This is a genomic window from Pseudomonas sp. NMI760_13 (assembly GCF_021283245.1).
Classification (GTDB): domain Bacteria; phylum Pseudomonadota; class Gammaproteobacteria; order Pseudomonadales; family Pseudomonadaceae; genus Aquipseudomonas; species Aquipseudomonas peradeniyensis.
The window spans coordinates 1-45,804 of record NZ_JAJSRC010000040.1 but is presented as its reverse complement, the minus strand read 5'-3'; the positions used below and the strand labels follow the sequence as shown (position 1 = coordinate 45,804).

The window sequence follows — 45,804 nt, the reverse complement described above, 5'->3', positions numbered from 1 at the left end:
GCAACAAATGTAGGAGCGGCCTTGCGTCGCGATGCGCCGCGCGGGCGGCGCTCGATCTGATAGGCGCTGCAAGGCTTTCGGCGAACACCTGGAGCCCCCCCGGTCTAATGTCGGCGCCATCGGTGGCGCGATGGCCACGGTGCTGGCCCACATGCTCGGTTAGCTGCTGATGACCGAGCCGGCCATGCCCACCCCGGACAGGTCAATGCCCGACCAGTTGCTCCAGCAGGCGCTGCTTGTGCTGGAACAACAGCGCCGTATCGCGTTGTCGCGGATGTGCCAGCTCCAGTTGCACCTGCTCGCCGATGCGCCCCGGATTGGCCTCCATCACGATCACCCGGTCGCCCAGGTACAAGGCCTCCTCGATATCGTGGGTGACCATGATCACCGTGCAGCGCTCCTGCACCCAGATGCGCTGCAGCTCCTGCTGCAGGCGCACGCGGGTCAGGGCATCGAGGGCGCCGAAGGGCTCGTCGAGCAGCAGCACCTTGGGCTTGTTCACCAGCGCCCGGGCGATCGCGCCGCGCTGGGCCATGCCGCCGGAGAGCTGGTGCGGATAGGCCTGCTCGTAGCCTCGCAGGCCGACCAGGGCGATGTGCTCATCGACCAGGCGCTGCTTCTGCGCCGTGCCCAGGTCATGGTTCTTCAAGGCCAGGGCGATGTTCTGCTGCAACGTCATCCAGGGGAACAGGCGGTGGTCCTGGAACACGATGCCGCGCTCCAGGCCCGGGCCGTTCAGCGGCTGGCCGTCGAGCAGGATCTGCCCCTGGTAGTCCGGGTCCAGGCCGACGATCAGGCGCAGCAGGGTGGACTTGCCGCAGCCGCTGGCGCCAAGGATGCTGACGAACTCGCCAGGGCGGATGTCCAGGTCGATGCCTTGCAGCACCGGCACGGGCCGGCCCTTGAGCGGGTAGGTCTTGCTCAGGTTGCGGATGCTCAGCGCGCCGGTCTGCACGTGGGCGGGAAGGGATTGGGCGATGGCGGTCATGGTCGGGCCTTTCAACGGGTGGGGCGCCAGCGCAGCAAGCGGCGGGCGAGCAGGGTGGACAGCCAGGTCATCAGGTAGCCGCACAGGCCGATGCACAGCACGCAGATCACGATGATCTCCATGCGTGCGCCGGCCTCGGCGTTCATCATCAGGTTGCCCAGGCCGGCGCCGGAGGCGAGGAACAGCTCGCTGCCGACCGCCGTGACCCAGGCGAAGGCCAGGGCCTGCAGCACACCGGTGACGATGCTCGGCAGGGCGGCGGGCAGCAGCACCAGGCGCAATTGCTGCCAGTGCCCGAGCGCCAGCACCTGGCCGACTTCGCGATGGCGCACATCGACCTGGCGCAGGCCCTCGAAGGTGTTGAGCACCATCGGGTACAGTGCCGCCAGGCTGACGATCAGCAGCTTCGACGCTTCGCCGTTGCCCAGCCACAGGGCGATCAGCGGGATCCAGCCGAGCATCGGCACCTGGCGCAGGGCGTGGAACAACGGTGCCACCAGGCGGTTGGCCAGGGGCGACAGGGCCATGAGCGCGCCCAGAGCGACGCCACCGACGATGCCCAGGGCGAGGCCGGCGCTGGTGCGGGCCAGGCTGGCCAGCAGGTTGACCAGCAGCTCGCCGTTGCCCAGCAGTTCCACCAGGGCCTGGCCGATGGTCGCCAATGGCACGAAGGCGTAGGCGCCGGCGGCGTCCTGGCGCGAGGCCAGTTCCCAGGCGCCGATCAGCAGCAGTGGCAGCAGCAGGCCACGCAGGTTGCGCAGATTCATCATTACCTCCCGGCTTGCCAGCCGGACAGGCGCCGTTCGACACGGCGCAGCGAGAAGTCCAGGGCGAAGCCGATCACCCCGGTGATCGCCACGCCCACCATCACCACATCGATGCGCAGCATCTGCCGGCCCATCTCGATCATCTGCCCCAGGCCGCTGTCGGCCGCCAGCAACTCGCAGGCCACCAGCACTACCCAGGCGCGGGTCAGGGCCACGCGCACGCCGGTGACGATGGCCGGCACCGCGGCGGGCAGGGCGATGCGTGCGACCAGGGTCGGCCAGCGCAGGCGGTACACGGCGGCCACTTCGAAGTGGCTGCGGGGGATGGCGCGGATGCCCTCGACCGTGGCCAGGGCCACCGGGAAGAACGCGGTCTTGGCGACGATCACCACCTTGAAGGTCTCGTCGATACCCAATAGCAGCACCAGCATCGGGATCAGGGCGATGCTGGGGATCTGCCGCAGGGTATGGAACAGCGGCGCGCAATAGGCCTCGACCGTGTCTGACAGGGCCATGGCCGTGCCGAACGCAAGGCCGGCCAGCGCGCCGGCGGCGAAGCCCAGCGACAGGCGCGACAGGCTGCCGGCCAGGTGTTCCTGCAATTCGCCGGTGGCCAGCAGGTCGGCGAAGCTGCGCCAGACCTCCAGGGGCGGCACCAGCAGGTTGGCCGGGAACAGTCCGGCGTCGGCGATCACGGCCCACAGGGCGAGCAGGGCCAGGGGCGAGACCAGCCAGGTGAGGGCTTTGAATGGGGACATGGCGAACCTTGTGCACGGCGGGTGATACCGAGGTATCGCAATCGCCGTGCCAGGGACCAGGCTACGGTTTTACAGGGGCTGCGAGCGGGGCTGCTGGTGGCGCAGCAGTGGGGTGTTGCTGTGGCAGCAATCGGTCAGCAATGGCCCGGAACATTCGTGGGGGACTGTCTTGCAGCGTCCTGGCGGGAAAGCCAGGCCACGGCACACAGCGCCATCCCCGCCACATTCAGCGAAACCGGGTTGAAGGCATCCACCAGCATCGAGGGTTGCATCACCGCCACATCCACCAGCAGGCCCAGCAGTACCGCTGCGCCGACCAGTAACGGCCAGGCCAGCCGTTGCACCAGCAGCAGGGCGGCGAGCGCCAGTTCGGCCACGCCGGCGGCCTGTGACAACCAGGTGGCGTGTGCCAGCCCGTGAGCTTGCAGCAGCACCTGTTCACCGGGGCTGAGAATGATCAGCTTGGGCACCAGCCCATGGTAGGCGAACACGAAGGCCAGGCTGGCCCGGGCCAGCCAATGGACCTGGTTTAGACGGTTCATGGCTGCTCCTCGAGGAAACGACGCTGGTGGTCCGGGCTGGGCAGCAGGCACTGGTCGTATCGGCCGAACAGCCGATAGCGGTTGAGCGCCACGCGGTCGTACAGCCAGTCCCGCAATCTGCGGGGACACAGGCGCAGTACGCGCAGCAGCGACCAGGCGCCGGGCAGCTGGCGCACTACCTCGAAGAAGGCCTCGGAGCGTACCCAGTAGTGTCGATCACGGATCACCGCCATGGTATCGAACGCTGTCACTGGCAGGCCTGCCCAGGCCAGCAAGGCCTGGCCTTGCGCTGACTGGACCGTGGCCAGGCGGATACGCCGGTGGCGATCATGGCGGATAACGAACCTCGCCCAGCCGTTGCACAGCCTGCACACACCGTCGAACAGCAACACGGTTTCCCCTGGCGCAAGCAGTGGGGCAGCGGAAGGGCGTATCAGTGAGGCGGGCATGGCTTGCCTCCGTTCAGGCTGGAAGTGGCATTTTAGAGGGCTTGAGCGGGAAATGGCGAGCCACCGGCGCCGCTCCCTCGGGGATTGGTCGGTTCAAGGGCGATAGCCGAACCGTTATCATGCGCGCCCGACATTGGAGCGCCCCATGGCCAAAGACATCGACAACCCCTGCGTCTCGCTGTGCCAGCTCAACAGCGAGTTGTGCGTGAGCTGCGGCCGTACCCGGGACGAGATCCGCAAATGGCGGGGCATGAAACGCCCGGAGAAGATGGCGACCGTGCAGCGGGCCGCGACGCGGATGAAGGCCATCGTCAAGAAAAGCGCCAGGCGTTCGATCTGAGAGACGCCGAACACCTTCAGAGGGCTGGCCTAGACTTGCGCTGACGACCGTATCCGTGGGAGAGCCCCATGCGCAGACTCTGGAAAAAGTACCTCGCACTGCTCGACGCCGACCTCAGTACCAAGGTCTTCGACAATTTCAAGAACCTGCTGGTGTGCGCGCTGCTGTTCGCCGCAGGCACCGAGGCGATCCACGGCAACCAGCAGGTCCTGCTGGGGCTGTGGGTGTTCAGTTTCACCGGCTGGGGGTTGATCCTGGTGTCGGCGCTGCTGTTTCTGCTGAATGTCAGCGATACCTTGCACCGCCTGGCGAAGTTGCCCTATCACACGGTACTGCAGGTGACCCTGTGCCTGGTCTACCTGATCCTGGCGTCGCGGGTGGTCGAGATCGTCTGGAGTTTCAGGGCGGAGTAGGCATCGCGGCGGATTCGGGCCTGGGGTTGTCCCTTTTATGGCCTTTGGGGTGTAAGGGTTATTGACCGGGTGAGGGCCTCCAGGTGTCCACCGCAACCGTTACAGCGCCTATCAGATCGAGCGCCGCCCGCGCGGCGCATCGCGGCACAAGGCCGCTCCCACAGGCGTGGCGCGTGGCTTTAGGGCTGCACGGTCGCTGTGGGAGCGGGCTTGCCCGCGAACACCGGCATAGCCGGTGCCAGGTACCGCGTCGCCTGCTTCGCGGGTAAACCCACTCCCACAGGGATCGCGCCAGATTCTAAAAATTGAGCAAGACAGTTGCTCCCACATCTGTTTCGGGCCAATTTCTCCTGTGCCGTTACCTGGTCCGCCTTGTTGGTACAACGCGGTTTCAGCGTGGGCACCACTGTCGCTCCACCTGTCTCAAGACATGCGCCAAGGCGGGCAACCATGGCCTGACAGGTTCGGCACGTTGCAACAAATGTGGGAGCGGCCTTGCGTCGCGATGCGCCGCGTGGGCGGCGCTCGATCTCATAGGCGCTGCAACGCTAACGTCGAACACCTTGAAAAGCCCGGGCACCGCATGCAGGTGAGCGGCCGACCTCCAACTCGTCGCCAGCCAACACTTCCCGGCAAAAATCCCGGATAATGCCCGCCATTTATCCGTTCCCGCCCGCTTTTGGTACCCCTGCGCATGGAAATCAAGGTCAATTTTCTCGACAACCTTCGTCTCGAAGCCAAGTTCGACGACTTCACGGTGATCGCCGACCAGCCGATCCGCTACAAGGGCGACGGCTCGGCCCCGGGGCCGTTCGACTACTTCCTGGCGTCGTCGGCCCTGTGCGCGGCGTACTTCGTCAAGCTGTACTGCCAGACCCGCGATATTCCGACCGAGAACATCCGCCTGTCGCAGAACAACATCGTCGACCCCGAGAACCGCTACAACCAGATCTTCAAGATCCAGGTCGAGCTGCCCGAGGACATTTCCGAAAAGGACCGCCAGGGCATCCTGCGCTCCATCGACCGCTGCACCGTGAAGAAGGTGGTGCAGACCGGCCCCGAGTTCATCATCGAGGAGGTCGACAACCTCGACGCCGATGCCCAGGCACTGTTGATGCCGGTGTCCGACAGCACCACCTACATCCCGGGCAAGGACCTGCCGCTGGAGCAGACCATCGCCAACATGTCGGCGATCCTCGCAGGCCTGGGGATGAAGATCGAGATCGCCTCGTGGCGCAACATCGTGCCCAACGTCTGGTCGCTGCACGTGCGCGACGCGCAGTCGCCGATGTGCTTTACCAACGGCAAGGGCGCGACCAAGGAAGCGGCGCTGGCCTCGGCGCTGGGCGAGTTCATCGAGCGGCTGAACTGCAACTTCTTCTACAACGACCAGTTCTGGGGCGAGGACATCGCCAACGCGGCGTTCGTGCACTACCCGAACGAGCAGTGGTTCAAACCAGGGCCCAAGGACGCGCTGCCGGCCGAGATCCTCGACGAGCACTGCCTGGAGATCTTCAACCCGGACGGCGAGCTGCGCGGTTCGCACCTGTACGACACCAACTCGGGCAACAAGGAGCGTGGCATCTGCTCGCTGCCGTTCGTGCGCCAGTCGGACGGCGAGACGGTGTACTTCCCGTCCAACCTGATCGAGAACCTGTACCTGAGCAACGGTATGAGCGCCGGCAACACCCTGGCCGAGGCGCAGGTGCAGTGCCTGTCGGAGATCTTCGAGCGGGCGGTCAAGCGCGAGATCCTCGAAGGCGAGCTGTGCCTGCCGGACGTGCCGCAGGCGGTGCTGGCCAAGTACCCGGGCATCCTCGCCGGCATCCAGGGGCTGGAAGAGCAGGGCTTCCCGGTGCTGGTCAAGGACGCGTCGCTGGGCGGTGAGTTCCCCGTGATGTGCGTGACCCTGATGAACCCGCGCACCGGTGGCGTGTTCGCCTCGTTCGGCGCTCACCCGAGCTTCGAGGTGGCGCTGGAACGCAGCCTCACCGAGCTGCTCCAGGGCCGCAGCTTCGAGGGCCTGAACGACCTGCCGCAACCGACCTTCGACAGCCTGGCGCTGACCGAGCCGAACAACTTCGTCGAGCACTTCATCGATTCCAGCGGCGTGGTGTCGTGGCGCTTCTTCGGCGCCAAGGCCGACTTCGAGTTCGTCGAGTGGGACTTCTCGGGCCACGGCGAGGACTCCAACCAGCAGGAGGCGCAGACCCTGTTCGGCATCCTCGAGGACCTGGGCAAGGAAGTGTACATGGCCGTGTACGACGACCTCGGCGCCACCGCCTGCCGCATTCTGGTGCCGGGCTATTCGGAGATCTACCCGGTCGAGGACCTGATCTGGGACAACACCAACCGCGCCCTGGGTTTCCGGGCCGACATCCTCAACCTGCACAAGCTGGACAACCGTTCGCTGAAGCTGCTGCTCAAGCGCCTGGACAACGCCGAGGTGGATGACTACACCACCATCACCACGCTGATCGGCGTCGAGTTCGATGACAACACGGTATGGGGCCAGCTGACCATCCTCGAACTGAAGCTGCTGATCCATCTGGTGCTGCAGCGTTTCGAGGACGCCAAGGAGCTGGTCGAGATGTTCCTGCAGTTCAACGACAACACCGTCGAGCGCGGGCTGTTCTACCAGGCGCTGAACGTGGTGCTGGAGGTGGTGCTGGACGATGAGCTGGAGATGGCCGACTACGAGCACAACTTCCGGCGCATGTTCGGCAATGAGCGGATGGACGCGGTGCTGGGCTCGGTGGATGGCAGCGTGCGCTTCCATGGGCTGACGCCGACCAACCTGCAACTCGAAGGGCTGGACCGCCACCTGCGCCTGGTGGAGAGCTACAAGAAACTGCACGCGGCGCGGGCGCGGGCGGCAGGGCTCTGAGCCGAGCCGCTCGAATGAGTGAAAAGGGTCGCCTGGCGACTAATGCCAGTCAGTTAAGACCGTTGGGTCGCTGCGCGACCCTTCGCGGGTAAACCCGCTCCCACAAGTACAGCGCTCGCTTCAGCGTTTGCGCGATCCTGTGGGAGCGGGTTTACCCGCGAAGGGCTGCAAAGCAGCCCCAATAAGTGCGATGAAGCGCAATCCCACAGGCATTAGCCTGGCAACCCTTTTTCTTTAGCGCAACCGCAGCACCCGGTCCAGGGACAGTGCCCCGCCGCCCCGGGCGATCAGCAGCAGGAGCAGGCCGGCCCAGGAAAGGTGGGTGGGCCAGGCATCCGGGTAGACGAAGATCTCGATCACCAGGGTCATGCCCAGCAGGGCCAGGGCCGACAGTCGGGTGAACAGGCCGAGCACCAGCAACAGCGGGAACAGGTGCTCGGCGTAAGTCGCCAAGTGCGCCGCCAGCCAGGGTGACACCAGTGGCAAGGCGTACTCGCTCTGGAACAGCTCGTAGGTGCCGGGGGTGATGCTCAGCAGGCCTTCGACCTTGGTCCGACCGGACAGAAAGAAGATCGAGGCGATGCCCAGGCGGGCGACCAGGCACAGGACACTGTCGCCGAGCAAGCGTTGCAGCTGTGCGGCGGCGCGGTTCCAGTAAAGGCGCAGGCCGTGGGGCGATGGGCTGGCGTGGCTGATGTCCATGGCGTTTTCCTCAGGTGAAGGCGAGCGGGCGCAAGGCCCGGGCATTCAGCAGCCCGCCAAGCAGGTCACTGAAGTCCAGGTCGGGTTGGGCGTGCAGGGCAAGCTGTGAGGCCTTGTCCAATGTGTAGCCGGCGGCACAGGCATCGAGGAAGGTGCATCCCCCCAGGCTCAACGGCTGGTGGACGACGCCTTCACGGGCGCCGCTGAGCAGGGCGCCCTCGGCCACCCAGGGCCGATCCTCGGGCCAGGCCCTGCCGTCGCGGCTGTGGTGCCAGAGGCTGTAGGCAGGATGCTGGTCGAACCAGTGCCAGCGTACGCCGGAGCGCGGGCTCAAGTGGCTGCGTTCGAGGTCCGAGGCGGTCATGCCGGCCAGGTCGGCCAATGTCAGCCAGGGCTCGTCGTCGGCGCCGAACGCTTCGCACCAGGCGAAGTCCAGCCGTGCGACGTCCGCCAGGTAGCAAAGCCCATGGACGGGCTGCAACGCCTCGAGAAATGCCGGAAACGCCGCGCCATAGCGGATCAGTCGCACATCACAGGGCGGCGATTGCCGGGCATATTCCGCGGTGGCGTCGTGCATCCATTGGCGCCCGACCAGGGTTTCGACGCTGGGAAAGTTGGCGCGCAGGGCCTCGACGCAACCGGCCAGCACCGTGTTGCGGTACACCGTGAACGCGGGCTGTGCTGTCAGTGCCGCCAGCTCAGGCGCGGGGCGCTGATAGACGGCGTCGATGAAGGCATTCTGGAACTGTCCGAGGCGCAGGTTCATGGCAAGGCTCCTGCCAGGTCGAGGGTGGCCTGGGCGAGGGCGCGTTCGGCGAGCAGTTCGTCAAACGCGGGGATGTTGCCGTCGCGTTCAATCAGGGTCGGACGCGGACCGATGCGGGCGATCAACTGCTGGTACAGCGACCACACCGGCGCGGCGATGGCGGCATCGTGGGAATCGACCAGCAGTGCGCCCTGGTCGTCGTGACGGTGTCCGGCCAGGTGGATCTCGGTGATGGCCTGGGCAGGGAAGCGGGCGAGGTAGTTGGCGGCATCGAAGCCGAGATTGTAGGCACTGACGTACACATTGTTGACGTCCAGCAACAGGCCGCAGCCGGTGCGTCGCACCAGCTCGGCGAGGAAGTCGATCTCATCCAGGTCATGGCCCTGCAGGTGCAGGTAGTGGCTGGGGTTCTCGATGGAGATGCGGCACCCCAAAGCGTCCTGGGTGCGCTGGATGTTGTCGGCAATGCGGGCCAGGGCCTCGTCGCTGCGGGGGAAGGGCAGCAGGTCCGGATGATACTGGCCGCGCCAGGTCGACCAGGCCAGGTGTTCCGACACCAGGGCCGGGTGTACCTGGTCGATCAGGGTACGCAGGCGCCGCAGGTGCGTGGCGTCAGGTTCGGCATCCGCCGCCAGTGACAGTGCCACGCCGTGCAGCGACAGCGGATGGCGCTCGGCCATCCGCGCCAGCCAGGCCAGGCGAGGGCCGCCGACCATGTAGTTTTCCGGATGGACTTCGAACCACAACCCTTCGGCGTGGCAGGCCCAGGCCTGGTCATAGTGCTCGGCCTTGAGGCCGAGCCCTGCGCCCATCGGCGTATTTCCGTTCATGGTCGATGGCCTGTGCTCAGGATTTGATCGGGGTCAGCGAACCCATGCCGTTGGGGGTCTTGATCGAGGTGCAGGTACCCGTCGGCACGTTTTTCCACTGCATGCCGTCGTAGTCTTTTTTCGCGCTGCCGGCGCAGGTGGTGCCGGCGCCGGCCTTGCAGTCGTTCTTGCCGGCCATGGCCACGCCGTAGCATTTCTCCATGGTGGCCGCCTTGGTGGTGTCGTCGGCCAGGGCTGCGCCTGCCAGCGAGGCAAGGGCGAGGGCGGCGGTGGCGAGGGCGAGGGTTTTCATGGTGTCGTCTCCAGAAGATGGGGCCGTGGCGATGTACCGGCGGCTCATGGAGTAGTTCGCGGCGATAGGCGAGGCGGTTACAGCGCTTGCAAAATATTTTTCGCCACCTGCGCCGGCCACCTAAGGTAAGGAAGCGGCGTCGGTGCTTGCGCAGGGCGTTGCGGCGATGGTTGGATAAAAAAGAAACCCACAGACGGTGTAACCCCGGCGGCCGATGCAACGAACTAACCCACAGGATGTGCTCAGTGCACGCGAATCACAGCTGCAGGCCCTGCTGTTGCTTGGTCTGGCCGGTGACGCCGGGGCCTATCGCGAATTCCTCGCGGCGCTGGCGGTGCACTTGCGTGGTTTTTTGCGTCGGCGCCTGGCGCAACGACCGGCCGAGGTCGAAGACTTGCTGCAGGAGGTGCTGCTGGCGGTGCACAATGCCCGCCACACCTACCAGGCGCAGCAACCGTTGACCGCCTGGGTGCAGGCGATCGCCCGCTACAAGCTGGCCGACCACTGGCGCGGCCAGGCCCGGCGCGAGGCGCGCCACGAGCCGCTGGAGGATGACAGCGAGTTGTTCGCCTGTGGCGAAGAAGAGCCGGCCCAGGCCAGCCGGGACCTGAACAAGCTGCTCGGGCAGTTGCCCGACCGCCAGCGCCTGCCCATCGTCCACGTCAAGCTGGAAGGGCTGTCGGTGGAGGAAACCGCGCGTATCACCGGGCTGTCCAGTTCGGCGGTGAAGGTGGGCATACACCGGGGGCTCAAGGCCCTGGGAAGGTTGATTCGAGGTAAAGACGACCATGAAAACCGATGAGTTGATCAGCCTTTTGGCGACCGCCGCAGAGCCGGTGGATCGTCACGTGCTGGCGCGCCGCCTGCTGCTGGCGCTGCTGGCCGGCATGCTGGGCGCATTGTTGATGACCGTGGCCATCTACGGCGTGCGCAGCGATCTCGCCGAGGTGGCGCGCACGCCGTTGTTCTGGGCCAAGCTGGCCTTGCCCACCAGCCTGGGCCTGCTGGCCCTGTGGCTGACCCAGCGCCTGGCCAGGCCAGGTGTGCGCGGCGGCGCGCTGTGGGGATTGCTCGGCCTGCCGCTGCTGCTGGTGTGGCTGGGGGCAGCCGTCAGCCTGGCCGGCGCGCCGGTGGAGGCCCGCGCCGACCTGATCTTCGGCCGCACCTGGCGCACCTGCGCGTTGAACATAGCCCTGCTCTCGGCACCCGTATTCGCCGCCGTGTTCTGGGCCCTGCGCGGCCTGGCGCCGACCCGGCTGCGCCAGGCAGGCGCCGCCGGCGGGTTGCTCGCCGGATCCACCGCGACCCTCGTGTACTGCCTGCACTGCCCGGAAATGACGGTGCCGTTCTGGGGGCTGTGGTACCTGCTGGGGATGTTGCTGCCGACCGTCGTCGGGGCGTTGGCAGGGCCTCGGCTGCTGCGTTGGTGATCGGGTGCGGTTTTGCCGCACTAGACATTGGTCTATTGGCGCATTTGCGGGGATGGTCTTTTCTGTTGCATGCCCGACGTTCGAGCGTATGGGCGCAATCGATGTTTCGACCAGGGAGGTCATCATGAATGGAAAATGGCTGGCAGCCGCGATGCTGCTGTGGATGTTCTCGCTGACGGCACAGGCCGACTGCGCGGTACTGGGGCCAGGGGAGGATCCGTGCGCAGGTCCGGTGCTGGGCCCCACGACCTGCGTGTGCGAGCCCTGATCGCCTGAGGGCGCAAGGAAGACAATCATTGACCAGGAGGTTATCCGTGAAGAAAGCCATGTTGGCTGTGCTGCTGTCGTGGGGGCTCGTCGCCACGGCCCAGGCGTCGTGCCCGGTGTTTGGTCCAGGTAAGGATCCATGTGCCGGGCCGGTGTTCGGCCCAACCACCTGCCAGTGTCCCTGAAGCTCGATCAGGGCAGGAGCCGCGCTTGTGTTTCCCTGTAGGAGCGGCCTTGTGCCGCGAAAGGGCTGCGCGTAGCAGCCCCGGCGATTTTGCATGATGTAGAGATCCTGGGGCCGCTACGCGCCCCTTTCGCGGCACAAGGCCGCTCCTACAGGGCAACGTGTGAAGCCTTCAGGCTGTGGTGACCAGGGGCAATGTCACCTGCAGCGCCAGCCCGCCCTCGGCCCGGCGCTGCGCCGAAATGCGGCCGCCATGGGCCTCGCAGATCGCCTGGGCGATCGACAGGCCCAGGCCACCACCACCGCTGACCCGTGCCCGTGACTGTTCGGCGCGCCAGAAGCGCACGAACATGTTGCCCAGGTCCTTCTGCTCGACCGCTTGCCCACGATCAAGAAACTCCAACTGCACGCAGCCTTTGGCCTGGCACACGGCGACGCTGAGCTCGCGGCCGTCGGAGGCATATTTCAGGGCATTCTCGATCAGGATGTTGATCAGCTGGCCAACCCGCGCCGGGTCGGCCTCGATCACCACGTCATCGGCCAGCGCCGAGTGCAATTGCATTCCGGCGGCCTCGAACTGCGGCGCGAACCAGGCCAGGCGCTCCTCGACCAGCCTGGCCGGGGAGAACAGGCTGATGTGCAGGGGCAACTGCCCGGCATGGGCCAGGGACAGCAGGTGCAGGTCGCCCACCAGGGTATTGAGGTTGTACAGCTGGTTCTGCACCAGGCGCAGTTGCTCGGGGCACAGCGGGAACACCTCGTCGAGCATCCCCTGTACCCGGCCCAGCGCGGCATTGAGCGGGGTGCGCAGTTCATGGGCCAGGTTGGAGCTCGACTCGGCCACTTCGCTTTCGTACAGCGCCAGGCGCTCGACCAGCTTGTTGAAGTCGGTGCACAGGCGCTGCATTTCCTTGGGCTGGCGCGGGTGCTGGCTGACCCGCACGCTGAGGTCGCCCTCGGCCACCCGCCGTGCCCCTACGGCGATCTGGCGGAACTGCCGGGACAGCGGCCTGGACAGGTACAGGCCGACCATCAGGGTGAACGGGATGACTACGATGACAAAGCCGTACAGCACCAGCCAGTCGATGCTGTTGCCGGGGCCGGGGAGAAAGTCGTGGATGTCGTAGTAGGTCTGCAGCAACTGCCACAGCCGGGACTCGTTGCGCGGCACATCGGCCAGGCCGGCCAGCAGCGCGGCGCGGTCCTCGGGCCGCATCGACTGCAGCACCAGGTAGTCGCTGATCCAGAAGTACAGGTACATGCACACGGTGATGGTGATCACCGCGCCAACGGCGAGCAGGGTCATTCTCAGGCCGACCCACAGCCACAGCGGACGTTTGCTCATGGCGGTCAGCGGAACCGATAGCCAACGGAGCGCACGGTCACCAGCGCGCCGCTGACGCCCAGGGCTGCGAGCTTGCGCCGCAGGTTGAGCACGTGGGTGTCGATGATACGTACCAGCGCATCGCTCTCGGGCATGCACAATTCGAGCAGTTCCTCGCGGCTGAAGGCCTTGCTCGGAGTGCGCAGCAGCGCGGCGAGCAGGAGCAGTTCCGAGCGGGTCAGGTCGAGCACCTGCTCCTCGCCATCGCTGGCCCGCACCCCGGCCACGAAACGCTCGGCATCGACCCAGACGCCCAGGCATTCCAGGCGCTGGCGACTGTCGGCCGATGCGCCGTAGCGGCGCAGCACCGCGTGTACCCGGGCCACCACTTCCTTGGGGTTGCAGGGCTTGACCACGTAGTCGTCGGCGCCGTAGCGCAGGGCGCCGATCTTGTCCGGCTCGTCGCCGATGGCGGTGACCATGATCACCGGGGTGTCGGCGCCGCGGCGGATCTCGGTCAGCAGCTCCGGCCCTGACATTTTTGGCAGCATCATGTCCAGCAGCACGATCGCTGGCGTGCGCTGGCGGAACAGGGCCAGCCCGCGGGCGCCGTCCTCGGCGATGTCCACCTCGAAGCCATCGCGCTTCAGGTAGGCTTCCAGAATGCTTGCACTATCGGCGTCGTCCTCGACGATCAATACGCGCTTGGCGCTCATGGGTTGCCTCGTGGGTCGCGCAGCCCGGACAGCACCTCGGCGGCGGTAGTGACGTGGCCGAAGTGGTGTTTCCACAGGTCGATGCCCAGCTGCCCGGAGCGGTCCAGCGAAGAGCCCATGGTCAGGTCGGTAACCAGCGTTGGCGTCAGGCCCGCATCGAACAGGGCGAAGCCGGCGGCCAGCACGCAGGTTTCGGTTTGCAACCCGCAGACCAGCACCCGCTCGACGCCGAGGCGCTTGATGTAGTCGAGGGTCTCGGTGGCCTGGCCGTAGCCATGCTTGACGAACACCTTGTCCGCCTCGACCAGGGCCACATCTTCAGCAGCCGGGTGCCAGCCGAGCTGGCGCTGGAACGGGGTCACCTGCTCGTCGTGCAGCTCGATCGAGGCGATGGTGGGGATGTGCGCCGACAACACGCGGATGCCATCCACCAGTTTCTCGGAGGGGCTGAAGGTGGATTGCACATCGACGATGAGCAGGACTTGCTGCATGGCGGATTCCCGGGCGCGGTTCGAAGGTGGGCGAGTATACCGCCGCGCGCGGGAATTTTGCGCCAAGGGGCCGACACCGGGCTAAGCCAAGGCTCACGGACGGTGAATGTGTAACGTGGGAGCGGGCCTGTCGGAACGCCGCACCGCCCGGAACACCGGCACCGCCCGTGCCATGCATCGCGTCGCCTGCATTCCGGGCGGTGCGGCGTTCCGACAAGCCCGTTCCCACGCAGCCCTCTCACCGCAAGGGCTCATACAAGCTGCTAGGCCGCCAACCGCCCGCTGGCAATCGCCTCCGATGCCGCCAGCATCGCCCGCAGCAGCACCGCGCAACCGGCCGCGAGGTCCTCGGGGGCGGCGTTCTCGATTTCGTTGTGGCTGATGCCGCCCTCGCAGGGCACGAAGATCATCCCGGCCGGGCCCAGCTCGGCGAGGAAGATCGCGTCGTGCCCGGCGCCGCTGACGATGTCCATGTGCGCCAGGCCCAGGTTGCGCGCAGAGTTGCGCACCGCCTCGACACAGCCCTTGTCGAAGTACAAGGCGGGGAAGTCGGCGGTGGGCACCAGCTCGTAGCTCAGCCCGTGTTTCGCGGTGGTGGCCTCGATCACCTGGCGCACCTCGGCGATCATCGCGTCCAGTTGCTCGCCTTCGAGGTGACGGAAGTCCAGGGTCATGCGCACTTCGCCGGGGATCACATTGCGCGAGCCAGGGTAGGCCTGCAGGCAGCCGACCGTACCGCAGGCATGGGGTTGGTGGGCGAGGGCGGTGCGGTTGACCGCCTCGACCACGGCGGCGGCGCCGACCAGAGCGTCCTTGCGCAGGTGCATGGGGGTTGGGCCGGCGTGGGCCTCGACACCGCGCAGGGTCAGGTCGAACCACTTCTGGCCGAGGGCGCCGAGCACCACGCCGATGGTCTTGCGCTGGTCCTCGAGGATCGGGCCCTGTTCGATGTGCGCCTCGAAGTAGGCGCCCACCGGGTGGCCGGTCACGACGCGGCTGCCGGCGTAGCCGATGGCGTTCAGTGCCTCGCCGACGCTCACGCCCTGGGCGTCGCGCTTGGCCAGGGTCTGTTCGAGGGTGAACTTGCTGGCGAACACCCCCGAGCCCATCATGCACGGGGCGAAGCGCGAGCCTTCCTCGTTGGTCCACACCACCACCTCCAGCGGTGCCTCGGTCTCCACGCCCAGGTCATTGAGGGTGCGGATCACCTCCAGCCCGGCCATCACGCCGAAGCAACCGTCGAACTTGCCACCGGTGGGCTGGGTGTCGATATGGCTGCCGGTCATCACCGGTGGCAGCTTGGGATTGCGGCCTGGGCGGCGGGCGAATATGTTGCCGACCGCGTCGATGCTCACCGTGCAGCCGGCCGCCTCGCACCACTGCACGAACAGGTCGCGGGCCTGGCGGTCGAGGTCGGTCAGCGCCAGGCGGCAGACGCCGCCCTTGGCCGTGGCGCCGAGGCGGGCGAGGTCCATCAGTGACTGCCACAGGCGGGCGCTGCTGACATGCTGTTCGGTGGACTGCAGGACTTCCTTGGCGGGAGTGGTCATGGGTGCCTCCTCAGGTTGTTTTATTCTTCGGCCCTGTTCGCCGGCAAGTCGGCTCTCATGGCGCTGCACATCACTTATCGATTTTGCAGGGGCCTGTGGGAGCGGCTTTAGCCGCGAACACCGGCCAAGCCGGTGCCATCCACCGCGTCGCTTGCTTCGCGGCTGAAGCCGCTCCCACAGGGAACATCACGGCAACGGCTTGGCCAGCCGCGCCGGCCCGCGCACCGCGAGGCCGCCGAGTGCGTAGTAGAGCCCGCCGCCGAGCAGCGAGCCGGTGAACCAGCCATAGTCGTAGAACCAGCTGAAACTGCTGTTGCCGATGGCCATCACGGTCAGCGCCACCGGCACGCCGAAGGCGACGAACCCGGCCCAGTTCCAGGCCGGGTACACGTCGTCGCGGTACAGCCCGGCCAGGTCCAGGTGCTGGCGGCGCACCAGGAAGTAGTCCACCACCATGATCCCGGCGATCGGCCCGAGCAGGCTGGAGTAGCCCAGCAGCCAGTTGGAGTACACGCTCTCAAGGCTCAGGTCGGAGACGATCCAGCCGAGCTTCTTGAGCAACTCGTGGCCCATCAGCGCCAGGCCGATGAAACCGGTCAGCCAGACCGCGCGGCTGCGCCCGATCAGGCGCGGGGCGATGTTCTGGAAGTCGTTGGTGGGCGAGACGATGTTAGCCGCAGTGTTGGTCGACAGCGTGGCGATGATGATCAGCGCCATGGCCAGGGCCACCCAGCCGGGGCTCTGGATATGGCCGATCAGGCTCACCGGGTCGGACACTGTCTTGCCCACCAGCGAGGCGGACGCGGCGGTCATGATCACGCCCAGCGAAGCGAACAGGAACATGGTCAGCGGCAGGCCGAAGATCTGCCCGAGGATCTGGTCCTTCTGGCTTTTCGCGTAACGGCTGAAATCGGGGATGTTCAGCGACAGCGTGGCCCAGAAGCCGACCATGGCGGTAAGCCCGGCGCAGAAGTAGCCGACCACGCTGGCGCCCTCGGGGCGCTTGGGTGGCTGCGCCAGCAGCTCGCTCATCGACATGTGCGGCAGCGCCCAGAACAGCAGGCCGACACCCACCGCCACCAGCAGCGGCGCCGACAGCGTCTCCAGCCACTTGATCGATTCGGCGCCGCGCAGCACCACCCACAGGTTCAGTGACCAGAACAGCATGAAGCCGATCACCTCACCGGTGCCGCCCAGGGCCTTCCACTCGGGGAACAGCGAACCGAGGAAGAGGTGGATGGCCAGCCCGCCGAACATCGTCTGGATACCGAACCAGCCGCAGGCCACCACGGCGCGGATCAGGCACGGTACGTTGGAGCCGAAGACGCCGAACGAGGCGCGCAGCAGCACCGGGAACGGGATGCCGTACTTGGTGCCGGGGAAGGCGTTGAGGGTCAGCGGAATCAGCACGATGAGGTTGGCCAGCAGGATCGCCAGCAGCGCCTCGCCCACGCTCAGGCCGAAGTAGGCGGTGAGCACGCCGCCGAGGGTGTAGGTGGGCACGCAGATGGACATGCCCACCCACAGCGCGGTGATGTGCCACTTGTTCCAGGTGCGCTGGTGCACCTTGGTCGGGGCGATGTCGTGGTTGTAGCGGGGGCTGTCGAGGACGTCGCTGCCGGCGTCGAGCTCGAACAGGCCATGCTGCTCGACCACTTGCGATCTGCTCTGTTGCATGGGGTTCTCCAGGTCTTTTTCTTGTAGTTGTCGCTCATCGGGCTGACGCGATGGCCGGAGTACACACACCACCAGTACTGCACCTGCGGCCCGGCCAGGCGGTTGTGGCCTGCGTTTTCAACAAACGTGCCGGGAAAGCCCGCGCCTTCCCGACGGCCGCCGCCAACCGGAGGTAACTCACTGTCTTGCAAAGGCATTCTTCAGCGCGACGACGAGGGCGGGGTGGGCACCCTGGTACGCCGTCTGTCTGGCCGGTCCATCACCCGCGTGGTTCAAACGGGTGCAACCTGGGAAACCACCGGCGCGGCCTGCGCCATCCAGCCAGGAAACAAACAGCTGATTTTGCATAGGAAATCTTGACCAATTTGGCTTCCTGTCAAGTGCGTCAAAATGGTGAAGGGGTGTCACATTTTGGTGATTTTGATAAATTATTGTTAATAATCAATAAGATACAAAATAAGATATTTGCATATATTTTTTCTTGATCAATATCCGATCAGATACTAGCCTCGATTCTTGTCAGGCCTGACAGGATTGAACGAATCGCCTCCAGCGCCCGGCCCGAAACAATTCCAAGAACCGGCCAGAAGACCGGTCAGCCTGCGAGGAAAACGGCATGTCCCTGTTGATCCGTGGCGCCACCGTGGTTACCCATGAAGAGAGCTACCGTGCAGATGTCCTGTGTGTCGATGGCCTGATCCGCGCCATCGGCAGCCACCTCGAAACCCCCACCGATTGCGAAGTCCTCGACGGTTCTGGCCAGTACCTGATGCCCGGTGGCATCGATCCGCATACCCACATGCAACTGCCGTTCATGGGCACGGTGGCCAGCGAGGACTTCTTCAGCGGCACCGCCGCAGGCTTGGCCGGGGGCACCACCTCGATCATCGACTTCGTCATCCCCAACCCGCAGCAATCGCTGCTCGAGGCGTTTCACACCTGGCGCGGCTGGGCGCAGAAGAGCGCCAGCGACTACGGCTTCCACGTCGCCATCACCTGGTGGAGCGAGCAGGTGGCCGAGGAGATGGGCGAGCTGGTGGCCAAGCATGGGGTGAACAGCTTCAAGCACTTCATGGCCTACAAGAACGCGATCATGGCCGCCGACGACACCCTGGTGGCCAGCTTCGAACGCTGCCTGCAACTGGGCGCGGTGCCGACGGTGCACGCCGAGAACGGCGAGCTGGTCTATCACCTGCAGAAGAAACTGCTGGCCCAGGGCCTGACCGGGCCCGAGGCGCATCCGCTGTCGCGCCCGTCGCAGGTGGAGGGCGAGGCCGCCAGCCGCGCCATTCGCATCGCCGAGACCCTCGGCACGCCGCTGTACCTGGTGCATGTCTCCAGCCGCGAGGCGCTGGACGAGATCACCTATGCCCGGGCCAAGGGCCAGCCGGTGTACGGCGAGGTGCTGCCGGGCCACCTGCTGCTGGACGACAGCGTCTACCGCGACCCGGACTGGGCCACCGCCGCCGGCTACGTGATGAGCCCGCCGTTCCGCCCGCGCGAGCACCAGGACGCACTGTGGGGGGGCCTGCAGTCGGGCAACCTGCACACCACGGCCACCGACCACTGCTGCTTCTGCGCAGAGCAGAAGGCCATGGGCCGCGACGACTTCAGCCGCATTCCCAACGGCACCGCCGGCATCGAGGACCGCATGGCGGTGCTGTGGGATGCCGGGGTGAACAGCGGGCGCCTGTCGATCCACGAGTTCGTCGCGCTGACCTCCACCAATACCGCGAAGATCTTCAACCTGTACCCGCGCAAGGGCGCCATCCGCGTCGGTGCCGACGCCGACCTGGTGCTGTGGGATCCGCAGGGCACGCGCACGATCAGCGCCCAGACCCATCACCAGCGGGTCGACTTCAACATCTTCGAAGGCCGCACCGTGCGCGGCATCCCCAGCCACACCATCAGCCAGGGCAGGGTGCTCTGGGCCGATGGCGACCTGCGTGCCGAGCCGGGCGCGGGGCGCTACGTGGAGCGGCCGGCGTATCCGTCGGTGTACGAGGTGCTGGAGCGCCGGGCTGAGCACCAGCGGCCGACACCGGTTCAGCGCTGAGGCCTTTCGCGGCACAAGGCCGCTCCTACAGCAGAACGCGATCCCCTGTAGGAGCGGCCTTGTGCCGCGAAAGGGGCGCAAAGCTCCCCCTGATAACAACACACTTGCTCCTGTTGACTGCCATCCCCAGAACGGGCCGCTGCCTGACCAGCATCGAGTTCAATAAAAACGAGAGAGGCTACAACCGTGATCGACGCCCTGAACCACTTGCCGCGCCCCCGGGCCGGCGCCGACCAGCTGGCCGAGGCCTTCAGCGACCTCGCGCCCCCGCTCACCGCCCGCCAGGCCGCCGTCGAAAGCGCGCGCTGCCTGTACTGCTACGACGCGCCCTGCGTCAATGCGTGCCCCAGCGAGATCGACATCCCCTCGTTCATCCACCGCATCAGCGACGAGAACCTGCAGGGCGCCGCCGAGCGCATCCTCTCGGCCAACATCCTCGGCGGCAGCTGCGCCCGGGTGTGCCCGACCGAGATCCTCTGCCAGCAGGCCTGCGTGCGCAACAACGCCCAGGAATGCGCGCCGGTGCTGATCGGCCAGCTGCAGCGCTACGCCCTGGACCACGCCGGCTTCACCGAGCATCCGTTCCAGCGCTCGCCGGCCAGCGGCAAGCGCATCGCCGTGGTCGGCGCCGGCCCCGCCGGGCTGTCCTGCGCGCACCGCCTGGCCATGCACGGCCATGACGTGGTGATCTTCGAGGCGCGGGAGAAAGCCGGTGGTCTCAATGAGTACGGCATCGCCCGCTACAAACTGGTGGACGACTACGCCCAGCGCGAGGTGGAGTTCCTGCTGGGCATTGGCGGTATCGAGATCCGCCATGGCCAGCGCCTGGGCGGCAACCTGTCGCTGGGCGAGCTGCATGCCCAGTACGACGCGGTGTTCCTCGGCCTGGGCCTGGCTGCCGTGCGCCAGCTGGGCCTGGCGGACGAGGACGCGCCGGGCCTGCTCGCCGCCACCGAGTACATTCGCGAGCTGCGCCAGGCCGACGACCTCACCCAACTGCCGCTGGCCGACCGCTGCCTGGTGCTCGGTGCCGGCAACACCGCCATCGACATGGCCGTGCAGATGAGTTGCCTGGGCGCCCGTGACGTCAACCTGGTGTACCGCCGCGGCGTGTCCGACATGGGCGCCACCGACCATGAGCAGGAGATTGCCAAGCACAACCAGGTGCGTCTGCACACCTGGGCCCGGCCCGATGCCGTGCTGCTGGATGAGGCAGGGCGTGTACGCGGCATGCGTTTCGCGCGCACCCAGCTGGTCGACGGACGCCTGGGCGATACCGGCGAGACTTTCGAGCTGGCGGCCGACGCCATCTTCAAGGCCATCGGCCAGCGCTTCGACGACACAAGCCTGGCTGATCCGCTGGCGGCGCAATTGGCCCGTGACGGCGAGCGCATCCAGGTGGACGCGCACCTGCAGACCTCCATACCGGGCATCTACGCCGGCGGCGACTGCACCGCGCTGGGCCAGGACCTTACCGTCCAGGCCGTGCAACATGGCAAGCTGGCCGCCGAAGCCATCCATGCCCAACTCATGCTCAACGTGGAGGCTGCGTAAATGGCCGACCTGTCCATCGAATTCGCCGGCATCAAGGCACCCAATCCATTCTGGCTGGCCTCCGCGCCACCCACCGACAAAGCCTACAACGTGGTCCGCGCCTTCGAGGCCGGGTGGGGCGGGGTGGTGTGGAAGACCCTGGGCGAGGACCCGGCGGCGGTCAACGTGTCGTCACGCTACTCGGCGCACTTCGGCGCCAACCGCCAGGTCCAGGGCATCAACAACATCGAGCTGATCACCGACCGCTCGCTGGAGATCAACCTGCGCGAGATCACCCAGGTGAAGAAGGACTGGCCCGACCGCGCGCTGATCGTGTCGCTGATGGTGCCGTGTATCGAAGAGTCCTGGAAGTTCATCCTGCCGTTGGTGGAGGCCACCGGCGCCGACGGCATCGAACTCAATTTCGGCTGCCCCCACGGCATGCCCGAGCGCGGCATGGGCGCCGCCGTCGGCCAGGTGCCGGAGTACGTGGAGATGGTCACCCGCTGGTGCAAGACCCACTGCGCGCTGCCGGTGATCGTCAAGCTCACCCCCAACATCACCGACATCCGCCAGTCGGCGCGCGCCGCGCACCGGGGCGGGGCGGATGCGGTGTCATTGATCAACACCATCAACTCGATCACTAGCGTCGACCTCGACCGCATGGTCGCCCACCCCATCGTCGGCGACCAGAGCACCCATGGCGGCTATTGCGGTTCGGCGGTCAAGCCGATCGCCCTGAACATGGTCGCGGAAATCGCCCGTGACCCGGAGACCCATGGGCTGCCGATCTGCGGCATCGGCGGTATCGGCACCTGGCGCGACGCCGCCGAGTTCATCGCCCTGGGCAGTGGCGCGGTGCAGGTATGCACGGCGGCGATGCTGCACGGCTTTCGCATCGTCGACGACATGAAGGACGGCCTGGCGCGCTGGATGGACCAGCACGGCCACCGCAACCTCGAGGCGTTTCGCGGCCAGGCCGTGGGGCACACCACCGACTGGAAGTACCTGGACATCAACTACCAGTCGGTGGCGCACATCGACCAGGACGCCTGCATCGGCTGCGGGCGCTGCCACATCGCCTGCGAGGACACCTCGCACCAGGCCATCGCCAGCACCCTCAAGGCCGACGGCACCCACGCCTACAGCGTGATCGAGGCCGAGTGCGTCGGCTGCAACCTGTGCCAGATCACCTGCCCGGTGGAGGGCTGCATCGACATGCAGGCGCAGGACACCGGCAAGCCGTACATGAACTGGACGCAGGATCCCCGTAATCCCTATCGCGAGGCGGGTTGAGGTCGGCGCAAGCCCGCTCCCACGAAGTTTTCGTCTACCCGGCCAGACCGCCGCGCAAGGTCTGCTCGATCACCTCGACGAACGCCCGCACCAGCGGGCTGCGCTCGTGCCTGCGGGTCAGCACCAGCAGCGGCGCGCAGGCGCCGGGCTCGGCCAGCGGCAGGTAGGACACGCCACGCCTGACCAAGGTCCGGGTGCACTGCGGCACCACCGCGACACCACGACCCGCGGCAACCAGGGCGATGATCGAGGTGATCTGCCGACCGCTTGGCGCCGGGCGCGGCGTCAGCCCGTGGCGGCGGTACAGGCCGAGGATGATTTCGTTCAAGCCCGAGCCGTAGTCCGGGGGGAAGGTGATCAGCGGCAGTTCGCCGAGCTCGGCCAGGCTGACCTGCAACTGCTGGGCGAGGGGGCTGTCGCTGGGAACGGCCGCGACCAGTGGCTCGTTGTCCACACAGATGGCCTGGACCTGAGGATCGTCACCTGATGGGCGCATGCGGCTCATGCCGATATCCAGGCGGCCTTCGATCAGTTGCGTCCACTGGGTGCTGGAAGCACCTTCCTCCACATTCAGTTGCACATCCGGGTACTTCGAACAGAACGCCTGGATGGTATGGCTGAAGGTGTCCGACAGGGCGATCGAACTGGCGTAGCCGACCGTCAGTTGGCCGGCCGAGCCCGCCGCCAGCTTGCTGGTGATCGCCGTGGTCAGGTCGACCTGTTCGAGCACGCCGCGGGCGTAGGGCAGCAGGTGACGGCCCGCGGTGGTAAGGCTGACGTTGCGCGTGCTGCGGTCGAACAGGCGAAACCCGAGCTCCGTCTCCAGGGCCGATATCTGTCGGGTCAGCGGCGGCTGGGCCATGTGCAGGCGCGCTGCCGCTCGGCCGAAGTGCAATTCCTCGCTGACAACCAGGAAACAGCGCAGACGGCGCAAATCCATCATGTTCATCCTTGAGTATCAATCGGTCGGGAATAGGTATTGGATCCAAAGTTCGTCCTACCTTATAAACCTGTAACAATTTTTTACGAGTGTTTGTATGCGTTTTCCCGCCGATTTCCCCCGAATTGCCCTATTTCTTGGCGGATGTGCCGCATTTCTCAACCTCTATTCCACCCAGGGCCTGCTCACGGAACTGACCCGGGCTTTTCCGGTAACGCTGCGCCAGGCCAGTTGGAGCATTACCGTGACCATCCTCGCCGTGGCCTTGACCGCGCCTTTTGTCGGCTGGCTGACGGCACGCGGCGAACAGCACCGGGTCATCGCCGGGGCGGCGCTGTTGCTGGCGCTGCCTGCATTGTTGGCGGCGTGGGCGGGCAGCTATGGCGAATTCCTGCTGTGGCGTTCGGTGCAGGGGATGTTCATCCCGATGGTGTTCGCCACCAGCGTGGCCTACATCGGCGTGCGCTGGCAGGGCGGTGCTGTGACCGAAATGACCAGCATCTATGTTGCCGGCACGATCTTCGGCGGTTTCTGTGGGCGTTTCCTCACCGGTCTGGTCACCGAGCTTGCCGACTGGCGCGTGGCATTGACGGTCCAGGCGGGGCTCAGCCTGGCGGTTGCGCTGGGTATCGCGCTGCTGTTGCCGCGCAATCCACCCGCAGCCAGGCGCGAGCCGCTGGCGCTTGGCGAACTCGCCAGCAGGCCATTGCTGGGGGCCTATGCCGTGGGGTTCTGCGTCTTGTTTGCCCAGGTCGCGACCTTCACCTATGTCGGCCTGCACCTGAGCGAGGCCCCGTTTGCCCTGGGTACCGCCGCGCTGGGTGCCATCTACGCCGTGTTCCTGCTGGCGCTGGTGGTGGTGCCGCTGGCCGGACGTCTGAGCAAGGCGCGGCCCCATGCCGACCTGGTGCGGGTAGCCGGTAGCCTGGGCATCGCCGGCTCGGCCCTGACCCTGTCCGCGTCGCTGTGGTTGATCGTGCTGGGCCTGGCGCTCAGCTCCACTGGCGTGTTTCTCGCCCAGGCCGCTGCCAATGCCTTCATCACCGCCCAGGCGCCACGGCAGAAATCCGCCGCGGTCGGCCTGTACCTGAGCTGCTACTACCTGGGTGGCAGCTTCGGCGCCTTCGTGCCCGGCGGGCTGTGGGAACGCTGGGGGTGGGGCGGCTGCGTCGCCCTGATCGTGGTGTTCCAGCTGCTGCCGCTGCTGATCGCGCGGGGCAGCTGGCGGGTGGCGCCGGTCCGTGGGCCGGCGGTCCAGCCATTGCAATGAATCGCTTCCTCAACGCGCTACATCATCATCCAACAAGGAAAAGAGTGAGATGACCGTGAGTAACTTGCCGACCGTGCACAGCCAGTTGCTGTATGTGATTGAACCGGTGTTGCAGGAGATGCCTGCCGGTGTGCTGAAACAGGCGCTATGGGATGAGTTCCGCAACCAGGAGGCCGCGCTGGTCGACATCGAGCAGGCGTTCCAGGTGCTGACTTCGCGGCGCCATGGCGCCGCGGCGTTGCGCAAGTTCTTCGCCAGTTGGTCGAAGACCAACAATTCGGCCGCCAGCGTCTCCGGCCTGGCCAATCGCCTGACCCTGCTGGCGCGTTCCGAGCAGGGCAGCGCCGCGGCGCAGCAGATCTACCAGGTGTGTGGCAGTCTGCAGCGGATCACCGACGAGGACCTGGGGGCGCTGGGCAACACCTTGCATGCCGACCTGTTCTACAACATGGCCACGCCCCTCTGCGGCGACGACCAGTGGTTGCTCAAGGAAAACTGCCTGCCGTCGGCGCAGGCGTTCAAGGACTGGACCGATGCCCGCCGCCTGCGTGATCGCGACCTGCTCCAGGGCCTGCTGACCACGCTGGTGCATGAGGTCTACACCCACGGTGAGGTGGAGTACATCCATCCGCTGTACACCCGCTGGTTCGAGCGCGACATGGGTGTCCCGCCCGAGCAGGTGCGCAAGACCGTGGCCTGGGTCACCGTGCATACCGGGGGGACCGAGAGCAATCATTTCGCCCACGCGGTCGAGGCGGTCGAGGCCTTCGTCAAGGCCATGGGCATCGCGGTGGACAGGACCACGGCCCGTGAAGTGTTTGCCCAGTACCTGCAGCGCAAGGCCGAGGTGATGCGCGACTGCGCCGCCTGCCTGATCTGACCGGCTGAATCCTGCGTGAAAGTCGCCTGCCATGTTCCCCGACATGGCAGCGCTTTCGCGCGCCTTGCAAACCGCCTGCGCGGGCAAGGCGAGGAGTATCAATAACGACTGAATCGGTATTGGCATCGGCCACCGACTCCTCAGCAGAATCATTGGTGAGCCTGGCCCTGATGCCTGGTCACTTTCTGACTCATGTAAGCACGCAAGGAACGCCCCATGCAGCTGATCGTCTTCTGTCCCCCCAAGATCATTCTCCAGCACAGCGCGCAAAGCTGGGCCGACGCGCTAGGGCCGGGAGGCATGCTGCTGAGCTGCAACTCCCGCGCCCAGGAAATCACCGCGCACCTTGGCGAACAGGTGGCGTACCGGTTGTTCGACTATTTCAACGACAACGCGCTGGTCGAGGTGGATGTCCATGACATGGCCCGCGAGATGCGTGATCCGCTGTGCGTGGCACTGGCCGAGATCGACGTGCTGCGGGTGGCGCGCATCAATGACCGACTGGGTGTCAGCCAGGGCGCCGAGGGGCGCGCGATGTTCTATCGCGACAAGTTCTTCATGAAGCAGCGGGCCCGCGACCGTGGTTTCGCCGTCGCCGACATGGCGCCGCTGACCCACGCCACCGGGGCGATCCAGTTCAGTGAGCAACACGGCTTCCCGGTGGTGGTCAAACCGCGCGATGGTCGTGGCTCGAACGGCGTGGAAGTGCTCAGGGACCTGCCGCAGCTGCGCCAGTGGCTGGCCGCGCGCGGCGCCACCACTTTCCACAACCTGATGATCGAGCGCTATGTGCGGGGCAGCCACTACATCGTCAACGGCCTGTACATCGACGGCAAGCCGATCCTGGTGTCGCCGGTACGGGTGATGACCTCGGCGCTGGACTTCCTCGGCGGCAAGGCCCACGACCTGCACATGCTCGATGCCGGCAATCCGATGCGCGACAAGCTGGTGCGCTACGCCCGCGCGCTGGTCGAGGACGTGTTGCCTTCCGAGCCGACCCTGCTGTTCCACCTCGAACTGTTCGTCACCGACGCGGGCGAGATCGTCCTGTGCGAAATCGCTTCGCGGCTGGGCGGGGTGTTCTTCAACCAGGAGATCAGCCATGCCTGGGGCCTGGACCCGCGCATGAGCTTCCTGCGCGCGCTGCGCGATCCCGAGTATCGTCCGGCGGCCATGATCGAGCCGCGGCAGATGGTCGGGCACATCAGCATTCCACCGCGGGTCGGCCTGTTGCGCGAGGTGCCGAGCGACTGCCCGCTCGACGGCGTGCTGGAGTACCGCATCTCGGCGAGCCGGATGACCGCCTACCGGTCGATGGAGTTCACCAACTCGGAAATCCTCAACGCCATCGTCGCCGGGCGCAACGAGCGTGAACTGCAATTGCGGCTTGGTGAAGTCGAGCGCTGGTTCCACGAAAGCTGCGACTGGGCGGGCAACGAAGCGGCCGCCGTCTAGCCGCTGATCCGTCCCGTTCCTCCATCACTTTTGCTGACCGTGCCGCCAGTCGGGACGGTCATGCCTGCAGACAGGTGACGATGCCATGAAACCTTTGATCGAGAGCCTCATCCCCATTCCGGTCGCGGCCCTGGGCGCCTGGCTGGGATTTCTCACCGGGCTGCCGCTCGGTGAACTGATCGGCGCCATCTGCGCGGTCACGGCGCTGAGCAAGTGGGGCGTGCGCATGCGCATGCCGTTTCCGTTCGTGGCCACCGTGCAGTTGCTGCTCGGCATCAGCGTCGGCTCCACGGTCACCGCCTCGATGATGCACGAGCTCACCGACGTCAGCATCCTGCTCGGGCTGCTGGTGTGCATGACCACGCAGATCCTGGTGGGCTACAACTGGCTGCGACGCATGGAGAAGTGGGGCCATATCGAAAGCCTGCTCAGTGCCATCCCGGGCGCCATGGCGGCGGTGATGACGGTGTCGGGGGAAGAGGGGCCGGCCTCCGGACGCATCGCCTTCGTGCACATCGTCCGCCTGCTCGCGCTGTTGCTGGTGGTCACCCTGATCGCCGGCGGCCATGGCGACAGCGCGGCGCATGCGGCCGGAACCCTGGGCGACTACCTGCGCATCGTGCCGGTCGCGGTCGTCGCGGTCGTTGCCGGCTACTTGCTGGAACGTCTGGACGTGCCTGCGCCCTACATGCTGACCGGGCTGGTGTGCGCCGCCGCGGTGAACATCGGCATGCCCCAGTTCAACCTGCATGTGCCCGACCCGGTGGCGATGGTGGCGTTGATCCTGCTGGGCGGCTTGATCGGCATCCGCCTGCGCGACATCACCCTGGGGGACGTGCTGCGCTACGTGCGTGCTGGCCTGGTGGTGACCACGCTGACGTTCTGCACCACCTTGCTGGTGGCCGCGCTCGCCGCCCAGATCACCGGCAAGCCCTTCCTGGCGCTGTTCATGTCCTGGGTGCCGGGCGGTGTCGAGGTGATGACCGCGGCAGCCCTGTTGCTCAAGCTCGACCCTGCCTTCGTCATGCTCAACCACGTGGTGCGCATGTCGATCATCCATATCTCGCCGGCGTTCCTGCCCAAGCGGCTGCTCCAGCCCGAGCCGGCTGCCGACGCTCCACGCAACTGAACCTTCGATCACAAGGACTCGATCTCGATGACCGCTGCAATCGCCATTCATGATCCGACCCTGCGCGACGGCAACCATGCCGTTTCCCATTCGTTGAGCCTGGAGGATATCGCCGCCTATTGCCGTGCCGTCGACGGCTGCGGCCTGAGCGTGGTCGAGGTGGGCCACGGCAACGGCCTGGGGGCATCGTCCCTGCAGCTGGGCCTGGCCCGCCATGCCGACACCGAGATGCTCGAGACGGCGCGTGCCAACCTCAGTCGCACGCGCCTGGGCATCCACATGATTCCAGGCTTCGCCAGGCTCGACGATATCGATACCGCCTTGCGGATCGGTGTCGAGGTGTTGCGCATCGCCTCCCATTGCACCGAGGCGAGCGTGACCGAAAGCTATATCGAGCATGCCCGCGGCAACGGCGCCTATGTGCATGGCGTACTGATGATGTGCCACATGGCCAGCCCCGAGCGCTTGCTCGAGGAGGCGATGAAGCAACAGGGCTATGGTGCCAATGCCATCGTGCTGATGGACTCGGCGGGTCACCTCGATCCGGACAGCACCCGCGAGCGTATTGCCTTGCTCAGCAGTGAACTGTCGATTCCGCTGGGCTTCCATGGCCACAACAACCTGGGCCTGGCCATCGCCAACTCGCTGGCCGCGGTCCAGGCCGGGGCGACCATCGTCGACGGCTGCATGCGCGGCTTCGGCGCCGGCGCCGGCAACACCCAGCTGGAGACATTGTGCGCGGTGCTGGAGCGCTACCGCTTCGCCACCGGCGTGGACATCTTCGCCCTGTGCCGCGCCATCGAGCAGCTGGAGAGCATCGCCCCGGTCAGCACGCCCACGGTCGTCAAGACCGCCAACCTGATCAGTGGCCTGTACGGCGTGTGCAGCGGTTTCGAGAAACATGTCGCGCGCGCCGCCAGCGAGTTCGGCGTCGAACCACGGCGAATCTACGAAGCCCTGGCCCAGTGCAATGCGGTGGCCGGCCAGGAAGACCTGATCATCTCGGTGGCCAGCCGCCTTTCCCAACCTTCCGTTGCCTGACCCTGGAGTGCATTCATGTCCCTGAAAACCGCCATTATCGGCAGCGGCAACATTGGCTGCGACATCCTGTGCAAGGTCCTGGCCCACCCGGACCTGGACTGCACGCTGGTTGCCGGACGTTCCCCGCACTCCGCGGGCCTGGCCTTCGCCCGGGAGCGCGGGGTCGCCACCACCGCCGATGGCATCGACGGTCTGTTCGCCCGGATCGGCGAGTTCGACCTGGTGTTCGACGCCACCTCGGCCGCCGACCATGAGCGCCACGCGCCACGTCTGATCGAGGCCGGCAAGGTGATCATCAACCTCACCCCGGCGGCCCTGGGTCAACTGTGCGTGCCTTCGCTCAACGGCCTGGAGCTGACCGGGGCGAGCAACGTCAACATGATCACCTGTGGGGGGCAGGCCTCGATTCCGCTGGCCGCCGCCATCGCCCGGGCCAACCCGGGGGTGCGCTACATCGAGGTGGTGTCGTCGATCAGCGCCGAAAGCGCAGGCCCCGCCACCCGCCGCAACCTGAGCAACTACATCACCACCACCGAACAGGCGTTGCGGCGCTTCACCGGCTGCGCTCAGGTCAAGGCGATCCTCAACATCAACCCGGCCAAGCCCAATGTCTACATGCAGACGGCGGTCTCGGCACTGATCGCCCAGGCCGACCTGGCCGCCACCCGTCGCGAGGTGGAGCGGGCCGTGGCGCTGGTGCGCGAGGCCGTGCCGGGCTACGAGGTGATCGTCGACCTGCATTACAGCGAAGGTCGCCTGTTCACCATGGTGCGGGTCGAGGGGGCGGGGGACTACCTCGATCCGAGTGCCGGCAATCTCGACATCATCACCGCGACGGCCACCCACATGGCCGCGCTCATGGCGCGTGGCCGCATGGCCGTGCGCGCCGCCTGAAACGGACTTCTGGAGAATCCTGCATGCCTACGCTTTCAGCAGACCTGGAATTCGCGCGATTCTGTCCGATCCTCGGGGTGGCGCAGAAGGTCAGGGAGGCGCCGCAGCCGGTCATCGACCTGGGTGTCGGCGTGCCCGGCTTCCTGCCGGCGCCCCATATCGTCGAGGCGGCAGTGCGGGCGGCCCACGAGGACACCGGCGGCTATGGCGCCAGCCGTGGCGATCCGGCATTGCTCAAGGCCTACCTGGGTTACCTGCGGCGCCTTGGCCACGTGCATTTCGACGAACGCAACCTGGTCGCCGGCCTCGGCGCCAAGCACCTGCTGTTCAGCGTGCTGCGGGCGATCATCCGCCCGGGCGACAAGCTGCTGGTGTCGACCCCGTGCTGGCCGACCTACTTCGATATCGCCGATCTGGTCGGGGCGGGCGTCGTCGATGTGCGCTGCACCGCGCAGAGCGGCTACAAGATGTCCCCCCAGGCCCTGGAACAGGCGCTCGACGAACAGGTGCGGGTGGTGCTGCTCAATTCCCCCGGCAACCCAACGGGCGCCGTGTACTCGGTCGAGGAGCTCCAGGGGCTGGCGCAAGTGTTGCGCAAGCATGACGTCTGGATCATTTGCGATGACGTCTACCAGCGCTTCGTCTACGACATGGACCGCTGTCCCGACCTGCTGACGGTGGCGCCGGATCTCGCCGGGCGCATCATCAAGATCGACAGCGTCTCCAAACTCTATGGCATGCCGGGGTGGCGGGTCGGCTTGCTGGCGGCGGACCGGCGGATCGCCGACGCGGTCACCACGCTCAACTCCAACTCGATCTCCAACCTGCCGGCCCCCGCGGCGGCGGCGGCAACGGCGGCACTCGACGGTGACCAGGCGTTCTCCATCGCCGCCCGGCAGCGTCTGGCCGGGCAGCGCCAGGCCTTGCTCGAGGTGCTGCGCGGTACGCCGTTGCTGCGCTTTTGCGAGCCGGCCGGGGCGTTCTACCTGTTCCTCGATATCGGCCAGGCGCTGGGCCGGTCGTTCCGCGGGCAGGTGATCAGTGATGACGAGTCGTTCTGCGACGTACTGCTCAGGGACTTCGGCGTTGCCCTGATTCCCGGCAGTTTCTTCGGCGCGGCGGGGCATGCCCGGCTGTCGTATTCCGGCGAAGCCGGCAAGGTCCTGGCCGGTGCCGAGCGCATCAAGGCCTTCCTGGGCGAGCTCGCCTGAGGCTGGAACGCAATCCGTGGACAGGGAAGCATTACTGGAGAGGGACGCACGTTGATGAAAAACACCTTTGCAATCGTCGGCTGCGGCGCGACGGCCATCGCCTTCCTGCAACGCCATCTGGACCGCGTGGCCGCCGGCAGCGCGCCGGCCGGCGTCATCCACCTGTTCGAGAAGCGGGATGATTTCGGGCGCGGCGCGGCCTACGAGGCCGACCTGGAGAGCAACCTGCTCAACACCAGGACCGGCCTCATTACGCCATACCCGCATCTGCCCGGGCATTTCCTGCAGTGGTTGCAGCAGAGCCCGCAGGCCTGGCGCCGCGCGTACCCCGATTTTCGTCCAGAGGCGGACGGTTTCGCGCCTCGGGCCCTGTTCGGCATCTACCTGCAGCATCAGCTCAAGCAGATCGTGCTGCGCGGCGCGACCCTGGGTTGCCAGCTGGTGCAATTGCACGCGGAGGTCTGCGCCATCGACCTGATCGATGGCGTGGAAACCCTGCGCACACGTTGTGGCCTCAGCCTGCCGACCGGCAAGGTCGTGCTGTGCTGTGGCCCGCTGGGCAAGAAGCCGGAGCCGTCCGGCGACCCGCGGGTGCTGGATACGCCGTATCCGGTTTCCCGCCTGCTGCGCGTGGTGGCGCCCCACGAGCGGGTGGCGGTGGTCGGCGCACGGCTGAGCGCCATCGACACCGTCATAGCCCTGATCGAGCGGGGGCATCGAGGCCCCATCCGCATGCATTCGCGCAGTGGCTACTTTCCCGTGGTGCGGGGTACCCAGGAGCCGGTCACGCTGCGCTACCTGACCCGCGAAGGCCTCCATGCGCTGGTGGCGCAGAACGGCCGCCTGCAGATCAGCGACCTGGTCGGCCTGTTCCGCAAGGAGCTGGCCTTCCAGGACCCGGGCAAGGCCAGCGCGGTGATCCCCATGCCCGCGCCACCGGCCGACATCGCCGGTTTCATCGAGGCTGAACTCGAGCATGCCCGCTCACCGCGGACCTGGCAGGCGATCCTCTATGCCACCAATGGGTTCGTCGAGGACATCTGGCAGGCACTGGACGATGCCGCGCAGGCGCGTTTCCTGCGCGAGTACTTCAGCTTCTTCATGGCCTATCGGGTTTCCATCCCGGCGCAGAATGCGCGCAAGATCCTCAGCTACCTGCGCAGTGGCCAACTGGAGTTCGTCGCCGGGCCATTCACCGCGCCGCAGCAGGGCGGCGACGGGTTGGTCCTGCAGGGCAGCGGCTGGCGCCATGTCTACGACCGGCTGATCCATGCCATCGGCTCTCCGCGCGACGCCGACCTGCTCGACTCGCCGTTGCTCGCCACGCTGCTGGAAAACGGCACGGTCACCCGCCACCCGCAGGGGGGGATCTGCATCGATCCGACGAGCTATCGCGTGCAGGGGCGGGCCGGCAGCAACCGGCAGATTCATGCGGTGGGCGAGCTGACGGTTGGCCAGTTCTTCTTCACCTCCGCGTTGGACATCAATGGTCGCCACGCCGCCAGCTGCGCCGATGGGCTCGACTGGAAGCAGGGCGTGCACACGATCGGGCGTGTGGAGGAGCATGTCTGAGCTATCGTTGCCGGGGCACCTTTGACCGGCAACTTCACAGGATGAACCATGACCTATCGATTCGAACGCATTCTGTTGACCAACGACGATGGCATCGACGCGCCCGGCCTGGCCGTGCTGGAACAGGTGGCGGCCAGGCTGGCCAGGGAGGTGTGGGTGGTGGCGCCGCACCGGGACCAGAGCGGCACTTCCCATTCGCTGAGCCTGCACGCCCCGCTGCGGGTGAGCAGCCATGGCGAGCGGCGCTTCGCCGTCACCGGCACGCCGGGTGACTGCGTGGCGCTGGCGCTGGGGCATCTGCTCAAGGATGCCAGGCCCGACCTGGTGTTATCCGGTATCAACCGTGGGGCGAACCTGGGCACTGAAACCGTATTCTCCGGAACGGTCGGCGCGGCGATGACCGGGCTGCTGCTGGGGGTACGTTCGATCGCCTTGAGCCAGGCCTATGGCGACCGCGACGCAGTGCCCTGGGACATCGGCCTGAACCTGGCGCCCGAGGTGATTCTCGGTGTGCTGGACATGCCATGGCCGGCCGATGCCTGCCTCAACGTCAACTTCCCTGATTGTGCCCTGGAGGCCGTCCGGCCGTTGAAGGTGACGCGCCAGGGTGTCGGGCCGTTGAACAGTGTCTCGGTGCGTACCGAGGTCGACCCGCGACACTTCGAGTACCACTGGTTGCAGCTGAACAATCACCGCACCGAGGATGAGCCCGGCAGCGAAATGGCGGAACTGGCACGAGGTCACGTGACGGTGACGCCGTTGCAGTTCGAGCGTACCCATGGCGCTGTAGAACAAGCCATGTCTGATTGATTGGCCGGGGCTGCAGACGCGCAGTCGCCTAGGCAATCGCGGTTTCATGCAGGCAGCGCCACACCACCCCGCGATCGCCGCATTCGAGCAAAGCCAGCGACCAGCGCGCCTGCGCCATGCCCTGCGAACGGTGGGTTTCCTTGTAGCGCACCGCCACATTCAACCCGGCCTGCCACACCACTTGCACATCGCTGACGGTGATCTGCAGGCCTGGCCTGGTCCCGGCGGCCCCCTTGAACAGCTGCTCGACCTGCTGGCGAGTGACCTGCGTGCCTGTCGTGGCAACCATGCTGAAATCATCGGCGAACACCGCCATCAGCCCACCGAGCACCGACTGGGATTCGGCCACCGGGCGAGTGAAGACCATCTGGATCAGTTCGTGGACGTGATGAATGCTGCGTTCGGCGCGGGCAATCGCGTGTTCAGGCATGGGCGTGGTTCTCCTTGGGTAGTGTGTTCAGTGTGAGCAGTGGCAGCAGTCCCAGCAGCGCGGCCAGGGCGAAAGTCAGGTGATAGGCTGCGGGCGGATTCAGGCCTGCCAGCAACAGGTTGAAGATCATCAGCAGCAAGGCGGCGCCGACACTGAAAGCCATCTGCCGATTGAGGTTCCACAGCACGCTGGCCTGCTGCATCCGCTCGCCGCTGAAGTCGAGCAGCGCGGTGGTCTGGGCGGTGTTGGCACCGATGCCGCCGCCGATGCCCATGAGGCCGTAGGCCGCAACCAGTGCTGCGCTATCGGTCGGCGTGTCGACCATTACCAGCAGGCCGATGCCCAGGCTGTGCAGGAGCATGCCGAGCAGCAGCAGGCGGGCGGCACCGACGCGGTTGTACAGGCGGCCGGCCAGCAGCATGGCGGCGAAGGCTCCGGCGGCGTAGACCAGCATGAACAGGCCGGTGGCCTGGGCGTTCAGGCCCAGCACATCCTGCAGGTAGAAGATGTTCAGCAGGTTGACCCCGGTGAACACCCCGGGGATTGCATGGTAGACCTGCATCGAGACCCGCAGGCGAGGGCTGCCGAGCACTTTCAACTCGACAATCCCTCCGGCCGAGCGTTGGTAGTGGGCGCGGTACAGCAGGGCGCAGGACAAGCCGGCCAGCAGGCAGGCGATGGCCAGTGCGACGCCATGGCCGGCACCGTACAGCGACAGGCCCAGCAGCAGGCAGGCGAGGGCGGCGCTGACCAGCAGCAATCCCTTGAAGTCCGGGCGCGGCGCTGCCGGGGCCGGTGTCTGGTCAATCCAGGCCCAGGCCAGCGCCGCCGTGAGCAGGGCCAGCGGAATGTTGCAGTGGAAGACCCACGGCCAGCGACCATGGTCGACGATCATCCCGCCCAACGTGGGCGACAGCGCCGGCGCCAGCAGCGCCACGGCCATCACCAGGGTGGACACGCGGGCGCGCTCCGGGCCCTGGAACCGCTCGAAGGTCAGCGCCTGGCCCACAGGGATCAGCAAACCACCGGCCATGCCCTGGAGCAGGCGCCAGGTGATCAGCGCGGCGAAACTTGTGGCTTCGCCGCAGCCCCACACGGCCACGCTGAACCCCAGCATGGCGGCACACAGCAGCCGCCGCGCACCCCAGCGGCTTGCCAGCCAGGTGCTCACCGGCACGGCCAGGGTCAGCCCGAGCATGTAGGCATTGCCGACCCAGGCGCTGCTGGCATTGCCAATGGCGAACTCGGCCGCGATCCGCGGCAACGCCACGGTCGGCATGAACAGGTTGATGCAGTCGATGAAGAAGCCCATCAGGAAGATCGTTGCCACGCGATACCGGTACGTCATTGCCACTCCTTTTCGGCGCGCAGCGTAGGTGCCGTGGACTGTCCCTGTCGATGTCGCTACCCTTGAAACTCTGTTTGATGGAAGTGAACAATGCCGCGCACGGCCCTCCACACCCAGCTCAACCGGGTGCAGACGTTTCTGGCGGTGGTCGATTTCGGCTCCTTCACCAAGGCGGCGGATTTTCTCGGCATCAGCAAAGCCATGGCCAGCCAGCACGTCAAGGCACTGGAGCAGGCCCTGGGGGTGACGCTGCTGGCGCGCAGCACCCGGGCCATCGCCCCGACCGAAACCGGCCAGGGTTTCTACGACGATTTCAAGGTGATCGTCAGCGATGTCGAGGGCGCCTTCGACAGTGTGCTGCGTCGACACAACGGCGTATCGGGCAGGCTGCGCATCAGCACCACCGGGGAGTACGGCGAGCGCTTCATCCTGCCGCTGATCCCGTTGTTTGCCGAGCGTTACCCGGCACTGTCGATCAGTTACGAGACCGATTCGTCGCTGAGCGACCTGATTGCCGAAAGGCTCGACCTGGTGGTGCGCCTCGGTGTCCTGACAGACTCGAACCTGCGCAGTCGCAAGCTGGCCGACTACGACATTCTGCTGGTGGCCTCACCGGCGTTTCTTGCCCGCCATGTAATCGCCCAACCCGCGGACCTTGCGGATGTGCCCTGGATCGCCAACAGCAACCTGCGCAGCCCGACCAGCTGGACCTTGCACGGCGCGCGGACGGGCAGCGCGAGCGTGGTGGGCAGGGCGGCCTACCAGTCCAATGCGTCCCACGCCATCCGCGCGATGGCCTGCGCCGCGCTGGGAGTGGCGGTGCTGCCTGCCTGGCTGGTCGAGGAGGATCTGGTCGCCGGCAAGTTGCGGCGGGTGTTGCCGGACTACAGTCTGCCGGCGCAGCCGATCAGCGTGGTCTACCCCAACGGCAACCATGTGCCGCACAAGACCCGGGTGTTCATCGACTTCCTGTGTGAGCACCTGGGGCGCTAAGGCTCCAGGCCGATACCGCGCAGGATGACGCCGGTGACGGTCTGCACCGCTTGCTCGAACGCCAGGTCGGACAGCGGCTCGCCGCCATTGAGCAGGTTGACCTGGTAACCGAAGTCGGCGTAGTGCTGGGTCGCGGCCCAGATCATGTACAGCAGCGCCGACGGCTCCACTGGCAGGATGCGCCGGTCCGCGACCCAACTGCGGATCTTCGCCTCCTTGAGCTGCGCCCAGGGCACCAGGATGTCGTCCAGGCTGGCGCCGAGCAGCGGGGCGCCATGGAGCATCTCCTCGGCCCAGATCTTCGAGCCCAACGGCCTTGAGCGCGAGTGTCCCATCTTGGCGCGGATGTAGCTGGTCAACACCACCCGCGGGTCGTCGAAGTGCTCGAAGCACAGGGCGTCCTGCTTCCATACATCCAGCAGGTCCTGCAGCACGGCGCGGTACAGCTCGTCCTTGGTGCTGAAGTAGTAGTGCAGATTGGAGCGCGGCAGTTGCGCCAGCTCGGCGATATCGCCCATGGAAGTGGCGCCGTAGCCCTTGTCGGCGAACACCTGCTCGGCGGCTTGCAGGATCTTCTCGACATTGCGCCGGCGGATCTCGATCTTGTGGTTGGCCATGGGCTGTCCGTGGTGACCTGAACAGGGCAAGGCTAACAGCTTTGCCGTGCCCGAGGTAAACGGCCGTGCGCGATCCCTGTAGGAGCGGCCTCGTGCCGCGAAAGGGCCGCAGAGCGGCCCCGGCAATTTCGGCTGCGAAGCTGAAATCCTGGGGCCGCTACGCAGCCCTTTCGCGGCACGAGGCCGCTCCTACAGGTGAGCGCGTCAGCCCTGGGTGTTCGGCAGCAGGGTCAATGCCTGGCGGCTTGCGTTGCGCAGGTCGTGCGCGGGTACGCCGTCGCGGGCCTGCACGGAAATGCCGTGGAGGAAGGTGGCATAGAGGTGGCCGAGTGCCTCGACCTGCGTGTCGGCCGGCAGTTGCCCTTGTTCACGGGCCAGACGCAGGCGCTCGACGATCGACTCGGTGCGTTGCCGGCGGTGCCCGGACAACCACTGCTGGACGGCCAGGTTGTCCGGCGCCACGCCGCTGGCGGCGCTGACCACCAGGCAGCCCCTGGGCTCGTCGGCGCGGGTGTAGGTGCTGATGGCGTCCTCGAACATCCGCGCCAGGGCCTGGTGGATGTCCGGCAGGGCCAGGGCGCGGTCGGCGAAGCCGCCCTCGGCTGACTCGTACAAAGCCACGGCCTCCTCGAACAGTTGCTGCTTGCTGCCGAAGGCCGCGTAGATCCGTGCGGAGGCAATGCCCAGCGCGGATACCAGGGCCGACATCGAGGTGCCCTCGTAGCCATGCTCCCAGAACAACCGCATCGCCTTGCGCAGCGCCTGTTGCTTGTCGAATTCCCGAGGTCGCCCTGCCATCGCTCGTCTGCCTGATTACGCAAAACGCGCATTCTAGCCAATTTGCGATTGACGGGAAGCGTCGTTCGATTCTATTGTTTGTCGATCGACAAACAATGAGATCGCATCATGAGAACACTCAAGGGACCCAGCCTGCACCTCGCGCAGTTCAGCAGCGACAAACCGCCGTTCGACAGCCTGGACAGTATTGCCGATTGGGCGGCGGGGCTTGGCTTCAAGGGGCTGCAGGTACCGGCCTGGGATGCCGGGCTGTTCGACCTGGAACTGGCCGCGCAGAGCACGGGCTACTGCGATGAGATCAAGGGGCGACTGGCCGAGCGCGGCTTGCAGGTCAGCGAGCTGACCACCCACATGATCGGCCAGCTGGTCGCCGTGCATCCGGCCTACGATCCGATGTGCGATGCCTTTGCCCCGGCCGCGCTGGCCGGACACCCGGCGCAGCGCACCGCCTGGGCGATCGAACAGATGAAGCTGGCGGCGCGGGCCAGCCGCAACCTGGGGCTGGACGATATGGGCACGTTCTCCGGCGCGCTGGCCTGGCCCTACCTGTTCCCGTTCCCGCAGCGTCCCCAGGGCCTGGTCGAGGCCGCCTTCGAGGAACTGGCGCGGCGCTGGCGGCCGATCCTCGACTGCTGTGACGAGCAGGGCGTCAACCTGTGCTTCGAGATCCACCCGGCCGAGGACCTGCACGACGGCACCAGCTTCGAGCGCTTCCATGCCCTGGTGGGGGAGCACACGCGTTGCCGCATCCTCTTCGACCCCAGCCATTTCGTCCTGCAGCAGCTCGACTACCTGGCCTACCTGGACCTTTACCACCCGTTGATCCGCATGTTTCACGTCAAGGATGCCGAGTTCAATCCGAGCGGCCGGCAGGGTGTGTACGGTGGCTACAGCGACTGGACCGAACGTGCCGGGCGCTTCCGCTCGCTGGGCGATGGCCAGGTGGATTTCAAGGCGATTTTCTCCAAGCTGGCGCAATACGACTTCGCCGGCTGGGCAACCCTGGAGTGGGAATGCTGCCTGAAGAACCAGGAGGACGGCGCCCGTGAAGGCGTCGAGTTCATCAACCGCCATATCATCCAGGTCACCGACCAGGTGTTCGATGACTTCGCCGGCGCGCCGATCGACGCCCGGCAGATCCAGCGCATGCTCGGCATCGACAAGGAGGTACGGGTATGAGCCTGTCCGTCGAGTCCTTGGGCGATGCCTTCGAGCATGTCTATGTGCAGGTACAGGGCCAGCGTCTGCACTGCGTCGTGGCCGGTGCGGGCGAGCCGGTGCTATTGATACCGGGCTGGCCGCAGACCTGGTACGCCTGGCGCCATGTGCTGCCGATCCTGGCCGCGCGCGGCTTTCGCGCCATCGCCATCGATCCGCCGGGCCTGGGGGATTCGGACCGTCCCGAGCAGGGCTACGACACCGGCAACGTCGCCCGCGTGCTGCACGCCGTCATGACCCGACTGGGGCATGAGCGCTACCACCTGGTCGGCCACGACGTGGGGATGTGGGTCGCCTATGCCATGGCCAGCGACCTGCCGCAGGCGGTCCGTTCATTGACGGTGGCCGAGGCGGTGATTCCCGGGCTGGCCGAGGCGCCGCCGATCTTCGTGGCGCCGCAGGAGAACATCTTCCTCTGGCATTTCCTGTTCAACCAGGTGCGCGACCTGCCGGAGTTCCTGATCGCCGGGCGCGAGGAGGGCTACCTCAATTTCATGTTCGATCGCTGGGCGGTGCGCCGCCACGCGGTGGCGGCGGATGTCTATATCCGCGCCTACGCCTCGCCGGGCGGAATGCGGGCGGGCTTCGCCTATTACCGGGCGATCCCCGAGACCATCCGGCAGAACCGCGAGCGGGCCAAGCGTCCGCTGCCGATGCCGGTGCTGGCGATCGGTGCCGAGCACGCCACGGCCGATGCGCCACTGCTGACGATGCAGGGGCACGCCGACTCGGTGCGCGGCGTGATCCTGCCGGGTTGCGGGCATTTCGTGATGGAGGAAGCGCCGGTGTCGTTCAACGAGCACCTGCTGGCGTTCCTGGCGGAGGTCGAGCTCAGCCGCTGATCGCGGTCCTGGCCGTGGCGGCGTCGGTCACCACCTGTGGGTGGCCGGCGCGCGACACAGCCAGTTTGCGCTGCTCGTATTCCTCCAGGCTCAGGCCCTGACGCTGCAATGCTTCGAGTTGCAGCTGGCGGGTTTCCTCGGCGGTATAGGGGCGCAGCTCGGGATGACTGGCACAGCCGCTCAGCACGGCGATGGCCAGTGCAGCGAGGAGGAGGCGGGCGGTGGTGTTCATCGGGGCGGTTCCGTGAGCCTGGGATTCGAGGGTGTCGAATCGATGAGCTCAGGTTATGGGCCACGTTGACGCTTTGGAAATTGCTGCGCTCGATAGTGATTATCGAAGCATACGCATATCCTGCAGGTATGGGCCTGCGCTGTTTGGTTCTTCCTCATCGCCAGCCCTTTCAAGGTGTGAGAATTGGCGTCCGGCTTGGCCTTGCCGGGGCTGCTTTGCAGCCCTTTCGCGGCACAAGGCCGCTCCTACAGACGACCGCGTGCCCCTGTAGGAGCGGCCTTGCCGAGGCGTCGGACCGGCCGGAAAGGGTCGCAAAGCGACCCCGGCAATCTTGAATTCGAGCGGTCATATCCCCCGAAACGCGAAAACTTTGAAAGGGGTGGTCCTCAACGCGGCATGTAGCCCAGTTGCCAGGCCCGCGGAATGAACACCGTCACCAGCGCCAGCAGACAGGCCAGGCCGCAACTGGCCGCCAGCGCCTGCAAGCCGAGCCGCTGCTGCAGCCAGGCGCCGAGCGCGGCGCCCAGCAGCATGCCGCTCCAGGGCACCAGTTGCACCCGCCAGCCATCGCGCCGCTCACCCAGCAGCCAACGTCCCAGGCCACGGCCGAAGCGCGACAGCGCGCCGGTGACGTAAGTCAGGCCGATCGGCAGGCCGTTCACCTGCTCGACCACGGCATTGAGCATGCCCATGGCCAGGGTGGCCGCGATCAGTGCGGGGAAGGTGATCGACGCCGGCCAGACTGCGGCGAATGCCAGCAGGGTGGCGACGATCAGCAGCAAGGGTGCGGCGCGCCGGTTCAGGCGCCGGGCCAGCAGGACACCCAGGGTGTTGCCCAGCACGAAACCGAGGATCGCCAGGGCCAGGCGCAGGATCAGCGCCAGGTCAGCCTGGCTGATGGCAACCGCCAGGCGCGTGGTGTTGCCGCTCATGAACGAGACGAAGTCCCCCAGCGCCAGCAGGCCGATGGCATCGGTCATGCCGGCCAGCACCGACAGCCCGGCCACCAGCCCCAGGCCGACCCGCCCGCGCAGGGCCTGCAAGCGAACGCGGCGGGCACTGTGCTGGGAGGAAGCGGTGGGCAGCATGGGACGGGTCTCCGGGGCAGGGGGCTCTGATCTTATACCCGGGCCATGGCCTTGCGCATGGGGACGCAGGACAGTTCGAGGCCAAAGGGCGATTGGTAGGTCGATAGCGCGTCGCCGACGTAGCCGCAGCGGCGATAGAACGCGGCGGCGTTGAGGGTGGCATCCAGATGGACCGTTTCCAGGCCTTCGGCCCGGGCGATGCCTTCGAGGTGTTCGACCATCCTGCGGGCGATGCCCCGGCCCTGCTCGGCTACGGCATCATGGCTTCGCCCGCCTGCTCGACTGACCGGGTTCAGAACGAACCCGTCTGCACCTCGCCGCTACGCACGTAATGCGCCAGCAGTACCCCATTGGGCGTGCTGCTCGATTCCACCAGCTTGAAGGCTGCGGCCTGTGCATCGTCACCGAACAGGCGCTTGCCGCGTCCCAGCAGCAAGGGATGGATCAACAGGCGCAGCTCGTCCACCAGCCCGGCCGCCAGCAGCTGGCGTACCAGTTCACCGCTGCCCTGGGTCAGCAGCGCCGGGCCGGTCTGTTGCTTGAGCGTGCGTACTGCCCCCGTCACATCGGCGCCCAAGGGGTGGCTGTTTTGCCAGTCGATGGATTCGGGGCGGTGGGTGGCGACATGCTTGGCCACGCCATTGAACAGGTCGGCCAATGGACGATCCGGCGCATCGGGCACGACTTCTGGCCAGAACCCGGCGAAGATGTCATAGGTGCGCCGCCCCAGCAGCAGTTCGAACGGTTGGCTGAACAAGGTCTGCATGGCCTGGCCGAAGGCCTCGTCCGCCAATGGCGGGATCCAGCCGCCATGGGTGAAGCCGCCGCTGGTGTCCTCCTGCGGACCGCCAGGGGCCTGCATGACGCCATCGAGGGTGATGAAGGCGGCGACGATGAGCTTGCGCATGGGATGAGTCTCCTCGGGTGGGTGTGCTGGATAGTCGAACGGGGTTGGCGAGAATCGACAGCAGTGCTGAACGATAGTCAGGGTTCGACGGGTAGGTGCACGGGAGGAGAGAAAGCAGGGGCGGGATATGCGTTCGTCTGTAGGAGATCGCCCAGCCCTTTGGGGCTGCGCTGTCGCGCAGGGAACTGAGTTCGCGGGTAGCCCGCGCGCCCTGTGGGAGCGGGTTCACCCGCGAACACCGGCGCAGCCGGTGCCAGGCACGGTGTTGGATTCTTCGCGGCTAAAGCCGCTCCCACAGGGTCCTGCTAAATCAATGAGTTATGTTCAGTTCCATAGGAGCGGCTACTACAGCCAGTAGGTCACCGCCCACCAGCCCAGGCCACCCATGACCACGGTGTAGGGCAAGGCCATCCACACCATGCGTCCATAGGACAGTCGCACCAGCGGCGCGATCGCCGAGGTCAGCAGGAACAGGAACGCCGCCTGGCCATTGGGCGTGGCCACGCTGGGCAGGTTGGTGCCGGTGTTGATCGCCACCGCCAGGGTCTCGAAGTGCTCGCGGCTCATCGCGCCATTGACGAACGCCTGCTTGACCTCGGTGATGTAGATGGTGGCGACGAACACGTTGTCGCTGATCGCCGACAGCAGGCCGTTGGCCAGGTACAGCATGCCTGGCTGCTGCTCGCTGGGCAGGGCCAGCACCCAGGCGATCAGCGGGCTGAACAGCTGCTGCTGGTGGATCACCGCGACCACGGCGAAGAACACCACCAGCAGCGCGGTAAACGGCATGGCGTCCTGGAACGCGCGGCCCAGGCGGTGTTCGTCGGTGATGCCGGTGAAGGCGGTGATCAGCACGATGACCATCAGGCCGATCAGGCCGACCTCGGCAATGTGCAGGCCCAGGCAGACGATCAGGATCAATGCGGCCAGGCCTTGCACCACCAGGGCGACGCGCTGGGCCGGGGTACGCGCGGCGTCGTCCTCGGCGGCGTAGGCGGCCAGCACCTGGCGCACGCGTTCGGGCATCAGCGTGCCGTAGCCGAACAAGCGCAGCTTCTCCAGCAGCACGCAAGTCACCAGACCCGCCGCCAGCACCGGCATCGACACTGGCGCGACCTTGAGGAAGAAGTCGGCGAAGTGCCAACCCATTTCATGGCCGATCAGCAGGTTTTGCGGCTCGCCCACCAGGGTGCACACGCCGCCCAGCGCCGTGCCCACCGCACCGTGCATCAGCAGGCTGCGCAGGAAGGCGCGGAATTGGTCGAGGTCGTCACGGTGCAGTTGTTCGACCTGGTGATCGCTGTCCAGCGCCGACTCCTCCCGTGGGTTGGTGCCCGAGGCGACCCGGTGGTAGACGGCATAGAAGCCCACCGCAGCGCTGATGATCACCGCGGTCACGGTCAGGGCGTCGAGGAACGCCGAGAGAAACGCCGAGAGCACGCAGAACAGCAGGCTAAGTATCGCCTTGGAGCGCACCCCCAGCAGGATCCGCGAGAATAGATACAGCAGCAGCTCCTTCATGAAGTGAATGCCGGCGACCATGAACATCAGCAGCAGGATCACCGGGAAGTTGTGCTGCAGCTCTTCGTACAGGGCCTCGGGCGTGGTCATGCGCAGCAGCAGCGCCTCGACCAGCAGCAGGCCGCCGGGCATCAGCGGGTAGCACTTGAGCGCCATCCCCAAGGTGAAGATGAACTGGATCACCAGCACCCAGCCGGTGACCACCGGGCCAAGGGTCGCCAGCAGCAACGGGTTGAGGACCAGGAACAGGCAGATGACGGCCTTGTACCAACGCGGCGACTGGCCCAGGAAGCCGTGGGCGAGGGCGCCGGTCAGGGAACGGGACATGAATTTGTATCCTTTTGATTCAGCAGTGGCGCAAGGTGCCGCATCGCGCCTCGGGGTGCAAGTCATCCAGTCCGGCTTTTGGCACATGTGCAGCCTTGCGGGTGCGCTAAGATCCGGCGTTGTGAATCCTTTTCCCACAGGAGTGCCGCTCGTGACCGAATACACCGCGTTCAAGGTCGAACTGACCGACAACATCGCCCACGTGCAGATCAATCGCCCGGACAAGATCAACGCGATGAACGCCGCCTTCTGGGAAGAGCTGGTCGAGATCTTCCAGTGGATCGACGACACCGACGCGGTGCGCGTGGTGGTCATCAGTGGCGCCGGCAAGCACTTCTCCTCCGGCATCGACCTGACGATGCTGGCCACCCTGGCGCAGCAACTGGGCAAGGACGTCGGCCGCAACGCCCGGGTGATGCGCCGCACCATCCTGCGCCTGCAAGGCTCGTTCAACGCCGTGGACAACTGCCGCAAGCCGGTGCTGGCGGCGATCCAGGGCTACTGCATCGGCGGCGCCATCGATATGGTCTCGGCCTGCGACATGCGCTACTGCGCCGCTGACGCGCAGTTCTCGATCAAGGAGATCGACATGGGCATGGCCGCCGATGTCGGCACCCTGCAACGTTTGCCGCGTATCATCGGCGACGGCATCATGCGCGAGCTGGCCTACACCGGCCGCCGGGTCGATGCCCAGGAGGCGCTGCGCATCGGCCTGGTCAACCGCGTCTATGATGACCAGGCGGCGCTGCTCGACGGGGTCTTTGCCATCGCCCGCGAGATTGCCGCAAAATCGCCGATCGCCGTGGCCGGCACCAAGGAGATGATCAGCTACATGCGCGACCATCGCATCGACGATGGCCTGGAGTACATCGCCACCTGGAACGCGGCCATGCTGCAGTCCGAAGACCTGCGCGTGGCCATGGCCGCGCACATGAGCAAACAGCAACCGACGTTCGCCGACTGACTGGACAGTGGCGGGCGCCATCAAGGGACCCGAACCATGTCAGCACGCTGGACAACCGCAGTACTCGACCCGCAGATCACCGGGGGGCTGGCCGTCGCCCGCAGCCCGGAGGGGTTCCTGGTGGACGCCAACGGCGCGCTGTTTCCCCGCGACTGGCTCAAGCGCCAGGACCTTGATGTGCTGTGCGAGCATGGTATCGGCCATTTTGATGGCCAGCCGGTGTTCCTGCTGGAGCTGCGTGGTGCCGGTGAAGTGCCGGGGTGTCACTGGCAGGGGCTGCGCCGGTTCATGCTTGAGGGCGACTTCGACACCTACAAGGTACTCGGGTACGCCGCGCAAATCGGTACCTGGGCTCGCGAGCACCGTTTCTGTGGCAGTTGCGGGCAGGCCATGACGCAGATTCGCTGGGAGCGGGCGATGTATTGCCAGCCGTGCGACTTGCGCAGCTATCCGCGGATTTCTCCGAGCATGATTGTGTTGATTACTCGTGGCGACGAGGTGCTTTTGGCCCGTTCGCCGCGCTTTGTCACCGGGGTCTATAGCACCCTGGCGGGATTCGCGGAGCCTGGGGAGTCGGCCGAGGACTGCCTGGTGCGCGAGGTGCGTGAAGAGGTGGCGGTGGAGGTCAGGAACATCCAGTACGTTGGCAGCCAGTGCTGGCCGTTTCCGCATTCGATGATGCTGGGGTTTCATGCCGAGTACGCTGGGGGGGAGATTGTCATGCAGGCGGATGAGATCGAGGATGCGCGGTGGTTCAATGTGCATGAGTTGCCGCCTTTGCCGGCGGGGCGGTCGATTGCTCGGTATCTGATTGATTTGTATGTTGCTCGGCGGTTGGGGTTGTCTGAGCCGGTTTTGCCTGTCTGAGTTGGTTTTAGTTGGGTTGGTTGGTTGGTTGGTTTTGGAAGTTGTATGCGCATTCATTTGTGATGTCGACGCTTATTCACCTTTCCGCCCTTACGGCGGGTTACTTTGGTCTTGGTGTAGAGACCGGACACATCGCTGACACATGTGCGCAGACATGGTTGACACATTATGGTCCGTAATCAGGTTTATTCA

The 45,804-nt window shown here is 66.1% G+C and carries 48 protein-coding genes; 24 read left to right on the top strand and 24 right to left on the bottom strand.

What is annotated here, in order from left to right:
- Positions 1-202 precede the first annotated feature (202 nt).
- The 5 genes from LU671_RS27090 to LU671_RS27070 all read right to left on the bottom strand — a co-directional run bounded on the left by LU671_RS27090 (position 203) and on the right by LU671_RS27070 (position 3,504).
- On the bottom strand, positions 203-988 hold the full coding sequence (locus LU671_RS27090) for an ABC transporter ATP-binding protein (protein ID WP_232857504.1): 786 nt from the start codon (positions 986-988) through the stop codon (positions 203-205).
- A gap of 11 nt (positions 989-999) precedes the next feature.
- On the bottom strand, positions 1,000-1,755 hold the full coding sequence (locus LU671_RS27085; protein ID WP_203652128.1) for an ABC transporter permease: 756 nt from the start codon (positions 1,753-1,755) through the stop codon (positions 1,000-1,002).
- Positions 1,756-1,757: 2 nt separating this feature from the next.
- Positions 1,758-2,513 (bottom strand): ABC transporter permease, encoded by a 756-nt coding sequence (locus tag LU671_RS27080; protein ID WP_232857503.1) that lies wholly within the window; start codon positions 2,511-2,513, stop codon positions 1,758-1,760.
- Positions 2,514-2,647: 134 nt separating this feature from the next.
- Positions 2,648-3,055, bottom strand: coding sequence for a DoxX-like family protein (locus tag LU671_RS27075; RefSeq protein ID WP_203652130.1), 408 nt, complete (start codon positions 3,053-3,055; stop codon positions 2,648-2,650).
- Positions 3,052-3,504, bottom strand: a complete 453-nt coding sequence (locus LU671_RS27070; RefSeq protein ID WP_232857500.1) for a thiol-disulfide oxidoreductase DCC family protein — start codon at positions 3,502-3,504, stop codon at positions 3,052-3,054. The genes LU671_RS27075 and LU671_RS27070 overlap by 4 nt, the downstream gene beginning before the upstream one ends.
- A gap of 145 nt (positions 3,505-3,649) precedes the next feature.
- Between LU671_RS27070 and LU671_RS27065 the strand changes: the two genes are divergently transcribed.
- The 3 genes from LU671_RS27065 (at position 3,650) to LU671_RS27055 (ending at position 7,144) form a co-directional block, all read left to right on the top strand.
- Positions 3,650-3,844 (top strand): DUF1289 domain-containing protein, encoded by a 195-nt coding sequence (locus LU671_RS27065; protein WP_232857498.1) that lies wholly within the window; start codon positions 3,650-3,652, stop codon positions 3,842-3,844.
- Positions 3,845-3,912: 68 nt separating this feature from the next.
- Entirely contained in the window at positions 3,913-4,257 is a 345-nt protein-coding gene (locus tag LU671_RS27060; RefSeq protein WP_203652133.1) for a hypothetical protein, read from the top strand.
- 694 nt (positions 4,258-4,951) lie between these two features.
- Positions 4,952-7,144, top strand: a complete 2,193-nt coding sequence (locus LU671_RS27055) for an OsmC domain/YcaO domain-containing protein (protein ID WP_232857496.1) — start codon at positions 4,952-4,954, stop codon at positions 7,142-7,144.
- A 234-nt stretch (positions 7,145-7,378) separates the two neighbouring features.
- Here LU671_RS27055 and LU671_RS27050 read toward each other — a convergent pair whose 3' ends face one another.
- Genes LU671_RS27050 through LU671_RS27035 form a run of 4 tightly spaced genes read right to left on the bottom strand, consistent with a single transcriptional unit; the run spans position 7,379 to position 9,734 of the window.
- The gene (locus LU671_RS27050) at positions 7,379-7,846 is read right to left on the bottom strand and encodes a DoxX family protein (RefSeq protein ID WP_203652135.1); all 468 of its coding nucleotides are present in this window, start codon (positions 7,844-7,846) and stop codon (positions 7,379-7,381) included.
- Positions 7,847-7,856: 10 nt separating this feature from the next.
- Positions 7,857-8,612 (bottom strand): HvfC/BufC N-terminal domain-containing protein, encoded by a 756-nt coding sequence (locus LU671_RS27045; protein ID WP_232857495.1) that lies wholly within the window; start codon positions 8,610-8,612, stop codon positions 7,857-7,859.
- Positions 8,609-9,442, bottom strand: coding sequence for an MNIO family bufferin maturase (bufB, locus tag LU671_RS27040; RefSeq protein ID WP_232857494.1), 834 nt, complete (start codon positions 9,440-9,442; stop codon positions 8,609-8,611). The genes LU671_RS27045 and bufB overlap by 4 nt, the downstream gene beginning before the upstream one ends.
- Positions 9,443-9,458: 16 nt before the next feature.
- Positions 9,459-9,734 (bottom strand): BufA1 family periplasmic bufferin-type metallophore, encoded by a 276-nt coding sequence (locus LU671_RS27035; RefSeq protein ID WP_203652138.1) that lies wholly within the window; start codon positions 9,732-9,734, stop codon positions 9,459-9,461.
- 214 nt (positions 9,735-9,948) lie between these two features.
- Here LU671_RS27035 and LU671_RS27030 point away from each other — a divergent pair, with 214 nt between their 5' ends.
- From LU671_RS27030 to LU671_RS27015, 4 genes are all read left to right on the top strand, one after another.
- Positions 9,949-10,536 (top strand): sigma-70 family RNA polymerase sigma factor, encoded by a 588-nt coding sequence (locus tag LU671_RS27030; RefSeq protein ID WP_232857493.1) that lies wholly within the window; start codon positions 9,949-9,951, stop codon positions 10,534-10,536.
- Positions 10,523-11,164 carry a DUF1109 domain-containing protein gene (locus LU671_RS27025; RefSeq protein ID WP_203652140.1) on the top strand — a complete coding sequence of 214 codons (642 nt, stop codon included), beginning with the start codon at positions 10,523-10,525 and terminating at the stop codon, positions 11,162-11,164. Before LU671_RS27030 ends, LU671_RS27025 begins: the two co-directional genes overlap by 14 nt.
- A gap of 124 nt (positions 11,165-11,288) precedes the next feature.
- Positions 11,289-11,432, top strand: coding sequence for a PA0050 family protein (locus LU671_RS27020; protein ID WP_110738062.1), 144 nt, complete (start codon positions 11,289-11,291; stop codon positions 11,430-11,432).
- A 46-nt stretch (positions 11,433-11,478) separates the two neighbouring features.
- Complete coding sequence (locus tag LU671_RS27015) at positions 11,479-11,616, top strand: PA0050 family protein (RefSeq protein WP_232857492.1); 138 nt, start codon at positions 11,479-11,481, stop codon at positions 11,614-11,616.
- 171 nt (positions 11,617-11,787) lie between these two features.
- Here LU671_RS27015 and LU671_RS27010 read toward each other — a convergent pair whose 3' ends face one another.
- The 5 genes from LU671_RS27010 to LU671_RS26990 all read right to left on the bottom strand — a co-directional run bounded on the left by LU671_RS27010 (position 11,788) and on the right by LU671_RS26990 (position 17,373).
- A complete protein-coding gene (locus LU671_RS27010; protein ID WP_232857491.1) occupies positions 11,788-12,960 on the bottom strand; it encodes an ATP-binding protein in 1,173 nt (390 codons plus the stop codon).
- Between the two features lie 5 nt (positions 12,961-12,965).
- The gene (locus LU671_RS27005) at positions 12,966-13,655 is read right to left on the bottom strand and encodes a response regulator transcription factor (RefSeq protein WP_203652142.1); all 690 of its coding nucleotides are present in this window, start codon (positions 13,653-13,655) and stop codon (positions 12,966-12,968) included.
- A complete protein-coding gene (locus LU671_RS27000; protein WP_232857490.1) occupies positions 13,652-14,146 on the bottom strand; it encodes a cysteine hydrolase family protein in 495 nt (164 codons plus the stop codon). Before LU671_RS27000 ends, LU671_RS27005 begins: the two co-directional genes overlap by 4 nt.
- A gap of 263 nt (positions 14,147-14,409) precedes the next feature.
- Complete coding sequence (locus tag LU671_RS26995; RefSeq protein ID WP_232857489.1) at positions 14,410-15,696, bottom strand: Zn-dependent hydrolase; 1,287 nt, start codon at positions 15,694-15,696, stop codon at positions 14,410-14,412.
- Positions 15,697-15,882: 186 nt separating this feature from the next.
- The gene (locus LU671_RS26990; protein ID WP_232857488.1) at positions 15,883-17,373 is read right to left on the bottom strand and encodes an NCS1 family nucleobase:cation symporter-1; all 1,491 of its coding nucleotides are present in this window, start codon (positions 17,371-17,373) and stop codon (positions 15,883-15,885) included.
- A 616-nt stretch (positions 17,374-17,989) separates the two neighbouring features.
- Here LU671_RS26990 and hydA point away from each other — a divergent pair.
- From hydA to preA, 3 genes are all read left to right on the top strand, one after another.
- Entirely contained in the window at positions 17,990-19,429 is a 1,440-nt protein-coding gene (gene hydA / locus LU671_RS26985; RefSeq protein WP_232857486.1) for a dihydropyrimidinase, read from the top strand.
- Between the two features lie 186 nt (positions 19,430-19,615).
- The gene (locus LU671_RS26980; protein ID WP_232857484.1) at positions 19,616-20,983 is read left to right on the top strand and encodes an NAD(P)-dependent oxidoreductase; all 1,368 of its coding nucleotides are present in this window, start codon (positions 19,616-19,618) and stop codon (positions 20,981-20,983) included.
- A complete protein-coding gene (gene preA, locus LU671_RS26975) occupies positions 20,984-22,258 on the top strand; it encodes an NAD-dependent dihydropyrimidine dehydrogenase subunit PreA (RefSeq protein ID WP_203652156.1) in 1,275 nt (424 codons plus the stop codon).
- A 34-nt stretch (positions 22,259-22,292) separates the two neighbouring features.
- On the opposite strand, the gene LU671_RS26970 is transcribed toward preA, so the two are convergent.
- The gene (locus tag LU671_RS26970; protein WP_232857482.1) at positions 22,293-23,201 is read right to left on the bottom strand and encodes a LysR family transcriptional regulator; all 909 of its coding nucleotides are present in this window, start codon (positions 23,199-23,201) and stop codon (positions 22,293-22,295) included.
- Between the two features lie 94 nt (positions 23,202-23,295).
- Between LU671_RS26970 and LU671_RS26965 the strand changes: the two genes are divergently transcribed.
- The 9 genes from LU671_RS26965 to surE all read left to right on the top strand — a co-directional run bounded on the left by LU671_RS26965 (position 23,296) and on the right by surE (position 33,460).
- Positions 23,296-24,468: an MFS transporter gene (locus LU671_RS26965; RefSeq protein WP_232857480.1), complete on the top strand. Its 1,173-nt coding sequence runs from the start codon at positions 23,296-23,298 to the stop codon at positions 24,466-24,468.
- Between the two features lie 49 nt (positions 24,469-24,517).
- Complete coding sequence (locus LU671_RS26960) at positions 24,518-25,348, top strand: hypothetical protein (RefSeq protein WP_267967276.1); 831 nt, start codon at positions 24,518-24,520, stop codon at positions 25,346-25,348.
- A gap of 216 nt (positions 25,349-25,564) precedes the next feature.
- Positions 25,565-26,803, top strand: coding sequence for an ATP-grasp domain-containing protein (locus tag LU671_RS26955; RefSeq protein ID WP_232857478.1), 1,239 nt, complete (start codon positions 25,565-25,567; stop codon positions 26,801-26,803).
- 85 nt (positions 26,804-26,888) lie between these two features.
- A complete protein-coding gene (locus tag LU671_RS26950) occupies positions 26,889-27,932 on the top strand; it encodes an AbrB family transcriptional regulator (RefSeq protein WP_203652167.1) in 1,044 nt (347 codons plus the stop codon).
- Positions 27,933-27,959: 27 nt separating this feature from the next.
- Complete coding sequence (dmpG, locus tag LU671_RS26945) at positions 27,960-28,973, top strand: 4-hydroxy-2-oxovalerate aldolase (RefSeq protein ID WP_232857477.1); 1,014 nt, start codon at positions 27,960-27,962, stop codon at positions 28,971-28,973.
- Positions 28,974-28,988: 15 nt separating this feature from the next.
- Positions 28,989-29,867, top strand: a complete 879-nt coding sequence (locus LU671_RS26940) for an acetaldehyde dehydrogenase (acetylating) (RefSeq protein ID WP_232857475.1) — start codon at positions 28,989-28,991, stop codon at positions 29,865-29,867.
- Positions 29,868-29,890: 23 nt separating this feature from the next.
- Entirely contained in the window at positions 29,891-31,078 is a 1,188-nt protein-coding gene (locus LU671_RS26935) for a pyridoxal phosphate-dependent aminotransferase (RefSeq protein WP_232857472.1), read from the top strand.
- Positions 31,079-31,132: 54 nt separating this feature from the next.
- A complete protein-coding gene (locus tag LU671_RS26930; RefSeq protein WP_232857470.1) occupies positions 31,133-32,650 on the top strand; it encodes an FAD/NAD(P)-binding protein in 1,518 nt (505 codons plus the stop codon).
- A 48-nt stretch (positions 32,651-32,698) separates the two neighbouring features.
- Complete coding sequence (surE, locus tag LU671_RS26925; protein WP_203652177.1) at positions 32,699-33,460, top strand: 5'/3'-nucleotidase SurE; 762 nt, start codon at positions 32,699-32,701, stop codon at positions 33,458-33,460.
- A 28-nt stretch (positions 33,461-33,488) separates the two neighbouring features.
- Here surE and LU671_RS26920 read toward each other — a convergent pair whose 3' ends face one another.
- Both LU671_RS26920 and LU671_RS26915 read right to left on the bottom strand, forming a co-directional pair.
- On the bottom strand, positions 33,489-33,890 hold the full coding sequence (locus LU671_RS26920; protein ID WP_232857468.1) for a DUF4440 domain-containing protein: 402 nt from the start codon (positions 33,888-33,890) through the stop codon (positions 33,489-33,491).
- Positions 33,883-35,238, bottom strand: a complete 1,356-nt coding sequence (locus tag LU671_RS26915) for an MFS transporter (protein ID WP_232857464.1) — start codon at positions 35,236-35,238, stop codon at positions 33,883-33,885. The genes LU671_RS26920 and LU671_RS26915 overlap by 8 nt, the downstream gene beginning before the upstream one ends.
- Before the next feature lie 90 nt (positions 35,239-35,328).
- On the opposite strand from LU671_RS26915, the gene LU671_RS26910 reads away from it, so the two are divergent.
- Positions 35,329-36,231: a LysR family transcriptional regulator gene (locus LU671_RS26910; protein ID WP_232857462.1), complete on the top strand. Its 903-nt coding sequence runs from the start codon at positions 35,329-35,331 to the stop codon at positions 36,229-36,231.
- On the opposite strand, the gene LU671_RS26905 is transcribed toward LU671_RS26910, so the two are convergent.
- Positions 36,228-36,848 (bottom strand): TetR/AcrR family transcriptional regulator, encoded by a 621-nt coding sequence (locus LU671_RS26905; RefSeq protein WP_203652183.1) that lies wholly within the window; start codon positions 36,846-36,848, stop codon positions 36,228-36,230. The genes LU671_RS26910 and LU671_RS26905 overlap by 4 nt on opposite strands.
- 204 nt (positions 36,849-37,052) lie before the next feature.
- The gene (locus tag LU671_RS26900; protein ID WP_232857460.1) at positions 37,053-37,646 is read right to left on the bottom strand and encodes a TetR/AcrR family transcriptional regulator; all 594 of its coding nucleotides are present in this window, start codon (positions 37,644-37,646) and stop codon (positions 37,053-37,055) included.
- A gap of 108 nt (positions 37,647-37,754) precedes the next feature.
- On the opposite strand from LU671_RS26900, the gene LU671_RS26895 reads away from it, so the two are divergent.
- Both LU671_RS26895 and LU671_RS26890 read left to right on the top strand, forming a co-directional pair.
- Positions 37,755-38,825 (top strand): sugar phosphate isomerase/epimerase family protein, encoded by a 1,071-nt coding sequence (locus tag LU671_RS26895; protein ID WP_232857459.1) that lies wholly within the window; start codon positions 37,755-37,757, stop codon positions 38,823-38,825.
- Positions 38,822-39,706: an alpha/beta fold hydrolase gene (locus LU671_RS26890; protein ID WP_232857458.1), complete on the top strand. Its 885-nt coding sequence runs from the start codon at positions 38,822-38,824 to the stop codon at positions 39,704-39,706. The genes LU671_RS26895 and LU671_RS26890 overlap by 4 nt, the downstream gene beginning before the upstream one ends.
- Here the strand turns inward: LU671_RS26890 and LU671_RS26885 are convergent.
- From LU671_RS26885 to nhaB, 5 genes are all read right to left on the bottom strand, one after another.
- Positions 39,696-39,938: a hypothetical protein gene (locus tag LU671_RS26885; protein ID WP_203652189.1), complete on the bottom strand. Its 243-nt coding sequence runs from the start codon at positions 39,936-39,938 to the stop codon at positions 39,696-39,698. The genes LU671_RS26890 and LU671_RS26885 overlap by 11 nt on opposite strands.
- 386 nt (positions 39,939-40,324) lie before the next feature.
- The gene (locus tag LU671_RS26880) at positions 40,325-41,026 is read right to left on the bottom strand and encodes a YoaK family protein (RefSeq protein WP_232857456.1); all 702 of its coding nucleotides are present in this window, start codon (positions 41,024-41,026) and stop codon (positions 40,325-40,327) included.
- A 32-nt stretch (positions 41,027-41,058) separates the two neighbouring features.
- The gene (locus LU671_RS26875) at positions 41,059-41,322 is read right to left on the bottom strand and encodes a GNAT family N-acetyltransferase (RefSeq protein WP_269806839.1); all 264 of its coding nucleotides are present in this window, start codon (positions 41,320-41,322) and stop codon (positions 41,059-41,061) included.
- A complete protein-coding gene (locus LU671_RS26870; RefSeq protein WP_232857451.1) occupies positions 41,319-41,933 on the bottom strand; it encodes a dihydrofolate reductase family protein in 615 nt (204 codons plus the stop codon). The genes LU671_RS26875 and LU671_RS26870 overlap by 4 nt, the downstream gene beginning before the upstream one ends.
- A 345-nt stretch (positions 41,934-42,278) precedes the next feature.
- On the bottom strand, positions 42,279-43,781 hold the full coding sequence (nhaB, locus tag LU671_RS26865; RefSeq protein ID WP_198743543.1) for a sodium/proton antiporter NhaB: 1,503 nt from the start codon (positions 43,779-43,781) through the stop codon (positions 42,279-42,281).
- Positions 43,782-43,932: 151 nt separating this feature from the next.
- On the opposite strand from nhaB, the gene LU671_RS26860 reads away from it, so the two are divergent.
- Positions 43,933-44,745 carry a crotonase/enoyl-CoA hydratase family protein gene (locus LU671_RS26860; protein ID WP_028692407.1) on the top strand — a complete coding sequence of 271 codons (813 nt, stop codon included), beginning with the start codon at positions 43,933-43,935 and terminating at the stop codon, positions 44,743-44,745.
- A gap of 36 nt (positions 44,746-44,781) precedes the next feature.
- Complete coding sequence (nudC, locus tag LU671_RS26855; RefSeq protein ID WP_232857450.1) at positions 44,782-45,612, top strand: NAD(+) diphosphatase; 831 nt, start codon at positions 44,782-44,784, stop codon at positions 45,610-45,612.
- Positions 45,613-45,804: the final 192 nt, after the last annotated feature.

What these genes read in the sequence shown, in the direction of transcription:
- LU671_RS27090 (WP_232857504.1), bottom strand. Translation starts at nt 988, where the DNA reads ATGACCGCCATCGCCCAATCCCTTCCCGCCCACGTGCAGACCGGCGCG.
- LU671_RS27085 (WP_203652128.1), bottom strand. Translation starts at nt 1,755, where the DNA reads ATGAATCTGCGCAACCTGCGTGGCCTGCTGCTGCCACTGCTGCTGATC.
- LU671_RS27080 (WP_232857503.1), bottom strand. Translation starts at nt 2,513, where the DNA reads ATGTCCCCATTCAAAGCCCTCACCTGGCTGGTCTCGCCCCTGGCCCTG.
- LU671_RS27075 (WP_203652130.1), bottom strand. Translation starts at nt 3,055, where the DNA reads ATGAACCGTCTAAACCAGGTCCATTGGCTGGCCCGGGCCAGCCTGGCC.
- LU671_RS27070 (WP_232857500.1), bottom strand. Translation starts at nt 3,504, where the DNA reads ATGCCCGCCTCACTGATACGCCCTTCCGCTGCCCCACTGCTTGCGCCA.
- LU671_RS27065 (WP_232857498.1), top strand. Translation starts at nt 3,650, where the DNA reads ATGGCCAAAGACATCGACAACCCCTGCGTCTCGCTGTGCCAGCTCAAC.
- LU671_RS27060 (WP_203652133.1), top strand. Translation starts at nt 3,913, where the DNA reads ATGCGCAGACTCTGGAAAAAGTACCTCGCACTGCTCGACGCCGACCTC.
- LU671_RS27055 (WP_232857496.1), top strand. Translation starts at nt 4,952, where the DNA reads ATGGAAATCAAGGTCAATTTTCTCGACAACCTTCGTCTCGAAGCCAAG.
- LU671_RS27050 (WP_203652135.1), bottom strand. Translation starts at nt 7,846, where the DNA reads ATGGACATCAGCCACGCCAGCCCATCGCCCCACGGCCTGCGCCTTTAC.
- LU671_RS27045 (WP_232857495.1), bottom strand. Translation starts at nt 8,612, where the DNA reads ATGAACCTGCGCCTCGGACAGTTCCAGAATGCCTTCATCGACGCCGTC.
- bufB (WP_232857494.1), bottom strand. Translation starts at nt 9,442, where the DNA reads ATGAACGGAAATACGCCGATGGGCGCAGGGCTCGGCCTCAAGGCCGAG.
- LU671_RS27035 (WP_203652138.1), bottom strand. Translation starts at nt 9,734, where the DNA reads ATGAAAACCCTCGCCCTCGCCACCGCCGCCCTCGCCCTTGCCTCGCTG.
- LU671_RS27030 (WP_232857493.1), top strand. Translation starts at nt 9,949, where the DNA reads ATGCAACGAACTAACCCACAGGATGTGCTCAGTGCACGCGAATCACAG.
- LU671_RS27025 (WP_203652140.1), top strand. Translation starts at nt 10,523, where the DNA reads ATGAAAACCGATGAGTTGATCAGCCTTTTGGCGACCGCCGCAGAGCCG.
- LU671_RS27020 (WP_110738062.1), top strand. Translation starts at nt 11,289, where the DNA reads ATGAATGGAAAATGGCTGGCAGCCGCGATGCTGCTGTGGATGTTCTCG.
- LU671_RS27010 (WP_232857491.1), bottom strand. Translation starts at nt 12,960, where the DNA reads ATGAGCAAACGTCCGCTGTGGCTGTGGGTCGGCCTGAGAATGACCCTG.
- LU671_RS27005 (WP_203652142.1), bottom strand. Translation starts at nt 13,655, where the DNA reads ATGAGCGCCAAGCGCGTATTGATCGTCGAGGACGACGCCGATAGTGCA.
- LU671_RS27000 (WP_232857490.1), bottom strand. Translation starts at nt 14,146, where the DNA reads ATGCAGCAAGTCCTGCTCATCGTCGATGTGCAATCCACCTTCAGCCCC.
- LU671_RS26995 (WP_232857489.1), bottom strand. Translation starts at nt 15,696, where the DNA reads ATGACCACTCCCGCCAAGGAAGTCCTGCAGTCCACCGAACAGCATGTC.
- LU671_RS26990 (WP_232857488.1), bottom strand. Translation starts at nt 17,373, where the DNA reads ATGCAACAGAGCAGATCGCAAGTGGTCGAGCAGCATGGCCTGTTCGAG.
- hydA (WP_232857486.1), top strand. Translation starts at nt 17,990, where the DNA reads ATGTCCCTGTTGATCCGTGGCGCCACCGTGGTTACCCATGAAGAGAGC.
- preA (WP_203652156.1), top strand. Translation starts at nt 20,984, where the DNA reads ATGGCCGACCTGTCCATCGAATTCGCCGGCATCAAGGCACCCAATCCA.
- LU671_RS26970 (WP_232857482.1), bottom strand. Translation starts at nt 23,201, where the DNA reads ATGATGGATTTGCGCCGTCTGCGCTGTTTCCTGGTTGTCAGCGAGGAA.
- LU671_RS26965 (WP_232857480.1), top strand. Translation starts at nt 23,296, where the DNA reads ATGCGTTTTCCCGCCGATTTCCCCCGAATTGCCCTATTTCTTGGCGGA.
- LU671_RS26960 (WP_267967276.1), top strand. Translation starts at nt 24,518, where the DNA reads ATGACCGTGAGTAACTTGCCGACCGTGCACAGCCAGTTGCTGTATGTG.
- LU671_RS26955 (WP_232857478.1), top strand. Translation starts at nt 25,565, where the DNA reads ATGCAGCTGATCGTCTTCTGTCCCCCCAAGATCATTCTCCAGCACAGC.
- LU671_RS26950 (WP_203652167.1), top strand. Translation starts at nt 26,889, where the DNA reads ATGAAACCTTTGATCGAGAGCCTCATCCCCATTCCGGTCGCGGCCCTG.
- dmpG (WP_232857477.1), top strand. Translation starts at nt 27,960, where the DNA reads ATGACCGCTGCAATCGCCATTCATGATCCGACCCTGCGCGACGGCAAC.
- LU671_RS26940 (WP_232857475.1), top strand. Translation starts at nt 28,989, where the DNA reads ATGTCCCTGAAAACCGCCATTATCGGCAGCGGCAACATTGGCTGCGAC.
- LU671_RS26935 (WP_232857472.1), top strand. Translation starts at nt 29,891, where the DNA reads ATGCCTACGCTTTCAGCAGACCTGGAATTCGCGCGATTCTGTCCGATC.
- LU671_RS26930 (WP_232857470.1), top strand. Translation starts at nt 31,133, where the DNA reads ATGAAAAACACCTTTGCAATCGTCGGCTGCGGCGCGACGGCCATCGCC.
- surE (WP_203652177.1), top strand. Translation starts at nt 32,699, where the DNA reads ATGACCTATCGATTCGAACGCATTCTGTTGACCAACGACGATGGCATC.
- LU671_RS26920 (WP_232857468.1), bottom strand. Translation starts at nt 33,890, where the DNA reads ATGCCTGAACACGCGATTGCCCGCGCCGAACGCAGCATTCATCACGTC.
- LU671_RS26915 (WP_232857464.1), bottom strand. Translation starts at nt 35,238, where the DNA reads ATGACGTACCGGTATCGCGTGGCAACGATCTTCCTGATGGGCTTCTTC.
- LU671_RS26910 (WP_232857462.1), top strand. Translation starts at nt 35,329, where the DNA reads ATGCCGCGCACGGCCCTCCACACCCAGCTCAACCGGGTGCAGACGTTT.
- LU671_RS26905 (WP_203652183.1), bottom strand. Translation starts at nt 36,848, where the DNA reads ATGGCCAACCACAAGATCGAGATCCGCCGGCGCAATGTCGAGAAGATC.
- LU671_RS26900 (WP_232857460.1), bottom strand. Translation starts at nt 37,646, where the DNA reads ATGGCAGGGCGACCTCGGGAATTCGACAAGCAACAGGCGCTGCGCAAG.
- LU671_RS26895 (WP_232857459.1), top strand. Translation starts at nt 37,755, where the DNA reads ATGAGAACACTCAAGGGACCCAGCCTGCACCTCGCGCAGTTCAGCAGC.
- LU671_RS26890 (WP_232857458.1), top strand. Translation starts at nt 38,822, where the DNA reads ATGAGCCTGTCCGTCGAGTCCTTGGGCGATGCCTTCGAGCATGTCTAT.
- LU671_RS26885 (WP_203652189.1), bottom strand. Translation starts at nt 39,938, where the DNA reads ATGAACACCACCGCCCGCCTCCTCCTCGCTGCACTGGCCATCGCCGTG.
- LU671_RS26880 (WP_232857456.1), bottom strand. Translation starts at nt 41,026, where the DNA reads ATGCTGCCCACCGCTTCCTCCCAGCACAGTGCCCGCCGCGTTCGCTTG.
- LU671_RS26870 (WP_232857451.1), bottom strand. Translation starts at nt 41,933, where the DNA reads ATGCGCAAGCTCATCGTCGCCGCCTTCATCACCCTCGATGGCGTCATG.
- nhaB (WP_198743543.1), bottom strand. Translation starts at nt 43,781, where the DNA reads ATGTCCCGTTCCCTGACCGGCGCCCTCGCCCACGGCTTCCTGGGCCAG.
- nudC (WP_232857450.1), top strand. Translation starts at nt 44,782, where the DNA reads ATGTCAGCACGCTGGACAACCGCAGTACTCGACCCGCAGATCACCGGG.